General features: G+C 67.5%; 58 protein-coding genes and 1 tRNA gene (1 of these 59 cut by a window edge). 13 read left to right on the forward strand and 46 right to left on the reverse strand.

Annotation, left to right across the window (positions count from 1 at the left end):
• Nucleotides 1-797: IS5 family transposase (locus AC0GNO_RS14095; RefSeq protein ID WP_472904386.1), on the forward strand; the 797-nt coding region annotated here is incomplete at its 5' end.
• A gap of 98 nt (nt 798-895) precedes the next feature.
• Here AC0GNO_RS14095 and AC0GNO_RS14100 read toward each other — a convergent pair.
• From AC0GNO_RS14100 to AC0GNO_RS14190, 19 genes are all read right to left on the reverse strand, one after another.
• Nucleotides 896-1,321, reverse strand: coding sequence for a hypothetical protein (locus AC0GNO_RS14100; RefSeq protein ID WP_472904387.1), 426 nt, complete (start codon nt 1,319-1,321; stop codon nt 896-898).
• Between the two features lie 159 nt (nt 1,322-1,480).
• A complete protein-coding gene (hypE, locus tag AC0GNO_RS14105; RefSeq protein WP_472904388.1) occupies nt 1,481-2,593 on the reverse strand; it encodes a hydrogenase expression/formation protein HypE in 1,113 nt (370 codons plus the stop codon).
• On the reverse strand, nt 2,590-3,753 hold the full coding sequence (gene hypD, locus AC0GNO_RS14110) for a hydrogenase formation protein HypD (RefSeq protein WP_472904389.1): 1,164 nt from the start codon (nt 3,751-3,753) through the stop codon (nt 2,590-2,592). The genes hypE and hypD overlap by 4 nt, the downstream gene beginning before the upstream one ends.
• Nucleotides 3,750-4,070, reverse strand: coding sequence for a HypC/HybG/HupF family hydrogenase formation chaperone (locus AC0GNO_RS14115; RefSeq protein WP_472904390.1), 321 nt, complete (start codon nt 4,068-4,070; stop codon nt 3,750-3,752). Before AC0GNO_RS14115 ends, hypD begins: the two co-directional genes overlap by 4 nt.
• Complete coding sequence (locus AC0GNO_RS14120) at nt 4,061-5,212, reverse strand: Kae1-like domain-containing protein (protein WP_472904391.1); 1,152 nt, start codon at nt 5,210-5,212, stop codon at nt 4,061-4,063. The genes AC0GNO_RS14115 and AC0GNO_RS14120 overlap by 10 nt, the downstream gene beginning before the upstream one ends.
• Before the next feature lie 13 nt (nt 5,213-5,225).
• Nucleotides 5,226-6,236 carry a hydrogenase nickel incorporation protein HypB gene (gene hypB / locus AC0GNO_RS14125; RefSeq protein ID WP_472904392.1) on the reverse strand — a complete coding sequence of 337 codons (1,011 nt, stop codon included), beginning with the start codon at nt 6,234-6,236 and terminating at the stop codon, nt 5,226-5,228.
• 158 nt (nt 6,237-6,394) lie between these two features.
• Nucleotides 6,395-6,745, reverse strand: a complete 351-nt coding sequence (locus tag AC0GNO_RS14130; RefSeq protein WP_472904393.1) for a hydrogenase maturation nickel metallochaperone HypA/HybF — start codon at nt 6,743-6,745, stop codon at nt 6,395-6,397.
• A complete protein-coding gene (locus AC0GNO_RS14135) occupies nt 6,738-7,910 on the reverse strand; it encodes a hypothetical protein (protein ID WP_472904394.1) in 1,173 nt (390 codons plus the stop codon). The genes AC0GNO_RS14130 and AC0GNO_RS14135 overlap by 8 nt, the downstream gene beginning before the upstream one ends.
• Nucleotides 7,907-8,443 (reverse strand): [NiFe]-hydrogenase assembly chaperone HybE, encoded by a 537-nt coding sequence (hybE, locus tag AC0GNO_RS14140; RefSeq protein WP_472904395.1) that lies wholly within the window; start codon nt 8,441-8,443, stop codon nt 7,907-7,909. The genes AC0GNO_RS14135 and hybE overlap by 4 nt, the downstream gene beginning before the upstream one ends.
• Before the next feature lie 4 nt (nt 8,444-8,447).
• On the reverse strand, nt 8,448-8,690 hold the full coding sequence (locus AC0GNO_RS14145; RefSeq protein WP_472904396.1) for a rubredoxin: 243 nt from the start codon (nt 8,688-8,690) through the stop codon (nt 8,448-8,450).
• 3 nt (nt 8,691-8,693) lie between these two features.
• Entirely contained in the window at nt 8,694-9,575 is an 882-nt protein-coding gene (locus tag AC0GNO_RS14150) for a hydrogenase expression/formation protein (RefSeq protein WP_472904397.1), read from the reverse strand.
• Nucleotides 9,576-9,601: 26 nt separating this feature from the next.
• The gene (locus AC0GNO_RS14155) at nt 9,602-10,102 is read right to left on the reverse strand and encodes a hydrogenase (protein WP_472904398.1); all 501 of its coding nucleotides are present in this window, start codon (nt 10,100-10,102) and stop codon (nt 9,602-9,604) included.
• A 21-nt stretch (nt 10,103-10,123) separates the two neighbouring features.
• Nucleotides 10,124-10,429 (reverse strand): HypC/HybG/HupF family hydrogenase formation chaperone, encoded by a 306-nt coding sequence (locus tag AC0GNO_RS14160; protein ID WP_472904399.1) that lies wholly within the window; start codon nt 10,427-10,429, stop codon nt 10,124-10,126.
• A gap of 2 nt (nt 10,430-10,431) precedes the next feature.
• A complete protein-coding gene (locus AC0GNO_RS14165; RefSeq protein ID WP_472904400.1) occupies nt 10,432-11,103 on the reverse strand; it encodes a HyaD/HybD family hydrogenase maturation endopeptidase in 672 nt (223 codons plus the stop codon).
• Nucleotides 11,104-11,123: 20 nt separating this feature from the next.
• Entirely contained in the window at nt 11,124-11,468 is a 345-nt protein-coding gene (locus AC0GNO_RS14170) for a HigA family addiction module antitoxin (protein ID WP_472904401.1), read from the reverse strand.
• A 113-nt stretch (nt 11,469-11,581) separates the two neighbouring features.
• Nucleotides 11,582-12,313, reverse strand: a complete 732-nt coding sequence (gene cybH, locus AC0GNO_RS14175; RefSeq protein WP_472904402.1) for a Ni/Fe-hydrogenase, b-type cytochrome subunit — start codon at nt 12,311-12,313, stop codon at nt 11,582-11,584.
• Between the two features lie 41 nt (nt 12,314-12,354).
• Entirely contained in the window at nt 12,355-12,957 is a 603-nt protein-coding gene (locus tag AC0GNO_RS14180) for a HupE/UreJ family protein (protein WP_472904403.1), read from the reverse strand.
• Between the two features lie 22 nt (nt 12,958-12,979).
• Nucleotides 12,980-14,839: a nickel-dependent hydrogenase large subunit gene (locus tag AC0GNO_RS14185; protein ID WP_472904404.1), complete on the reverse strand. Its 1,860-nt coding sequence runs from the start codon at nt 14,837-14,839 to the stop codon at nt 12,980-12,982.
• 24 nt (nt 14,840-14,863) lie between these two features.
• Nucleotides 14,864-15,952, reverse strand: a complete 1,089-nt coding sequence (locus AC0GNO_RS14190) for a hydrogenase small subunit (protein ID WP_472904555.1) — start codon at nt 15,950-15,952, stop codon at nt 14,864-14,866.
• 524 nt (nt 15,953-16,476) lie between these two features.
• Here AC0GNO_RS14190 and AC0GNO_RS14195 point away from each other — a divergent pair.
• Both AC0GNO_RS14195 and AC0GNO_RS14200 read left to right on the forward strand, forming a co-directional pair.
• A complete protein-coding gene (locus AC0GNO_RS14195; RefSeq protein WP_472904405.1) occupies nt 16,477-17,859 on the forward strand; it encodes an ammonium transporter in 1,383 nt (460 codons plus the stop codon).
• Between the two features lie 160 nt (nt 17,860-18,019).
• Nucleotides 18,020-18,445, forward strand: coding sequence for a hypothetical protein (locus tag AC0GNO_RS14200; protein ID WP_472904406.1), 426 nt, complete (start codon nt 18,020-18,022; stop codon nt 18,443-18,445).
• Nucleotides 18,446-18,452: 7 nt separating this feature from the next.
• On the opposite strand, the gene AC0GNO_RS14205 is transcribed toward AC0GNO_RS14200, so the two are convergent.
• Both AC0GNO_RS14205 and AC0GNO_RS14210 read right to left on the reverse strand, forming a co-directional pair.
• Complete coding sequence (locus tag AC0GNO_RS14205; protein WP_472904407.1) at nt 18,453-20,126, reverse strand: GMC family oxidoreductase; 1,674 nt, start codon at nt 20,124-20,126, stop codon at nt 18,453-18,455.
• Nucleotides 20,127-20,133: 7 nt separating this feature from the next.
• Complete coding sequence (locus AC0GNO_RS14210; RefSeq protein ID WP_472904408.1) at nt 20,134-20,418, reverse strand: putative signal transducing protein; 285 nt, start codon at nt 20,416-20,418, stop codon at nt 20,134-20,136.
• Nucleotides 20,419-20,564: 146 nt separating this feature from the next.
• Between AC0GNO_RS14210 and AC0GNO_RS14215 the strand changes: the two genes are divergently transcribed.
• Entirely contained in the window at nt 20,565-21,506 is a 942-nt protein-coding gene (locus AC0GNO_RS14215) for a LysR family transcriptional regulator (RefSeq protein ID WP_472904409.1), read from the forward strand.
• 560 nt (nt 21,507-22,066) lie between these two features.
• On the opposite strand, the gene AC0GNO_RS14220 is transcribed toward AC0GNO_RS14215, so the two are convergent.
• Together AC0GNO_RS14220 and AC0GNO_RS14225 are read right to left on the reverse strand one after the other, a co-directional pair.
• Entirely contained in the window at nt 22,067-22,588 is a 522-nt protein-coding gene (locus AC0GNO_RS14220) for a hypothetical protein (RefSeq protein ID WP_472888263.1), read from the reverse strand.
• A 395-nt stretch (nt 22,589-22,983) separates the two neighbouring features.
• Nucleotides 22,984-23,457: an acyl-CoA thioesterase gene (locus AC0GNO_RS14225; RefSeq protein ID WP_472888264.1), complete on the reverse strand. Its 474-nt coding sequence runs from the start codon at nt 23,455-23,457 to the stop codon at nt 22,984-22,986.
• A 177-nt stretch (nt 23,458-23,634) separates the two neighbouring features.
• Between AC0GNO_RS14225 and AC0GNO_RS14230 the strand changes: the two genes are divergently transcribed.
• Nucleotides 23,635-24,138 (forward strand): low molecular weight protein-tyrosine-phosphatase, encoded by a 504-nt coding sequence (locus AC0GNO_RS14230; protein WP_472904410.1) that lies wholly within the window; start codon nt 23,635-23,637, stop codon nt 24,136-24,138.
• A 58-nt stretch (nt 24,139-24,196) separates the two neighbouring features.
• On the forward strand, nt 24,197-25,963 hold the full coding sequence (locus AC0GNO_RS14235) for an ABC transporter ATP-binding protein (RefSeq protein ID WP_472904411.1): 1,767 nt from the start codon (nt 24,197-24,199) through the stop codon (nt 25,961-25,963).
• Nucleotides 25,964-26,071: 108 nt separating this feature from the next.
• Here AC0GNO_RS14235 and AC0GNO_RS14240 read toward each other — a convergent pair whose 3' ends face one another.
• The 4 genes from AC0GNO_RS14240 to AC0GNO_RS14255 all read right to left on the reverse strand — a co-directional run bounded on the left by AC0GNO_RS14240 (nt 26,072) and on the right by AC0GNO_RS14255 (nt 28,610).
• Nucleotides 26,072-26,470 (reverse strand): RNA recognition motif domain-containing protein, encoded by a 399-nt coding sequence (locus AC0GNO_RS14240; protein WP_472904412.1) that lies wholly within the window; start codon nt 26,468-26,470, stop codon nt 26,072-26,074.
• A gap of 258 nt (nt 26,471-26,728) precedes the next feature.
• Nucleotides 26,729-26,805 (reverse strand) — tRNA-Arg (locus AC0GNO_RS14245).
• 13 nt (nt 26,806-26,818) lie between these two features.
• On the reverse strand, nt 26,819-28,051 hold the full coding sequence (locus AC0GNO_RS14250) for an extracellular catalytic domain type 1 short-chain-length polyhydroxyalkanoate depolymerase (protein ID WP_472904413.1): 1,233 nt from the start codon (nt 28,049-28,051) through the stop codon (nt 26,819-26,821).
• A gap of 136 nt (nt 28,052-28,187) precedes the next feature.
• Nucleotides 28,188-28,610, reverse strand: coding sequence for a CopG family transcriptional regulator (locus tag AC0GNO_RS14255; RefSeq protein ID WP_472888268.1), 423 nt, complete (start codon nt 28,608-28,610; stop codon nt 28,188-28,190).
• Between the two features lie 189 nt (nt 28,611-28,799).
• Here AC0GNO_RS14255 and AC0GNO_RS14260 point away from each other — a divergent pair, with 189 nt between their 5' ends.
• Nucleotides 28,800-29,129: a YegP family protein gene (locus AC0GNO_RS14260; RefSeq protein WP_472888269.1), complete on the forward strand. Its 330-nt coding sequence runs from the start codon at nt 28,800-28,802 to the stop codon at nt 29,127-29,129.
• A gap of 12 nt (nt 29,130-29,141) precedes the next feature.
• On the opposite strand, the gene AC0GNO_RS14265 is transcribed toward AC0GNO_RS14260, so the two are convergent.
• The gene (locus AC0GNO_RS14265) at nt 29,142-30,029 is read right to left on the reverse strand and encodes a LysR family transcriptional regulator (RefSeq protein ID WP_472904414.1); all 888 of its coding nucleotides are present in this window, start codon (nt 30,027-30,029) and stop codon (nt 29,142-29,144) included.
• A gap of 100 nt (nt 30,030-30,129) precedes the next feature.
• Here AC0GNO_RS14265 and AC0GNO_RS14270 point away from each other — a divergent pair, with 100 nt between their 5' ends.
• Genes AC0GNO_RS14270 through AC0GNO_RS14280 form a run of 3 tightly spaced genes read left to right on the forward strand, consistent with a single transcriptional unit; the run spans nt 30,130 to nt 31,639 of the window.
• Nucleotides 30,130-30,810: a Bax inhibitor-1/YccA family protein gene (locus AC0GNO_RS14270; RefSeq protein WP_472904415.1), complete on the forward strand. Its 681-nt coding sequence runs from the start codon at nt 30,130-30,132 to the stop codon at nt 30,808-30,810.
• Between the two features lie 29 nt (nt 30,811-30,839).
• Nucleotides 30,840-31,229 (forward strand): tellurite resistance TerB family protein, encoded by a 390-nt coding sequence (locus tag AC0GNO_RS14275; protein ID WP_472904416.1) that lies wholly within the window; start codon nt 30,840-30,842, stop codon nt 31,227-31,229.
• Between the two features lie 2 nt (nt 31,230-31,231).
• Nucleotides 31,232-31,639 (forward strand): hypothetical protein, encoded by a 408-nt coding sequence (locus tag AC0GNO_RS14280; RefSeq protein ID WP_472904417.1) that lies wholly within the window; start codon nt 31,232-31,234, stop codon nt 31,637-31,639.
• 43 nt (nt 31,640-31,682) lie between these two features.
• On the opposite strand, the gene AC0GNO_RS14285 is transcribed toward AC0GNO_RS14280, so the two are convergent.
• The 7 genes from AC0GNO_RS14285 to alr all read right to left on the reverse strand — a co-directional run bounded on the left by AC0GNO_RS14285 (nt 31,683) and on the right by alr (nt 40,115).
• Entirely contained in the window at nt 31,683-32,444 is a 762-nt protein-coding gene (locus AC0GNO_RS14285) for a sulfite exporter TauE/SafE family protein (protein WP_472904418.1), read from the reverse strand.
• A gap of 266 nt (nt 32,445-32,710) precedes the next feature.
• Nucleotides 32,711-33,016 (reverse strand): metal-sensitive transcriptional regulator, encoded by a 306-nt coding sequence (locus tag AC0GNO_RS14290; RefSeq protein WP_472904419.1) that lies wholly within the window; start codon nt 33,014-33,016, stop codon nt 32,711-32,713.
• Between the two features lie 12 nt (nt 33,017-33,028).
• Nucleotides 33,029-34,078 (reverse strand): SLAC1 anion channel family protein, encoded by a 1,050-nt coding sequence (locus AC0GNO_RS14295; protein WP_472888275.1) that lies wholly within the window; start codon nt 34,076-34,078, stop codon nt 33,029-33,031.
• 30 nt (nt 34,079-34,108) lie between these two features.
• Nucleotides 34,109-34,345, reverse strand: coding sequence for a YgaP family membrane protein (locus AC0GNO_RS14300; protein ID WP_177136818.1), 237 nt, complete (start codon nt 34,343-34,345; stop codon nt 34,109-34,111).
• Between the two features lie 33 nt (nt 34,346-34,378).
• A complete protein-coding gene (locus AC0GNO_RS14305; protein ID WP_472904420.1) occupies nt 34,379-37,663 on the reverse strand; it encodes an efflux RND transporter permease subunit in 3,285 nt (1,094 codons plus the stop codon).
• Between the two features lie 9 nt (nt 37,664-37,672).
• Complete coding sequence (locus AC0GNO_RS14310; RefSeq protein ID WP_472904421.1) at nt 37,673-38,860, reverse strand: efflux RND transporter periplasmic adaptor subunit; 1,188 nt, start codon at nt 38,858-38,860, stop codon at nt 37,673-37,675.
• A 124-nt stretch (nt 38,861-38,984) separates the two neighbouring features.
• Entirely contained in the window at nt 38,985-40,115 is a 1,131-nt protein-coding gene (gene alr, locus AC0GNO_RS14315; protein ID WP_472904422.1) for an alanine racemase, read from the reverse strand.
• Nucleotides 40,116-40,342: 227 nt separating this feature from the next.
• Here alr and lplT point away from each other — a divergent pair, with 227 nt between their 5' ends.
• The gene (lplT, locus tag AC0GNO_RS14320) at nt 40,343-41,626 is read left to right on the forward strand and encodes a lysophospholipid transporter LplT (RefSeq protein WP_472904423.1); all 1,284 of its coding nucleotides are present in this window, start codon (nt 40,343-40,345) and stop codon (nt 41,624-41,626) included.
• Nucleotides 41,627-41,651: 25 nt separating this feature from the next.
• Here lplT and AC0GNO_RS14325 read toward each other — a convergent pair whose 3' ends face one another.
• Nucleotides 41,652-42,767 (reverse strand): PleD family two-component system response regulator, encoded by a 1,116-nt coding sequence (locus tag AC0GNO_RS14325; protein WP_472904424.1) that lies wholly within the window; start codon nt 42,765-42,767, stop codon nt 41,652-41,654.
• A gap of 171 nt (nt 42,768-42,938) precedes the next feature.
• On the opposite strand from AC0GNO_RS14325, the gene AC0GNO_RS14330 reads away from it, so the two are divergent.
• Complete coding sequence (locus tag AC0GNO_RS14330) at nt 42,939-43,421, forward strand: glutathione peroxidase (RefSeq protein WP_472904425.1); 483 nt, start codon at nt 42,939-42,941, stop codon at nt 43,419-43,421.
• 18 nt (nt 43,422-43,439) lie between these two features.
• Here the strand turns inward: AC0GNO_RS14330 and AC0GNO_RS14335 are convergent, their stop codons facing one another.
• The 8 genes from AC0GNO_RS14335 to AC0GNO_RS14370 all read right to left on the reverse strand — a co-directional run bounded on the left by AC0GNO_RS14335 (nt 43,440) and on the right by AC0GNO_RS14370 (nt 49,930).
• Nucleotides 43,440-44,198, reverse strand: a complete 759-nt coding sequence (locus AC0GNO_RS14335) for an LrgB family protein (RefSeq protein ID WP_472904426.1) — start codon at nt 44,196-44,198, stop codon at nt 43,440-43,442.
• Nucleotides 44,195-44,560, reverse strand: coding sequence for a CidA/LrgA family protein (locus AC0GNO_RS14340; protein WP_472888283.1), 366 nt, complete (start codon nt 44,558-44,560; stop codon nt 44,195-44,197). Before AC0GNO_RS14340 ends, AC0GNO_RS14335 begins: the two co-directional genes overlap by 4 nt.
• Nucleotides 44,561-44,567: 7 nt before the next feature.
• Nucleotides 44,568-44,981, reverse strand: a complete 414-nt coding sequence (locus tag AC0GNO_RS14345; protein ID WP_472904427.1) for a DUF3597 domain-containing protein — start codon at nt 44,979-44,981, stop codon at nt 44,568-44,570.
• 165 nt (nt 44,982-45,146) lie between these two features.
• Nucleotides 45,147-46,376: a glycolate oxidase subunit GlcF gene (glcF, locus tag AC0GNO_RS14350; RefSeq protein WP_472904428.1), complete on the reverse strand. Its 1,230-nt coding sequence runs from the start codon at nt 46,374-46,376 to the stop codon at nt 45,147-45,149.
• A gap of 98 nt (nt 46,377-46,474) precedes the next feature.
• On the reverse strand, nt 46,475-47,596 hold the full coding sequence (gene glcE / locus AC0GNO_RS14355; protein ID WP_472904429.1) for a glycolate oxidase subunit GlcE: 1,122 nt from the start codon (nt 47,594-47,596) through the stop codon (nt 46,475-46,477).
• An 88-nt stretch (nt 47,597-47,684) separates the two neighbouring features.
• On the reverse strand, nt 47,685-47,942 hold the full coding sequence (locus tag AC0GNO_RS14360; protein ID WP_472904430.1) for a hypothetical protein: 258 nt from the start codon (nt 47,940-47,942) through the stop codon (nt 47,685-47,687).
• A 164-nt stretch (nt 47,943-48,106) separates the two neighbouring features.
• Nucleotides 48,107-49,561 (reverse strand): ammonium transporter, encoded by a 1,455-nt coding sequence (locus AC0GNO_RS14365; protein ID WP_472904431.1) that lies wholly within the window; start codon nt 49,559-49,561, stop codon nt 48,107-48,109.
• A 30-nt stretch (nt 49,562-49,591) separates the two neighbouring features.
• Complete coding sequence (locus AC0GNO_RS14370; RefSeq protein WP_177136805.1) at nt 49,592-49,930, reverse strand: P-II family nitrogen regulator; 339 nt, start codon at nt 49,928-49,930, stop codon at nt 49,592-49,594.
• Nucleotides 49,931-50,326: 396 nt separating this feature from the next.
• On the opposite strand from AC0GNO_RS14370, the gene AC0GNO_RS14375 reads away from it, so the two are divergent.
• Entirely contained in the window at nt 50,327-51,883 is a 1,557-nt protein-coding gene (locus AC0GNO_RS14375) for a YifB family Mg chelatase-like AAA ATPase (RefSeq protein WP_472904432.1), read from the forward strand.
• A 75-nt stretch (nt 51,884-51,958) separates the two neighbouring features.
• On the opposite strand, the gene AC0GNO_RS14380 is transcribed toward AC0GNO_RS14375, so the two are convergent.
• Nucleotides 51,959-52,225 carry a hypothetical protein gene (locus tag AC0GNO_RS14380; protein ID WP_472904433.1) on the reverse strand — a complete coding sequence of 89 codons (267 nt, stop codon included), beginning with the start codon at nt 52,223-52,225 and terminating at the stop codon, nt 51,959-51,961.
• 318 nt (nt 52,226-52,543) lie between these two features.
• Nucleotides 52,544-53,377: the 3' portion of a tripartite tricarboxylate transporter substrate binding protein gene (locus AC0GNO_RS14385; protein ID WP_472904434.1), read on the reverse strand. It continues 162 nt past the right edge of the window; only the last 834 of its 996 coding nucleotides appear in the window; its start codon lies off the right edge, out of view — the gene reads right to left on this strand; the stop codon is at nt 52,544-52,546.

Raw genomic sequence — 53,377 nt, forward strand, 5'->3', positions numbered from 1 at the left:
TGCGCATTCATTTTTTGCAGCAGTGGTTCGGCCTGTCGGACCTGGCCATGGAAGAAGCCCTGTTCGAGACGCCGCTGTACCGTGAATTCGCTGGTCTCTCGGGCAGCGAGCGCATTCCGGATCGCGTGAGCATCCTGCGCTTTCGCCACCTGCTCGAAGAGCACCAACTCAGCCTGCAGATACTGGCCACCGTCAACAGCACGCTGGCCGCCAAAGGGCTGCTGCTCAAGAACGGCACAGCCATCGACGCCACGCTGATCGCAGCACCCAGCTCGACCAAGAACAGCAGCGGCGAGCGTGATCCTGAGATGCACCAAACGAAGAAGGGAAACCAATGGCACTTCGGCATGAAGGCGCACATTGGCGTGGATGCCGATTCGGGACTGGTGCACACGGTGGTGGGCACAGCGGCCAACGTCAACGATGTGACGCAGGCCGGCGCGCTGGTGCATGGTGAAGAGAGCGATGTGTTCGCTGACGCAGGCTACCAGGGTGTGGCCAAGCGCGAGGAGACGCAGGCGATCAATGCCAACTGGCACGTGGCCATGCGCCCGGGCAAACGCAAAGCGTTGGACAAGAGCACGCCCATGGGCGCGATCATGGACAAGCTCGAACATGTGAAGGCCAGCATCCGGGCCAAGGTGGAGCACCCGTTTCGGGTGATCAAGCGCCAGTTCGGGTTTGTGAAGGTGCGCTACCGCGGATTGGTCAAGAACACGGCGCAACTGCACACGCTGTTCGCACTTTCCAACTTGTGGATGGCGCGGCACCGGCTTTTGCAGAAGGCGCAGGGATGAGTGCGCCTGCAACGCGCCCATGGGCCTCGATGAGGCCCCGAAAGGCCGGTAAATCGACCTTTGAACGGTGGAAACTGATCGAAACGGGCACGGCGGTTTCATGTCGCGAGATCCATGCGCTCAACGCCCTTCACCGCTCCGGTTTTGAACATCATCCCTAGGGCTTTGCGGCGCAGCGTGTCCAGGCCGGGTCCGGCAGGCCCCGCGTGTGCGGACACGGAACCCGGGGCAGAGCCGGCCAGCTCGGCATCGTTCGCGGGTGGCGCCACAGTCGGCAACGTGACGGCAGGCGGTGGTGGCGCCACAGGCGCGGAGCGCGTCACCACCGGCTCGATCAACCCGAGCGCCAGCAGCGTGTCCAGATGCCCCTGCAACTGCGGCAGACCGCGCGCCATCAGGGCAGACACCGCATCGCGGCCATTGACCATGATCAGCACCGTGCGCGTGGCGGGCGACAGCCCCGCCTGGCGCCGGGCGATCTCGGCCTTGCCGCTCTCGGTCTTCCGAAACACCTGACTCGACATGCCGGTCTCCTCGTCTCTTGTTATGGGCCCCGACCTCAACCGATATGGCTCTCATCACCCGACGCGAAGTGCCCCAACCCAGAACGCCGCGGAACCGGCTTTGCCGGGCCGCCAGCGTTGCCCCCTGTGGGGGGTAACGCCGCAGGCGGCGCGGGGGGATCAACAAATCCTTGGCAGTTGTTCTCCACTCAGCCAGTCCACCACCCGCCGCCCACCGAAGCGCGTGGCCATCTGCACGAAATGGTGCGGGTCGGCCGTGACCTCGCCGATGCGCGCCGCGTCCTGCCCCAGCGGGTGCGCGCGCATCGCGGCGAGCACCGTCTCGGCCGCCTCGGCCGCCACCACCGCGATCAGCTTGCCTTCGTTGGCGACGTAGAGCGGGTCCAGGCCGAGCAGTTCACACGCCGCGTCCACCTGCGGCTTCACCGGTATGGCCGCCTCCTGCAGCAGCATGCCCACGCCCGACTGGCGCGCCACCTCGTTGAGCGTGGTGGCGAGGCCGCCGCGTGTGGGGTCGCGCAGCACGCGCACCGCGCCGGGCGCGGCAGCCAGCATGGCGGCCACCAGCGTGTGCAGCGCGGTGGTGTCGCTCTCGATGGTGGTCTCGAAGGCCAGCGATTCGCGCTTCGAGAGCACCGCCACGCCGTGGTCACCGATGCTGCCGGAGAGCAGCAGCACGTCGCCCGGGCGCGCGTTGCGCCCGCTGATCTGCACACCCGGCGGCAGCACGCCCACGCCGGTGGTGCTGATGAACACGCCGTCGCCCTTGCCCTGCTCCACCACCTTGGTGTCACCGGTGACCACGGGCACGCCGGCCTCGCGCGAGGCGGCGGCCATGGACTTCACGATGCGCTGCAGGTCGATCAGCGGGAAGCCTTCTTCGATGATGAAGCTCGCGCTCAGGTACAGCGGCTTCGCGCCCGACATCGCCACGTCGTTCACCGTGCCGTGCACCGAGAGGCAGCCGATGTCGCCACCGGGGAAGAACAGCGGCGAGATCACGTGGCCGTCGGTGGCCATGACGAGGCGACCTTGCGCCGGGTCGAAGGCCGGCAGCGCCAGCACCGCGCCGTCGTCACCCTGGCGCAGGAACTGATTGTCGAAGGCCGCGAGGAACAGCTCCTCGATCAACTGCGCCGCGGCCTTGCCGCCCGCGCCGTGGCTCATGTCGATGCGGCCGTGTTTGATGTCGAGCGGCCGGATGTAGTTCTTCTTCACCGGTTTGGGCGCGGGCGCCTCGCCACCGGCGGCTTGCTCGATGTCGGTTCTCATGGGGTGGCCTCTTCGATGGCGGTGGTGACGACGATGGGGATGTCTCGGAAACGGCCGTAGGTGTAGTGCGCGGCGCAGGCGCCTTCGCTGGACACCATGCAGGAGCCGACCGGGTTTTCCGGCGTGCAGACGGTGCCGAAGATCTTGCAGTCGGTCGGCTTCTTCACGCCACGCAGGATCGCGCCGCACTCGCAGGCCTTGTTGTCGGCCACGGGCGTGTAGCTCAGGTCGAAGCGGCGCTCTGCGTCGAAGGCGGCAAAGGTCTCGCGGATCTTGAGCGCGCTGTAGGGCACCTCGCCCAGGCCGCGCCACTCAAAGCTCGGCCGCAGCTCGAACACCTCGGACACCAGGGCCTGGGCCTTGAGGTTGCCCTCGGGCGTGACGGCGCGGGTGAATTCGTTTTCCACGTGGGCGCGGCCTTCGTTGACCTGGCGCACCAGCATCAGGATCGCCTGCATCACGTCCAGCGGCTCGAAGCCGGCGATCACCACCGGCTTGCGGTATTCCTCGGCGAAGTGCTCGTAGGGCGCGGAGCCGATGACGATGCTCACGTGCGCCGGGCCGATGAAGCCGTCGATGGGCACGGTGCCGAGCTGGCGCACCTCGGGCGATTCGAGGATGTGGGTGATGGCCGAGGGCGTGAGCACGTGGCAGCACAACACGCTGAAGTTGGCCAGGCCTTCGCGCGCCGCGTCGCGGATGGCGAGCGCCGTGGGCGGCGTGGTGGTCTCGAAACCGATGGCGAAGAACACCACCTCGCGCTGCGGGTTCGCGCGGGCGATGGCCATGGCGTCGGCGGCCGAATAGACCATGCGGATGTCGCCACCGCGCGCCTTGGCTTTGATGAGCGAAAGGCTGTCGGAGGCGGGCACGCGCATGGTGTCGCCGTAGGTGCAGACGATGGCACCCCGTTCCAGCGCGAGACGGATCGCCAAGTCGATGCGGCCGATGGGCAGCACGCAGACCGGGCAGCCCGGGCCGTGGATCATGCGCACGTTGGGCGGCAGCAGCTCCAGAACGCCGTAGCGGCTGATGGCGTGTGTGTGGCCGCCGCAAAACTCCATGAAGCTGTAGCTGCGATCCGGGTGCGCTTCGGCAGCGATGCGTGCGCCGATCTGGCGGGCGAGGTCGCCGTCGCGGAATTCGTCGATGTATTTCATGCCCCCACGCTCCCCATTTCATGTGGTTCGCTGCCCCCCAAGGGGGCTGACCCAGCTTGGGGCGGCCCGGCGCTGGGCCCCACGTCTGCCCCTCCGTCGTTGATGGCCTGCATCTCGGCAAACAAGGCCAGGGTCTTCTCAGCTTCCTCCGGGTCGATCACACCGATGGCGTGGCCCACATGCACGATCACGTAGTCGCCCACCTGAACGTCGGCCACCAGGGCGATGGAAATTTCCTTGCGGATGCCGCCGAGGTTCACCACAGCCTGGTCGTTGGGGCGCAACTCCACCAGGAGCGCGGGAATGGCTAGACACATGGTTCGGTTTCCTTCACGGGTTGTTCTTGTGCGGTGATCGAGGCCAGCTGCTGGGCGGCGACCCAGGCCTGGCCGAGCGCGAGGCCGGCGTCGCCGCAGCCTTTGTCGAGTGGTCGGTGCACGCGCAGGTTCGCAGCCTCCAGGCGCTCGGTCACGCGCTCGCGCAGGATGCCGTTGAAGAAACAGCCGCCGCCGAGGCACACGTCGCGGCTGCCGCGCTCAAAGGCGGCACGGACAGCCCAGTCGGCCAACGCGTCGGCCAGCGCGAGGTGGAAGCCCGCGGCCGCGGCGTCCACGCCATCGGCGCCGGCATCGAACAGCGCGGGCATGAGGCCGCGCAGGTCGAGGCGGTTCTGGGCGTCGATCACGGCGCCGGGCAACGGGGCAGTTTCCGGGTGTTGGGCGAGCCAACGCGCGGCGGCGGCTTCGAGTGCAATGGCGGCTTGGGCTTCGTCGGCCTGGCGAACGCTCAGGCCCAGCGCGCCAGCCGCCGCGTCGAACCAGCGGCCGGTGCTGCTGGTGGCCGGGCAGTTCAGGTTTTTTTCCAACATCTGCTGCACACCTGCGGCCACGGCCTCACCGACTTGCGGCGCGAAGCGTGAATGGATCTGATCGCCCTGGCAGAGCGCGTGCAGTGCGCTCGCGGCCATGCGCCAGGGCTCGCGCGCGGCACGGTCGCCGCCGGGCAAAGCGAGTGGCATCAGGTGCCCCAGGCGCAGCCACTGCGCGCCGTCCACCCAGAGCAGCTCACCGCCCCAGGCTTGCCCGTCGGTTCCGAGGCCCACACCATCGAGCGCGAGGCCGATGACGGGGCCGTCGATGCGGTGTTCGGCCACGACGGCAGCGATGTGCGCGTGGTGGTGCTGAACACCGATGGCGGGCACGCCGAGCGCGGCGGCGAGCTGGACCGCGAGCTGGGTGCTGAAGAAGTCGGGGTGCAGGTCGTGCGCCACGGCGGCGATGGGCGCGCCGTGGCCGGCCAGCAGGGCCTCGATCGAGGCTTCGAGCGCGGCGCAGGCCGCCGGGTCGCTGAGGTCGCCGTGCACCGCTGACCAGACCGGTGCGCCGTCCACCAGCAGGCAGGCGGCGTTTTTCAGCCAGGCGCCGCAGGCGAGCACGGTGGGCAAAGGCGCAGTGTTCATGGCGGGCAGCGGGTCAGAGTGTGGCGTCCGCAGACAACGCTGCGCGCGCTTGCGCGAGTTCGGCTTCGAGCTGCGCCACACGATCACGCAGTGCCGCTTCCGCTGTCGATGGCGCGGGTTCAGCGTGGTGGTGATGGCCGTGGCCCATGGCGTGGTCGAGCCAGTGCAACCAGGCGTCCATGCCTTCGCCGGTGGTGGCCGAGAGCTGCAGGATTTCGATGGTGGGGTTCACACGCCGGGCCAGCTCGATGCAGCGCGCGACGTCGAACCTCACGTGCGGCAGCAGGTCGGTCTTGTTGAGGATCATGAGCTGTGCCGCCGCGAACATGTCGGGGTACTTGAGCGGCTTGTCTTCGCCCTCGGTCACCGAGAGGATGGCGACCTTGGCGGCCTCGCCCAGGTCCCACACCGCGGGGCAGACCAGGTTGCCCACGTTTTCGATGAACAGCAGGCTGTGCGCATCGTCATGGTGGTGGTGATCGTGTTCAGGGTGATGCCCGTGATCGTGGTGGTCGTGGCTGTGATGACCGTGGTCGTGCAATTGCGCGAAGGCTTCGCTCACCATGGGCGCGTCGAGGTGGCAGCCCTTGCCGGTGTTGACCTGGATGGCGGGCGCGCCGGTGGCGCGGATGCGGTCGGCGTCGAAGCTGGTCTGCTGGTCGCCCTCGATCACGGCGACGTGCAGGCCGGGGGCGTGACTCTTGAGCGCTTCGATGGTGGCGCAGAGCAGCGTGGTCTTGCCCGATCCGGGGCTCGACACGAGGTTCAGCGCGGTCACGCCGTGCGCTTCGAAGTGCGCGCGGTTCTGCAAGGCCACGCGGTTGTTGGCGCCGAGGATGTCGGTCTCCAGCTTGATGGCGCGCGCCTGGCTCATGCCGGGCACCGAGACGCGGGCCGCGCCGGCACCGAAGTGCAGGTCGCCGTTGCCGGGGTTCACCCGCACCACGCCCGCTTCGCCCGCGTGGGTCTGGATATGCCGGGCATGGGCCGGGCTGTTGTCACTGCATCCGCATACGACACACATGTTGGTTCTCCTTTGTTGTGCTCACCAAAGCACCGTCCGAAACGAGGGGCAGTTGCCCAGTCGCACCGCGGAACCGGCTTTGCCGAGCCGCAGGTGCGGTCCCCCTCCCGCCGCAGGCGAGAGAGGGGGAAGCCGCGAAGCGGCGCAGGGGGTGCTTCCTAGCCATCATCGCTGACCTGCATGTCAATCACACGCAATTCCATGCCGCCCGTAGGTTGCAACTGGTAGCCGCCGCAGGCCGGGCAGGCGTCACCGCGCTGGGCGATGGCCACGGTCTGGGCGCAGCCCATGCACCAGGCCTGGCCGGGCGGTTCTTCGATCTCGATCAATGCACCGTCGAGCACCGTGCCGGGTGCCAGGCTCTCCAGCGCGAAACGCAGGGCGCGCACGTCCACACCCGCAAGCTGGCCGGCTTCGAGCCGCAGCGACAGCAGGCGCGAAAAACCTTCGCTCACCGCCGTGTCTTCGACCAGCTGCAACACACCACCGGCGAGGCTGGCTTCATGCATGTTGCACCTCCTGACCGGCGGGCTGCGTGTGCATCGAGTCAAACGGTACGCAGGGGTCGAACGCGGCCATGAGCAGGCGCACGCGGCGCTCGGTGTCTTCGGCGGGCTGACCCCCATCCAGCGCGGCGATGGTTTGCGCCACCACACCCTGCGGGTGGAAGTTCCATTCGGTGGGGGCGAGCACACGGCAGGCGGCCACGCGCGCGTCGCCACCCGTGCCGTCGATCTCCACCTGGTGCACGAGCAGGCCACGCGCCATCTCCACCCAGGCCATGCCCTGACGCGGCCCGGTACGGAGCGAACCAAAGGACAACCAGCCCGCCCCGCTCTGGTCCGATTCGTCGGGTTGGCACAGGCGGATCAGCTCGGCGATGCGGCTGCCCAGCAGCGCCCAGGGCGTGAGCGGTAAATCGGCTGACAGATCGTTCAAGCGCGTCCAGCTACCGGTGTGGGCGCTCTCGCCCTGCCACAACGGGTGCAGCGCGAAGCCGTGTTGGAGCGCCAACGCAGCGGACAGGGCGCATTGGCCATCGGCGTCCGCGTGGGCACGCAGCGCGGTGGCAAGGTCCAGCGGTGCGGCGCTGTCGGCCGCGCGCGCGGCGCGCACCAGCGCGGGCAGCCAGCCAGTGTGGCGACGGCTCCAGTCGTGTAACCAGTCGGCACCGCAGGCATTCCAGGCGCGTTGCCAGGTGTGGGGCGGCATCTGCAGCAGCTCGTCTTGCAACCAGGTGAGGGTGGCGGGCCAGGGGTCGGCCGGCAGCGTGGCCGCTGGCAGCAGCAGCGGGCAGCGTTGCAACGCGGCGTGTGCGGCATCGGTCCAGGCGGTGGCCGCAGGACCGGGCTCGGCGGCCAGCAGGCGTGGCCAGTCCAGGCCGATGCGCCGGATGTGTTCCTGCGCGGTCTCGGTGCGCAGGCGCTGCGCCACCTGCTGCGGCGCGGGCAGCAGGCCGGGCGAAGCGGCTTCGATGGCGAGCTGCGAGCACAGTCGGTGCGCGTGGCTGCAGAGGTTGAACAGACTGGCCATCAGGCCGGGCAAGGCGCTCACCGCCTGACCGCGGGCCAGGCGCGGCGCCCAGTCCTGGCGGCTGCTCTGCAGGGCCAGCGGCAGCGGCGCGCCGGGCGCCGCACTCAGGCTGCCGGCCAAGTGGGACAGCGCGGTGCTCATACAGCAGCTCCCGCATCTGGCCGGCGGGCCATGAAGAACGCGCGGCGTGGTGGCAACGGCTCGGCTGCGACGGGCGCCAGCTCGGGTGCTTCGGGTGCGGGGCGGACCAGCGCCAGCGAAGCCAGCGCGGTCTCGCGCGCCAGGTCCTGGCCGGTGAAACCGTTCATGGGTGAAAACAGCGCGCAGGTCTCGTGGTAGCCGATGGCGGGGTCGTGCGCACCGATGAAGTCAAACCGCTCGCTGCCGAAGTCGCGCACGGCCTTGCGCCCCACACGGTTGCCGTGGGGCAGGTTGACCAAGGGCAGGCGCAGCAGGCTCATGAACCAGGGGGTGATCAGCACGCCTTCGGCCACCGGCTCTAAGCCCTCTTCAGCACCACCCGCCCATTCAAAACCGACCGCCTCGACCGACAGCGCCGGGTTGAGCAAGGGGATGCCCACCATGCGTTCGGTCTGCACGCGCACGAAATGCGTGACCAGCGCAGACACGCGCTGGTCCAGCCATTCGGGGGTGGGCTGAGATGGTGCAGACATGGGCTCAGCTTTCTTCGGCCGGCAGCAGCAGAAATTGATCGGACTCGCAGTCGCAGTTCGGGCAGCGCCAGTGCGCGGGCAGGTCGGCGAACGGCGTGCCGGGAGCGATCTGCCATTGCGGGTCGCCGAGCGCCGGGTCGTAGACCCACCAGCAGATCTTGCATTCGAGGCGCGAGCCGGGGCGGAGCACGTCGCGGTTGCCCAGGTACGAGCCTTCAAAACCCTCAAAGTGGTCCGCGCCGGCCATGATTCAAACGCCCTCTAGATAGTTCATCACGTCGGCCAGGCGCTCGTGCGAATCGCGCAGGTCTTCGGGGGCGGCCATGGCCACTTCGGGCATGTCCACCACCTCGACCGTGTTGAGGATGACCTTGTCCATCGAGTTGTAGTACACCACGCGCCAGCAGTTCGGCAAGCGGGTGTTGGAGATGCGGCAGTTACCGTAGCCGCGCGAGAGCATGAGCACGCGGCCGGTGCCCAGGTGGTGGTCGAGAAAGCCGATGTCTTCGGGCGTGACCGGCAGCAGCGTGAGGTTGACCACGTGCGAGACCTGGCCGGGTTTCCAGCCCGCGACCTGGTCGCGGATCTCTTCCACCAGCAGGGGCGCGTTCTGCACGTTGGGTGGCAGCGGACCGGCCCAATGTGGCATGGCACCCTGGGGCCACACGTCGTCCACCGCGATGGCGCGCAGCAGCGCCGGCACCGGGCCGACCTCGATCACGTCGTCGATCAGCTTGCGCTCGCCCTCCACGGTGCGGAAGGTGATGAGGCGCCACACGCCGGCCAGCACCGCCTCCTGGATGCGCACTTCCAGCGCGCCGTCCTCTTCGCGCACCAGGGCGCTGGCCTCGCCTTCGCCCAGGATCTGGTTGACCAGCCGCAGGTCGGCCGCGGGCAATGCGGTCAGCGAGACCTGGCCGCCCGGGCCACGCTCGGCTGTGCGGTCCAGCAGCGCCAGCACCTGGTCCAGCACCGCGCGCGCGGCGTCGCGCCCGGCCAGTTCTTCGGGCTCGGGCAGCACCGGCGGGCGGTAGGTGTCCATGTCTTTCGGCATCGGCAGGTAGTCCAGCGACTCGTCTTCAGACTGGGTGCCCGGGCCGAGGGCGACGAGCGGAATGGGGAAGTCTTTCATGGGGTGTCCTTGGTGGTCTGTGGGGTTCAGTGGCAGCTGCTGTCGCTGCTGGTGCTGCCCTGGCTCACCACCGGGATGCCGATGGTGGGCGGGCGCGAGGGCGGCATGGTGAGTGCGGCGGCCACGCCGCTCAGGTACACGTCCCAGTCCTGCATGCCGGCGATGGCGGTGACGTACTGGCCGTCGCGGAAGAACAGCAGCGTGGGCCAGCGCTGCGAGCCGTAGCGGCGCGCCACCGCGTCCTCGTTGTCGCGCGGCACCACGGCGATCTGGAAGCGGTTGGCGAAACTCTTCATGAGTTCGGGCAACACAGCCGCCACGTCCTGGCCTTCGGGGAAACGCACCGGGTCGCCGGCGAGCAGCACGACGCGGTCGCCGCCACCCGCGCTCCACGCGGCCACGGTGGTCTCTTCGACCCAGGCGGCGCCGAAGTCGCGCGCCAGGCGCATCACCAGCGGTGGCGCGGGGTTGGTGTCGGGCACGGGCAGCGCAAAGGCGCGGCTGGGGGTTTCTGTGGCGGTGTTCATGGGGTCTCCTGTGTGGGTGTTTTAAAGCTGGCCGGACAGCTGCTTCAGCTGCTCGGCGGTCATCCGGGAAGGCAGCGTGAAGCCCGCGTCGCCGCTGGCGTCGAAACCCTGCATGGCGCCGAGCACGAGGTCGAGCGCGCTGTTGACTTCGGCGGCGCGGGTGGCGGTGATGTGCTCGCGCGCATCGCCCAGGAACACCAGCAACCAGTCGCCCGGCTCCAGCGGACCGACCAGCGCGGTGGTCACACGGCGGCGCTCGCCGCGGCCTTCGCACCAGGCGTGGCCGGGCTCGGTGGCGGTGACCTGCATGGGCATGCCGATGCACATGATCAGAGGTCCTTCGGCATGAAGCGGTCGTCGCCGATCCGGCAGGCGGTGTCGGGCGCGGGGCGCTGCGTTTCGTAGGCAGCGAGCGCAAGTTCGTCCATGGTCACGGCCTCGCGTTCGCCCAGCGGCGTGCGGCGCGGTGCGGGCTCGCCGCCCCAACGCGCGATCTGCTCCACGCCCAGGGCCAGCGCCTCCTCCATCGCGGCCTTCACGACCGGGCGCAGGCTGCCGCCGTAGTCTTCCAGCTCCTGCGGCTGGCAGCCGATCAGCAGCACCTGGGCCGGGTACTTGCCGGTGAGCTGCGCGAGCGACAGCACTTCCTGGAAACCGGTCTGGTGCAGGCTCATCTTTTTCGCGCCCATGAAGCGCGGCACATCGTCGTCGCGCACCTGCTTCAGCGTGCCGGGCTCCAGGCCGTAGTCGATGGCGTCAAAGATCAGCAGCGCGTCGGACGCCTGCACGTGCTGGATCAGGTACAGGCCCTGCGTGCCGCCGTCGATGAGCGACACGTGTTCGGCGAACTCGAAGCGGCGTTGCAGCGCTTCGATGCAGCGCACGCCGAAACCTTCGTCGGCCCAGAGCAGGTTGCCGATGCCGAGCACCACGATGGTCTGCGGCTGGGCGGGGGTGTCACCACAGGGGTGACAGGTGGATTCGGACGGATGGGCGCTCATGGTGGGTGGTCCCGAAAAACTCAAAGGGAGGAAGGGGTGACCGGACCGGAACAGAGGCGCTTCCAGGCGTGGAAGCTGTCCCAGGCGGCCTGGTGCGCGAGCCAGAACGAGACGTCGATACGAAACAAGCGCGCGCAGCGGATGGCGGTGTCGGGCGACATCGCGCGCTGGCCGTGCACCAGCTCGTGCAGCCGGCGACGAGACAGGCCCAGCACCCGGGCCGCCTCGCTCTGACTCAGGCCCAGCGGCGCGAGGCAGGTGCGCGCCAGCAGCCGCCCCGGGTGCATGGGCGTGCGCACCGGCACGCCCCGCGGCGGGGTCACCGGCGCGATGGTGTGCAGACGATGTGGAGCAAGACGCGACATGACAGAACACCTGTTGGAACGAAGGGCTTGGCGCCAGGGTGCGGAGGAACCGGCTTTGCCGGGCCTCTCGCACCGCCCCCTGGAAGGGGGTGACGCCGAAGGCGGCGCGGGGGTCAATCCTTAAAAGTCCGACGGCCGGAAATCATCGTGGACACGATGGATTGGCGGCCCATGATGTCTTCTCGGATCGCGGCGTACACGTGCAGCGTGATGAAGATGATCAGCGCCCACATGCCCAGGTGGTGCCAGGTGTGCACGTCCTGGCTCTGGCCCATGAGGGGAATCACCCAGCCGAACATGCGCTCTTGCCACGAGCCCATCTGCGCGCCTTCGCCGTACAGCGCGAAGCCGGTGACGATCATGAAGAGCGTGAGCATGAGGAAGCCCGAGAACATGGCAAAGCGCGCCAGCGGGTTGTGGCCCACGTAACGGCCCGGCCTCGGGATCAGGAAGGCGTACCACTTGAGCATGGTGAGCACCTCGTTCCAGTAGGCCTTCTGGAAGACCGGCACCCAGAACATTTCGCGCGCGTGGTGGTTGCCCACCAGCGCCCAGTAGGTGCGGCCGATCAGGCCCACGGCCAGCAGGTAGCCCGCCGTGAAGTGCGCGAAGCGGATGTAGCCCATGAGGTAGTGCGCGCTGGCCTCGCCCGGCATGGTCGGCAGCGGGCTGCCGATGAAGTAGCCGGTGAGCGCCAGCACGGTGATGGACGCCGCGTTGATCCAGTGCCAGAGGCGCACGGGCGCTTCGTACACATAGACCGACTTGGTGGTCTGACCGTGCGAGACGGCGCTTTCGTCGATGCCGGTGGCGTCGATGAGCTGTTCGGGGGACGTGGTGGACATGGTGGCCTCCAGAAAACGGTTGCCGTGGATCGGGGTGGCCGTCAGGCCGCCAGCTGGCCGAAGAGCACCAGGCCGGACGCGCCCAGTACCGCGCCCAGGCCGCCCAGCGCCCAACCGCTGCGCTCGGCGAGCGCGCGGCGGATGCCCATGCCCGCGACCACGCCGCCGGTGTGCAGCGCGGCCGTGGTCAGCAGGAAGCCGATGGCGTAGCCTGCGAAGCCCGTGGCCGGCGTTTCAGCGCCGTGCGCCAGGCCGTGCAGCGAAGCCGCCGCGGCCACCAGCCCCAAGCCAACGGCCGCCGGCATCGGCTGGCGGGCCAGCACCAGCATGGCGCCGAACAGCACCACCGACAGCGCCACGCCCTGCTCCAGGAACGGCAGGCTCACGCCCGCGGCGCCCAGCGCGGCGCTCGCCACCAGCGCCAGCAGAAACGTGGCGGGGCCTTGCCAGGCCTTGCCCTGCGGCAGGGCCGAGACCGACCACACGCCCACGGCGACCATGGCCAGCAGGTGGTCGAGACCGAAGGGGTGAACCAGCCCCTCAAACAGGCTGTGGGTGCCGTGGCCGGTGTGGGCCTGGGCTGCGCCGGCGAGACCGGTCAGCAGCGCGGCGGCGGTCAAACGGCGGATGTTTTTCGATTGCATGTGTTTCTCCTCGTTGTGGGGTTCAGCGCACAGTGACTCTGCTCATCTCCTGGCCGTCTTCGCTCATCACGTGAGTCGAGCAGGCCAGGCAGGGGTCGAAGCTGTGAAGCGTGCGCAGGATCTCCAGCGGCTGCTCGGGGTTGACCATGGGCGTGTTCATGAGCGAGGCCTCAAAGGCGCCGATCTGGCCCTTGGTGTCGCGCGGCGAACCGTTCCAGGTGGTGGGCACCACGCACTGGTAGTTCTCGATCTTGCCGTCCTTGATCTTGATCCAGTGGCCCAGCATGCCGCGCGGTGCGGCGACCGTGCCCACGCCCTTGGCTTCTTTCGGCCAGGTGGACGGGTCCCACTTGTCGGCGTTGACGGTGCTGGTGTCGCCGGCCTTGATGTTGCCGATGAGCTGCTTGAAGTCGTCCATCATCATCTCGGCGGCGTACTGGCTCTCCAGCGCACGGGCCAGGGTGCGGCCGATGGTGGTGGGCAGCAGCTGCTTGAGCGAGAAGTTGGTTTCCGGCAGGCCCAGGGCCTTGGGGATCGCGCTGTTGATCGCCACCGCCGCGCCGTCCACCTGCTCCTTGACGCGCTGGCAATATTTGTTGCCTTGCATCGCGTGGGCATAACCCAGGATGTAGCGCGACAGCGGGCCGACCTCGACCGCGTGGCCGCGCCAGCGCGGGCTCTTGATCCACGAGTACTTGGCGCTTTCGTCCAGGTTTTCGATCTTGGTGCGCGTGCCCTTGAAGTTGGGGCCTTCGGGGGCGTAGTTGGCTTCGGTGACGCCGTCCCAGGGGTGCAGGCCCTTGGTTTCGTCGCCGTACTTGTACCAGCTGTGGCTCACGAATTCCTGCACCTGCTCGGGGTCACGCGGGTCGATGGCGTGGATCTTGTCCCAGTTGCCGTCGAGGATCACGCCGCCGGGCAGCTGCTGCGTGCTGTGGTCGTAAGGCACCTTTTCATACGTGCCGTAGTCGGCCACGTTGGTGGCGCTGAGGCCACCGCCGTACAGCCAGCCGGCGTTCTTGTAGATGGTGCCGATGGCGAGCACGTCCGGGATGTAGACGTTGTTGTTGAAGTCGATCATTTCCTGGATGCGGGCCTGAACGAAGTTCAGCCGCTCCATGTTGATCGGGGCGCCGGCGGCGCCGTTGCCGTCGAGGTTGATGGCGCAGGGCACGCCGCCCACCAGGTAGTTGGGGTGCGGGTTCTTGCCACCGAAGATGGTGTGCACCTTGACCCACTCTTTCTGCAGGTCCAGCGCTTCGAGGTAGTGCGTCACCGCCATCAGGTTGGCCTCGGGCGGCAGCACATAGGCCTTGCTGCCCCAGTAGCCGTTGGCGAACGGGCCGAGCTGGCCGCTCTCGACGAACTTCTTCAGGCGGTTCTGCACGTCGCGGAAGTAGCCGGCCGACGACATGGGGTGCGCGGGCGACACCAGCTGCTGCAGGTCGCTGGTCTTCTTCGGGTCGGCCTGCAGGCAGGACACGACGTCGACCCAGTCCAGCGCGTGCAGGTGGTAGAAGTGCACCGCGTGGTCGTGCACCTGCAGCGTCTTGGCCATCATCTCGCGGATCAGGTGGGCGTTCAGCGGGATCTGGATGCCGAGCGCGTCTTCCACCGCACGCACCGAGGTCAGCGCGTGGCAGCCGGTGCAGACGCCGCAGATGCGCTCCACGAAGGCCCATGCGTCGCGCGGATCGCGGCCTTTCAAAATCACTTCCAGACCGCGCCACATGGTGCCGGTGGAGACCGCGTTGCGGATGACGTTGTTGCTGTCGAGGTTGACCTCGCAGCGCATGTGGCCCTCGATGCGCGTGACCGGGTCGACGACGATGCGCCGGCCGGTGTTGTCCATCTTGAAGCCCTGTGTTTCGTAAGCACCCATGGTGTTGTTCCTCTTTGTTCTGGATCAGCTGTTGGAGGACGCGGCTTTTTTCTCGACGGCCTTGTCGCGAGCGCGCTTGGCCACCGAGATGGCGGCGTGCGCGGCGACTGCGGCCCCCACCACACCGGCCGCCGTGCCGCCGATCTGATCGGCGTTGGCTTCGATGCCGAAGGCGTGGATGTCGGTCAGGCGGTCGTAGAACGAGCCCTTGTCCCAGAAGCCGTCTTCACTGCAGCCAATGCAGCCGTGGCCGGCCTTGATCGGGAAGCTGGTGCCCTCGTTCCACATCACGGTGGAGCAGGCGTTGTAGGTGGTGGGGCCTTTGCAGCCGACCTTGTAGAGGCAGTAACCCTTGCGCGCGGACTCGTCGTCCCAGGTCTCGACGAACTGGCCGGCGTCGAAGTGCGGGCGGCGGTAGCACTTGTCGTGGATGCGCTGGCTGTAGAACATCTTCGGGCGGCCCTGGCGGTCCAGCTCGGGGATCTTGTCGAAGGTCAGCATGTAGGTGATCACGCCCGTCATCACCTCGGGGATGGGCGGGCAGCCCGGCACCTTGATGATGGGCTTGTCGGTGATGACCTTGTGGATCGGCGTGGCCTGTGTCGGGTTGGGCTTGGCGGCCTGCACGCAGCCCCAGCTGGCACACGAACCCCAGGCGATGATGGCCTTGGCGTCTTTCGCCACGTGCTTGAGCTTTTCGATGAAGGGCTTGCCCGACTGGATGCAGAACATGCCGTCTTCGTTCAGCGGCGGGTTGCCTTCCACGGCCAGGATGTACTGGCCCTTGTACTTGACCATGATCTCTTCGAGGATGGCCTCGGCCTGGTGGCCGGCGGCGGCCATCAGGGTGTCGTCGTAGTCCAGGCTGATCATGGAGAGCACCACGTCCTTGGCCAGCGGGTGCGCCGAGCGGATGAACGACTCGGTGCAACAGGTGCATTCCAGCCCGTGCAGCCAGAGCACCGGGGTGCGCGGCTTGGTTTCCATGGCGTGCGCGATCATCGGCACGAACGAGGGCGCCAGCCCGAGCGAGGTGGCGGTGAGCGAGCAGTACTTCAGAAAACTGCGGCGCGAGATGCCCTTGCGGCGCATCACCTCGTAAAAGGTTTCCATCATGGTTGTGTCTCCGTGGGCTGGTGTGGGGCGGAACCGGGCCCCGCCAATGCAGGCAGGTGTGTAACCGTTCGCAATCGCCAGGCCACGATGGGCCAACCAAGGGAAAACACCGATCAACGCATTTAACGCATTGATTTACATCAACTTTTTCCGACCCGTTTTGTCGATTCCAAAATCAAGTACCAACATAGTGGACGGACAACTTCCATTCGCATCAACAAAACGAAAACAGAAAAGACACTCTCGGAAACTCACCCGCCACCCACGCAGGCAAAAAAAAGCCGACCCTTGCGGGGTCGGCTTGTGATCTCTGGCATCTCTTGGGGACGCTGAAGCAATATTTTCTGGTTGGACTGGGTTGTCTCCTCGGTCCCCCGCGGTCACCAGCGGCGTGCGCTGGGTGCGAGTGGTGCCTACTGTAATGCCTTGCACCAGCGCTGTGCATCCGGGGTTTCCCTTGCTCCCTTGCAGGGTGGCACAGGATGTGCTCAGTGCCGGGGGTCGTTGGAAAAGGTAACAAAATGCACCAAAACCGTAGATCCCCTGGATCCGTGGCGGCTGGACTGGCCCTCGCCATCCCCTCGCTGACCTGTGCGCAGACCGCACCTGCCGGGGCCACCAGCCCCGCTGCCGACGCAGCGGCCACGCTGCCCGGCCCGGCGCTCGCCGCCATCAGCACCATCAGCGGGGCCGACACCGCCTGGCTCATGGTGTCCACCGCGCTCGTGCTGCTCATGACGTTGCCCGGCATCGCGCTCTTTTATGGCGGCATGGTGCGCCGCCTCAACGTGATCAACACCATGGCCAGCGTGGTCGGCATCGCGGCGGTGGTCAGCGTGTTGTGGTTTGCGCTGGCGTATTCGCTGGCGTTCACGCCCGGCGACGGCGCGCTGGCGGGCTGGATCGGCGGCGTCGAGCGCATGGGCTTTGCCGGGCTCGATTACCTGGGCGCCACCGGCCAGGTGGCGGTGAGCCACATCGCGCCGCACGTGCCCGAGTCGGTGTTTGCCATGTTCCAGCTCACCTTTGCCATCATCACCTGCGCCCTCGTGGTGGGCGCGCTGGTGGAGCGCATGCACTTCGGCGCCCTGCTGCTGTTCGCCAGCCTGTGGCTGCTGCTGGTGTACGCGCCCGTGGCCCACTGGGTCTGGGAGCCGGGCGGCTGGCTGGCCCAGCTCGGTGCGCTGGACTTTGCCGGTGGCGCCGTGGTGCACATCAACGCCGGCGCGGCCGCGCTGGTCTGCGCCTACGCCCTCGGCCCGCGCCAGGGCTACGGCCGCGAACCCTTCATCCCCTTCAACCTGGGCCTGACCATGGCCGGCACCGGCCTGCTCTGGGTCGGCTGGTTCGGCTTCAACGCCGGCTCGGCGCTCGCCGCCGACGGGCGCGCCGGGCTGGCGCTGGCCGTGACCCACATCGCCGCCGCCGCGGGCGCGCTCTCGTGGATGGCCGCCGAATGGCTGGCGCGCAAACGCGCTTCGCTGCTCGGCCTGTGCTCCGGCGTGGTGGCCGGACTCGTGGCCATCACGCCGGCCGCGGGCTTCGTCACGCTGCGCAGCGCGCTGATCATCGGTCTGGTGGCGGGTGCGGTCTGCTACTGGGGTGCCACCGGCCTGAAACGCCGCCTGCGCGCTGACGATTCGCTCGACGTGTTCGGTGTGCACGGTGTGGGTGGCCTGGTGGGCGCGCTGCTCACCGGCCTGCTGGCCGATCCGGCCATCGCCGGGGTGGAGGGCAGCGTGCTGACGCAGCTGATCGCCTGCATGGCCGTGCTGACCTACAGCCTGGTCATGACCGGCGTCGTGCTGTGGATCACCTCGCGTGTGGCGCGCCTGCGCGTGCACGAGGTGGACGAACGCGCCGGGCTCGATCTGTCGCTGCACAACGAACAGCTCGGGCATTGAGATGCACCCCCCGCGCCGCTTCGCGTCACCCCCCTCAAGGGGGGCGGCACTGGCCGTCCGGCAAAGCCGGCCCGGCGGTGCCCTGGGGTTTTACCCCTTCACTCGTTGTTGATCTTGCTCCGGCGACATCGACAACTTGGGCCATTGAAAGGACGCTGCCATGACTTCCACCGAAATCTTTGCCACCGCCGCCCATCTGCATGTGCTGCTGCGCCGCAAGACGGGGCGCGTGACCGACACCGAGTGGATGGCCACCAACGCCGACTACGCGCGCGCCATCGTGCGCTTCGCCCGCGAAAAGGCGGTCAGCGACGGGCTGGACGAGCTGCTGCCCTGGGCCGACAAGCTGGAGACCGCGAGCACCGGCATGGGCGCACCCGTGCGCAAGCCCCTGCTGCAGAGCGCCGCCGAGGCCCTGCGCGCCGCGCAGACGCCAGCGCCCCCGGCCAGCCGTCCCAGCGGTTTCGCCGACCCGGTGCCGGCGAGCGGGTTCCGCGAGTCGGCGCTGCCCTCGGGGTTTGACGGCGGCAAACGAACCGATACCGACGGGCCGGACACGCCGCGCTACGTGGGTGGCATCCGCTAGCCTGGAGTCACGTCCCGGCCGCGATCCAGCGCGCCGCCTTCTCCGCGATCATCAGCGTCGGGCTGTTGGTGTTGCCGCTGGTGATGGTGGGCATCACGCCCGCGTCCACGACGCGCAAGCCGGCCACGCCGCGCACGCGCAGGTGGCTGTCGACCACGGCCAGCGGGTCATCGGCGCTCCCCATCTTCGTCGTGCCCACCGGGTGGAAGATGGTGCTGGCGATGTCGCCGGCCAGGCGCGCGAGCTCGTCGTCGGTCTGGTACTGCACGCCGGGCTTGAACTCTTCGGGTTGGTATTTCGCCATCGCCGGCTGCGCCACGATGTGCCGCGTCACGCGCAGGCTGTCGGCCGCGACCTGCCGGTCCTCGGCCGTGGAGAGGTAGTTGGGCGCGATGGCGGGCGCGTCTTCACCGCGCGCGGTGCGGATGCGCACATGGCCGCGGCTGCCGGGGTTGAGGTTGCAGACGCTCGCGGTGAAGGCCGGGAAGCTGTGCAGCGGCTCGCCAAAAGCATCCAGGCTGAGCGGCTGCACGTGGTATTCGAGGTTCGCGTGCGGCTGCGCCGGGTCGCTCCTGGTGAAGGCGCCGAGCTGGCTGGGCGACATGCTCATGGGGCCGCTGCGCTTGAGCGCGTATTCGATACCGATGCTGGCCTTGCCCCAGAGCGAGTTGGCCAGGGTGTTGAGCGTTTTGCCGCCCTGCACCTTGTAGACCGAGCGGATCTGCAAATGGTCTTGCAGGTTCTCGCCCACGCCGGGCAGTTCGTGTTTCACCTCGACGCCCGCGGCCCGCAGCACCGGCGCCGGGCCGATGCCCGAGAGCTGCAGGATCTGCACCGAGCCGATGCTGCCCGCGCTGAGCACCACCTCGCGCGTGGCCGACACGCTCACGCGCTGGCCGCCGCGCCGCAGCTCGGCGCCGGTGCAGCGCAGCGCGCCAGCCGCGTCGCGCTCCAGCCGCAGGCGCTCCACCTGGGTCTCGGTCCAGACCGTGAGGTTGGGCCGGTGCATCACCGGGCGCAGAAACGCCTTGCTCGCGTTCCAGCGCCAGCCGGCTTTCTGGTTCACCTCGAAATAGCCCACGCCCTCGTTGTCGCCGGTGTTGAAGTCGTCCGTGGCCGGGATGCCGGCCTGCTGCGCGGCCTGGGCAAACGCGTCGAGCACGTCCCAGCGCAGGCGCTGCTTTTCGATGCGCCACTCGCCGGTGCTGCCCACCGCCTTGTTGCCGTGCAGCAGCGTGAAGGCGGGGTTGCTCAGGCTCTCGTTCGCCGCGTCGAGGCGGTAGTGGTCTTCGTGCGCCCGGAAGTCGGGCAGGCTGTTCTGCCAGCGCCAGTCGGCGTCGCCGGTGAGCTGTGCCCACTGGTCGTAGTCGCGCGCCTGGCCGCGCATGTAGATCATGCCGTTGATGCTGGAGCAGCCGCCCAGGCCCTTGCCGCGCGGGTAGCGCAGCTGGCGGCCGTTGAGGCCCGGGTCGGGTTCGGTCTGGTAGAGCCAGTCGGTGCGCGGGTTGCCGATGCAATACAGATAACCCACGGGGATGTGGATCCAGTGGTAGTCGTCCTTGCGGCCGGCTTCGACCAGCAGCACACGGCGCGACGGATCGGCCGAGAGCCGGTTGGCCAGCAGGCAGCCGGCCGTGCCGGCGCCGATGACGATGTGGTCGAAGGTGGTGGTGTCGCTCATGGTGGGTTCACTCGGGTGGCAAGCTGTCGTCGGGCAGGCTGAAGTCGCCGCGGTGGAAGGCCGCCACCACCGCCTCGGCTTCGGCAAAGCGGTGCGCGGGTACCAGCACGCGCACCTGGATCGCGCCGGCCAGCAGCGTGTGCGCCTGCACCAGGTGGGCGTCGGCCACCACCGCGGGCACGCCGGCCGACTGCAGGCAGCCGCGCAAAAGGTAGGCCTCGGTGGGGCTGAAGAAGGTGGCCAGCGTCTGCCAGTCGCCTTCGGCCGGGTCGTAGGGGCTGTCTCCGTGCATGGTCAGGGGCGCCAGCGAAGGCGCCGGGTATTTGAAATGCTCATGGTCTGCTCCCGGGAATGGCGCGAGTTTGTGGACCGGCTGCGCAAAAGTCCAATGAAATCGCCAGCGGCTTGGTATAAGTTCGGCAAATAACGAACACCCCCATGCCCACGCCCGTATCCCCCAACGCCCTGCCCGGCCGGCTGCCCACGGTGGACCCGCAGACCCTGCGCGCCTTCGTCGCCGTGGCGCGCGAAGGCAATGTGTCGCGCGCCGCGTTGCGCCTGCACCTGAGCCAGCCCGCGGTGAGCCTGCAGCTGAAAACCCTGGCCGAGGCCACGGGGCTGGCGCTGTTCACCCGCACGCCCCAGGGCATGGCGCTCACGCACGACGGCGCGGCCCTGCTGCCCATGGCCGAGCGCGCGCTCGCCACCCTGGCCGACTTCGGCCAGGCCGCCGCCGCCCTGCACACCACGGTGCGCGGCACGCTGCGCATCGGCACCATCCTCGACCCCGAGTTCACCCGGCTCGGCGCGTTCCTGAAACAGCTCGTCGAGTCCAGCCCGCAGGTGGGCACCGAGCTGCGCCAGGGCATGAGCGGCGACGTGCTGGCGCAGATCGCGCGCGGCGAGCTCGACGTGGGCTTCTTCCTCAACCTGCCTGACGACCTGGTGGGCGCGCCCTACCGGCTGCGCGCGCTGACCCGCTTCACCTACCGCGTGCTCGCGCCCGCCGGCTGGGGCCCGCAGGTGCGCGGCAAAGACTGGAAAGCCCTGGCCGCCCTGCCCTGGCTCGCCACGCCACCGGCCAGCGCCCACCACCGGCTGCAGCGCCGCGTGTTCGGCCCCGGTTCGCTCACCGGGCTGGAGCCGCGGCGCGTGGCGCTGGTGGACCAGGAAGCGTCCATGCTCGACCTGGTGAAAAGCGGCGTCGGCCTGAGCCTGGTGCGCGACGCCATCGCCATGCGCGAAGCCCAGGCCCGCGGCCTGGTGGTGGCCGACCAGGTGGCGCTTGAATGCGACCTGAGTTTTGTTTGTCTGGCCGAACGGGCGGGGGAGCCGGTGATAACGAGTGCCTGGGGGGCGCTGGAGGCGGTTTGGGGGTAAGGGGGTGTTCGTTTGACTTGTTTCGACCGAGGCTGTGTGAAAACTCCGCCTCAGCGCATTCGGACAGAAGCACGACCTCCCAGACCGATCCGAAAGCGCCGATCTCGATTTAGGGAAGGGGGTCGAGAACCCCTGAATTTCCGTTTTCAGCGTGTTTTCAGACAGCCTCGACCCGTTGCGGACATCGACACCTCAAAAGGGACGACCGGTATGCGGCGCTCACCGCCCCTTCGGGAATCCGTTTGGCTGAGGCTGAGACAAACCACTGACCGCAATTTGCCAGTGGAGGTGCACACGCGGATTCAACTTATAGATAAGGCTCGGCTTAAGACTTTTCAGGGTCGGATCAATAGTAGTCACCGCACCTGGTAAATATCATGCGGGACTATGCTCGAATGGGAGACAGGGTGGATAACCCCGAGCTTTCAGAAGGATCAGGGCTTCTAAGAATTGAACAAAGATTGAGACGCGAATGAGATACAATAGTTGCCATTTTACTAAAATGGAGCACATAGCATCAAACATCAAGCCGCCGGAGTAATAGTTTTTTCATGAAAATATCATCCCCGATTTTCTGTAGGAGCTGGTTCAATAGTTGGCTGCTTCAACGGGGCTCGGACAGGAGCAGCAGGAGCTGGGACAGGAGGAGCAGGGGTTGCCAAAGCTTCTGGAGAACCTGGTGTCAACTCAACAAATACGATTCCTGCCAAGACCTTATCCTCTTGCCAACTAATATCACCACACTTTAATTCGGAAGTCTGCCAGTTGTAATAAACATGGTCAAATATGCCGCGAGTTATAGCTTGAAATTTATACCAGTTAGTGTTAGAAATATAGATTCTTCGAATTTCCAGAGCTTGACTGATTGGCACCCCAGAAACAAAGGTCTTCTTTCCGCCGTTTTCCCTGTGCCGTCCGGTTAAACATATATCTTTTGCTTTCTCCGCAACCAGTTGAATGATCCGTTGATTACTTTCCGAAAACCCATTCGAATCACGGACCAGATTGGATGTGGAAAGACATCCGGTCAATGTGAACGCAATCCCAATTGACGAGCACAGCTTATAAAAGGAAAAAGACATTTTTACTCCAGGTTGGAACAGGTTTTCGAGAAGACTTCAGGACCAATCGTGTCAACGGTGAGTTGCACATTGAGGTACCGCTGTATGAGCAGTTTTTCGACCGGGCGACACTTCGCTTGCGCGTCTACAAGGACAAATTGAAGGTGCAGTTGTACTAAAGGAGATCCAACCAGGGGCGAACGGACGCATGTTCTGCTGACCCGGCACAGGAACTGGGCGCTCTGTGCCTAAAGCACGGAGGCAATGGTGTTGACATCTTTTTTAATCACCCAGCAACCAAGGATGACGACAGTCTAATACCAACCAAGGAAAAGGGGATTTGCTAATCGGACGTATGACCTGAAGTGTCCGACACCTGTCCACCGCAAACTCGCAGCTCAGCCAGCCCACCTCCCCTACCGCACCGCCCCAAACCGCTGCTCCATCTCGCGCCGCATGGCCTTGCGCACCTCGGCCGCCGCGTGGCGGCGGCGCTCGTCGGGGGTGAAGGGGCGCAGGGGGGCCACGGGAGTCGGCTTGCCGGCGTCGTCGACCGCGACCATGGTGAAGAAGCAGCTGTTGACGTGGCGGTTTTCCTGGGTGCGGATGTTTTCCGCGATCACCTTGATGCCCACTTCCATGGACGAGTTGCCGGTGTGGTTGACCGAGGCGAGGAAGGTGACGAGTTCGCCCACGTGGATCGGCTGGCGGAACACCACCTGGTCCACGCTCAGCGTCACCACATAGGCGGCGGCGTATCGGCTGGCGCAGGCGTAGGCCACCTGGTCGAGCAGCTTGAGGATGGAGCCGCCGTGCACGTTGCCGGAGAAGTTGGCGGTGTCGGGGGTCATCAGCACCGACATGCTGAGCTGGTGGGCGGGCAGTTCCATGGGGGTCTTCGCGGGGGGTGGGTTGAACGGGGATTCGGCCGGGCGCGGGCACGCGCAGCCGCGATGTTGCCACGCGGCGCAAAACGAATGCGGGTGGTGGTCCTGCGCCACGGTGTTCCGCGCGCAAAATGGCGCCACCGCCACCGAAGGCACCCACCGCCCGCCCCCGACTGCACCGTGAACGCCCCCCACCGCCCTCCCTACCGTGTTCTTTTCCTCTGCATGGGCAATATCTGCCGCAGCCCGACGGCCCACGGCGTTTTCGAAGCCCGGGTTCAGGCCGCCGGCCTGGGCGACCGGGTGCAGGTGGACTCCGCCGGCACGCACAGCGACCACGTCGGCGCCCCGCCCGATGCGCGCAGCCAGGCGCACGCGCTCCAGCGTGGCTACGACCTCTCGACCCAGCGCGCACGGCAGCTCCAGGTCAGCGACTTCGAACATTTCGACCTGATCCTGGCGATGGACGGGGACAACCTCGCACTGGCCCGGGAGCGCTGCCCGCCCCAACAGGCCCGCAAGCTGCGGCGCTTCGCCGAGTTCTTCCAGCACCACGACAGCGCCGTGGTGCCCGACCCTTACCAGGGCGGGGCCCGCGGGTTTGAAGAGGTGCTGGACCTGGTGGAAGACGGCTGCGAAGGGCTGATGCAGCACGTGCGACAGGCGCTCGACGGCGCGGGCTGAACCGTCGCTCGCCGGGGCGTTCCGGGGTACGCTCAACAGGCCTGTCCTCTGGGAATCTATGCACATCCTCTGGAAATACCTCCGTCCCCAGCGAAAGCTCGTCGCGCTGGCCTTGCTGCTGGCGGCCGTGAGCCAGATTCTGGCGCTGGTGGACCCCATCATCTTCGGCTGGCTGATCGATGGTTACGCCACACAGCGCCACACCAAGAGCGACGAAGAGCTGGTGCGCGGTGCGCTGCTGCTGCTGGCCCTGGCGGTGGTCGTGGCGCTGGCGTCAAGGGCCACCAAGGCGGTGCAGGAATACGTGACCCGGCTGGTGGTGCAGCGCTTCGGCACGCAGATCTTCAACGACGGCCTGCGCCAGACCATGCGCCTGGAAATCCAGGAGTTCGAGGAGCGGCGCAGCGGCGAAACCCTGTCGTTGCTGATGCGCGTGCGCGCCGACACCGAGCGCTTTCTCAACGCCTTCATCAATGTGCTGTTTGCCGCGGTCATCGGCATGAGTTTTCTGGTCTGGTACGCCGTCACCAAGAGCTGGGCGCTGGTGCCGGTGTTCCTGATCGGCCTGCTGGTGCTGGGCGGCCTGAGTGGTTTGCTCAGCCGGCAGATCCGTGGCCAGCAGCGCTCGATCAACCGCGAGACCACGCGCAACGCCGGCTTCATCACGGAGTCGCTGCGCAATGTGGCGCTGATCAAGAGCCTGGGGCTGACCTTTCGCGAGATCCGCCGACTGGAAGCCAAGACCGAGGCCGTCTTCGCGCTCGAAATGGCCAAGGTGCGGCACATCCGGTGGCTGACGTTCTGGCAGGGCTCCGCGCTCAGCCTGCTCAAGCTGTCGGTGCTGTTCACGCTGCTGTGGCTCATTTTTCGCGACGTGCTGAGCACCGGCGAGCTGATCGCGATGCAGTTCATTGCGGTGGCGATCCTGGCGCCGCTGCAGGAGCTGGGCACCGTCATCCTGGCGTGGCGCGAAGCCAGTGCGTCGATGAGCAACTTCGCCGAACTGATGGCCAGGCCGGTGGACCGCCGTCCGCCGCAAGCGCTGCCGATCGGTCCGATCGAGTCGCTGCGCTTTGACAACGTGGTGTTCCGCCACCGCGGCGCCATGGGCAATGCGATCGACGGCGTGTCCTTCCAGGCGGTGCGCGGCGACACCATCGCCTTTGTCGGCCCCTCGGGTTCGGGTAAGTCCACGCTGGTCAAACTGCTGCTGGGCCTGTACCGGCCCGCCGAGGGCGAGGTCTATTACAACGAGGTGGGCAGCCGCAACCTGCGCTACAACGAGGCGCGGCGCCAGGTCGGTTATGTGACGCAGGAGACCAGCCTGTTTGCCGGCACCGTGCGCGAGAACCTGTTGTTTGTGCGCCCCGACGCGAGCGACGAGCAGATCCTGCACGCGATGGCGCAGGCTTCCTGCACCGGCCTGCTGGCGCGCATGCCGCAGGGGCTGGACACCCTGATTGGCGAGTCGGGCACCAAACTGTCCGGGGGCGAGCGCCAGCGCCTGTCGATTGCCCGCGCGCTGCTGCGCGAACCGCGCCTGCTGATTTTTGATGAAGCCACGTCGGCGCTGGACTCGATCACCGAACAGAAAATCACCGAGACCATGCGCGAGGTGTCCAGCGCGCGCACCCAGATCACGCTGCTGATCGCCCACCGCCTGTCCACCGTGCTGCACGCGGACACCATCTACGTGCTGGAAAAGGGGCGCATCACCGAGAGCGGCAGCCATGCCGATCTGGTGGAGCAAAGAGGGCTTTACTACGCCATGTGGCGCCAGCAGATCGGGGAGCGGGACCAGGCGGTCGAGATCGAGCCCGATTGAGCCAAGGGGTCACCCCCATGAAGCCCAAGAAAAAAGGCCTCGAAACCGAAGTTCCGAAGCCTTTTGCGCTGTGCTCAGCACAAGGCTGAGACGGCTGGACTGCAGGGCTTAGTAGCCGCCGCGGCCACCGCCGCCGCCGTAGCCGCCACCGCCGGAGCGATCACCGCCACCACCGTAGCCGCCACCGCCACCGCCGTAGCCGCCGCCACCCGAACGATCACCACCACCACCGTAGCCGCCGGTGCGGGGAGGACGTGCCTCCATCGGACGGGCTTCGTTCACGGTGATGCTGCGGCCGCCGAGCGACTGGCCGTTCATGCCGGAAATGGCGGCTTGCGCTTCGGCATCGCTGCCCATTTCGACGAAACCAAAGCCTTTGGAGCGACCGGTGTCGCGTTCCATCATGACCTTGGCGCTGGAAACAGTGCCGAATTCGCTGAAAGACTGTTGCAGGTCTTCGTCGCGAACGGTGTACGGCAGGTTGCCGACGTAAAGTTTATTGCCCATGGGGACTCCTCAAAATACATAAAACAAAAGCGATGGGGGTCCCGAAAGCACAACAAACTGGAAAAGTACCGAGGTAGCGCGCGAAACTGACCGATCACCTGACTTGTGCGAGTTTTTCGACTCGCACTCGCGCATTATGCGCCTTGCACGGTGAATTTACCGAATCGGCCAGTGAACATCCCTGGTCCGACACGCCACAGGCCTCCTGCACCGACAAAGAAAAAGCCCGCAACTTCTTCAAGTTGCGGGCTTTCTGTCTGGTGCGGCTGGCAGGAATTGAACCCACGACCCCTTGGTTCGTAGCCAAGTACTCTATCCAGCTGAGCTACAGCCGCGAAGCCCTCGATTCTACACACCCATGGGCGGGGTCGAAGCCACGGCGTGGCGCTGGGCGGCTGGCTGAGCCAGGAAGAAGCGCAGCATTTCGGCCGAAGCGTCCGGGCCTTTGGCGTCGGTGTACGAGCCCGCGGCGTTGCCGCCCGACCAGGCGTGGCCCGCGCCGTGCAGGGCCCAGGCCTCGACGAGGCAACGCCCGTCCGCGCCCAGGTGCCGGGTGCGGGTGTAGCGCTGCCCGGCGTCGGTGGTGCCTTCTTCGCGGTGTTCCTTGAGACCGTTTTTGCCGGCCTGGCTCGTGAACGCTGCGAGTGCCTGGCTCACGATCTGGTCACCATTGCTCTGCTGCACCGTGTGGTCACGTTCGCCGTGGAACACGATCATGGGCACGGCCTGGGTGGCGGGGCGCCGCGGGTCTTCGGGCGTGCCCGGAAAATGCGCACGGCCCATCACGACGCGACCTTTCATGGCGGCCATGGCGGAGGGGATGTCGTGCGCGGCCGCATAGGGCAGGCCCGAGTGGGCGCCCACCGCGGCAAACAGTTCGGGGTGGGTCTGGCCCAGGATCACCGCCATGGCTGCGCCGGCCGACAGGCCCGCCACGTAGATGCGGCGCGGATCCACCGGCTGTTCGGCCGCCACCGCTTCGACCATGCCGGCAATCAGCGCCGGCTCGCCGCCCTCGCGGACCTGGTCGTGCGGGCTGAACCAGTTCCAGCATCGCGAGGGATTGGCGCTCGCGGCCTGCTCGGGGTAGAGCACCAGAAAGCCGTGCTGATCGGCCAGGCGGTTCATCTGCGTGCCGGCGGCAAAGTCGTCGGCCGACTGGGTGCAGCCGTGCAGCATCACGACCATCGGCAGGGCTTTGGCCTGGGCCTGTGCGGCCTGCGGCGGCAGGTACAGCTTGTAGGCACGGGTGCCGGCCGCCGAGCTGAAGCTGCGCGCAAGGAACTGGCCCTCGGCCGTCTCGGCGGGTCTGGCGGCGGCGGACTTCCTGGCGGCAGGGGCGCGGGCGGTCGGCGTCTCGGCTTCTGCCGAACCCGCCACTTCGCGCGCCACCACCTCGATGGTGTCGCTGTCACGGGGCGCGCGTTGCCCTGGTGCTGCGCGGGGCGGCTCGGTCGCGCCACCCAGACCCGCCGATGACAGGGCCTTGCGGATCGTTTCGGTCACGCCACGCATGGGCCCGCTCTCGGTGTTCAGCCCGGCGGCCTTGAGCGCACGTTCAATGGTGTCTTGGATGTTCATGGCGGTGGCTCTCGGGACGGACAAGGGGCGGTCGGGCGTTTGGAGGCGGTGTTTCAAATCGGGGCTTTGCTTTCGGCAGGCGGTGATGGGTGTGCACCGGCTGCCATGTTGAAGGGCGTTGATGTCAGGCGATGTGTCAGACCATGCGCCCGGCCAGTGCACGGCGCACTTCAGGGCTGGCCTGAAAGACCCCCAGCACCGACACGGACTCGATCGCGGCCAGCGCCAGCTCGGGGGTCACGTCGTCGGCGATGCGCGCCAGACCAACCACCTGGATGTTCAGCCGCTGACCGGCAGCCACCGCGCGCTCCAGATCGGTGCGGTTCAGGTGCTGCAGACCCAGCATGAGCATGCGCCGTGCCACCGTCTGGCGCAGCGTGTCTGCGTGCGTGGCCAGCAGGTTGCGCACGGCGGTGCGGATCAGGTCGGAGCGGTTGGAATAAAAGCCTTCCTGCACCAGCAGGTCCACCTGCCCCAGATCCACCACGCCCAGGTTGATCGTCATCTTTTCGGTTTCGCCGATCCGGGTTCTGGGGTCGGCCAGTTTGGTGTTCGTCATCTTAATACCATCCACATGGAATCTATATGGATGGCATTTGAACATGTTTCCGTCCAGGCTGCCGACCGGCGCCGCCTGCGATGGCTCGCTACCGGAGGCACCTGGACCCTCGCACGGCTGTTCAGCGCGCGGCGCTGCACCTATCATCCGCCTGCTTCGGCACTCTTTATCCACCACCAAGGAGCGAACATGGCAGGCAGCTACGAACTGGGTTCGAACGACAAGGGTCAGTTTTCGTTTGTCCTGAAAGCGGGCAACGGCGAAGTGATCCTGCGCAGCGAGCAGTACGACACCAAGGCGTCGGCGGAGAACGGCATCCAGTCGGTGCAGGCCAACTGCGGCAACGACGCGCGCTACGAGCGCAAGGACGCGTCCGACGGGCGCTGCTACTTCAACCTCAAGGCGGCCAACCACCAGGTGATCGGCACCAGCCAGATGTACAAGACGGCGGCGGGTCGCGACGCGGGCATCGAGTCGGTGAAGACCAACGGCACGGGCACGGCGGTCAAGGCCGTCTGAGGCATTCGCCGTTCAGGACACCCCCGCATCGAGCAGTTTCTGCACCAGCGGGTGTTGCACCTTGCGCGCGGTGCCGATGGCGTAGTAATGCTCCTGCACGCCCTCGCAGGAAGCGAACCACTGGAGGCCATAACCCTGCGAAAGCTTGGAGCGCATGCGCTCGGAGGCGGGGAACACGCCCATGCCCGAGGAGCCGAAGGTGGCGAGCAGGGCGCTGTCTTCGAACTCGCCCACCAGATGGGGCACCACACCTTGCTGCTCAAACCACTGGTCGAGGCGCAGGCGCACCGAGGCGTGTGAACTCGGCAGCAGCACCGGCACCTCGGCCAGGCTGTGCGGAAAGTGGTGGCGGGCCTGCTCCAGCCAGGCTTCGGGGGCGTACCAGCCCAGCGGCGAGGCGCCCATGGCGTGGCTGTAGAGCTTGAGGTTGGGGTTGGCGGGTGCGGGCCGGTCGGACAGCACCACGTCGAGCCGGTGCAGGGCCAGGTCGGCCAGCAGGTCGTCGAAGTCGTCTTCGTGGCACACCAGGCGCAGGCGCGGCTCTTCGAGCGCCGGGGCCAGCAGCTCGCGCACGGCGAGCTTGGCCAGGCCGTCGGAAATGCCGACCATGAGGCGCACGCTGCTCTGGCTGGTGGCGTCGCGCACGGCGGCGGGCAGTTGTTCGCCGAGCTGGAAGATCTGCTCGGCCACCTGCAGGGCCGCCTGCCCGGCCTCGGTGAGCGCCAGGCCGCGCCCGGCGGGCTTGAACAGCGCGTGGCCCAGCGACTGCTCCAGCAGGCGCACCTGGGCGCTGATGGTCTGCACCGCCATGCCCAGCCGTTCGGCGGCGTGGGACATGCCACCCTCCTTGGCCGTGACCCAGAAGTAATACAGGTGCTTGTAGTTGAGGTCCTGGCTCATGCTTCGTGGTTGGCTGAATGATTGTTCGTTATTGTCTGCTTTTTCAGAAGCGAGTGCAGCCCTATCTTCGAGGCTCCCTGTTCACCTCTGGAGAACCCTCATGGAACGCACGACTCGCCACCCTTCCCTGCCCGCCCGCCCTTCGCTCGCCCTGGACCGCCCGCAGGTGGCCCGGGTGCTGCGCAACACCTACGCCCTGCTCTCGCTCACGCTGCTGTTCAGTGCCGGCGTGGCCGCGCTGGCGGTGGCCGGCAGCTGGCCCGCGCCCGGCCTGGTGATCACGCTGGTGGGCTTCTTCGGCCTGCTGTTCACGGTACACAAACTGCAGAACAGCGCCTGGGCGCTGCCCGCCGTGTTCGCGCTCACCGGCTTCATGGGCTACACGCTCGGCCCGCTGCTGACGCACACGCTGGCCCTGCCCGGCGGCGCCGGCACCATCGTGGCCGCGCTGGGCGCCACCGGGGCCACCTTCGTGGCGCTGTCGGCCTATGTGCTGACGACGCGGCGTGACTTCAGCTTCATGGGCGGCTTCCTGTTCGCCGGCATGGTGATCGCACTGGTGCTGGCCGTGGGCGCCTATTTCTTCCAGATGCCGGCCCTGGCGATGGCGGTGTCGGGTCTGGTGGCGCTGTTGTCGGTGGGCCTGATCCTGTTCGAGACCAGCCGCATCGTCAACGGCGGCGAGACCAACTACGTGCTGGCCACCGTGGGCCTGTTCGTCTCGGCCTTCAACCTGTTCACCAGCCTGCTGAGCCTCATGGGCATCGGCAGCAACGACTGATTCCATCCCTTCACCGAAAGGACAAGCACATGCAATCCCTTCCCGTCAACAGCCCGCAAGCCGCCGCCCGCGTCCTGGCCATGGCCCTGGTGGCCGATGGCCACTACTCGATGACCGAACTCCGGGCGCTGGACCGCCTCGACGCGCCGGCCCGTCTGGGCTTGAGCCCGGAAGCCTTCAAGAACGTGCTCGACCGGTTCTGCCAGGACCTGCTCGCCATCGGGAACGGTCGCTGGACCGGGACGGTCGATGCCACCACGCGCGAGCAGCTCATGGCGGAAATCACCCGGCCCGACTTGCAGGACCTGATCGCGCAGCAGTGCGAGGCCCTGACGCTGGCCGACGGACACCTGGCCGACGGTGAAGTGGATCTGCTGGACGCGCTGAACGTCGCATGGCGCCGGCCACTGGGCGTCTGACCATGAAGACACTGATCTGGAGCCTCACGGCCCTGCTGGCCGCCGTGTGGACCGGGCTGGTGGCCCTGACCCAGCAGCTCGCCGGCTGGCTGCTGGGCACCATGGACGCCGGTGCGCTCGCGCAGGCGGGCGGCGCGGTGGGTGGCTGGTCGGTCCCGGCAGCGCCGGCCTGGCTGGCCCCATGGGTCGACACCGCAGCACTCGCCGCGCTGCAGGCCCTGGCCGCGGATGGGGTGCAGTGGCTGGGCGCGGTGCTGCCCTCGGGCGACGCGCTCATGGCCTGGGTGGGACCGCTGTTGTGGGTGGGCTGGGGCTTCGGCCTGTTGACGCTGCTGGCGGTCGCCGGCCTGCTGCACTGGCTGGTGGGGCGGTTCGCGGGTCACACCAAGCTGCAGGGCGCAACCGCCTGAGGCACGGTCGCATCGGCACCGCCGGGCGACCGCACCACGCCGTTCAGTTCTTCCAGAAGAACAGGGCGCTCATCACCAGCCCGGTGACGATCACGCCAAGGCGCACCCAGGCCGCGGGCAGGCGTCTGGACCAGCGGGCGCCGAAGAAGCCGCCCGCGGTGGCCGCCACCATCATCAGCAGCCCGGCTTTCCACGCAATCGCGCCGGCGATCACGAAGGCCGCCACCGACAACCACGACAGCACCAGCGAATTCAGGTTCTTCAGCGCGTTGACCGTGTTCAGCCGCGTCTCGCCGGCCACGGTGTAGAGCGCCATGAGCAGGATGCCCAGACCGCCGTTGAAATAGCCCCCGTACACCGCAACCACGGCCAGCGCCGGTTCGCGCCAGCGGGCCAGGCCGTGCCCTTCGGCCGATGCCGCCTGCGCGCGCCGGGCGATCGCCGGGCCAGCGGCAAACAGCGCGGTGGCAAACAGCAACAGCCAGGGCACGATGCCCGAGAACACCTTCGCCGGCGTGACCAGCAGCAACAGGGCGCCGACCACGCCGCCGACGGCGCTGATGAACATCTCGCGTTTCAAACGCCGCACAGGCAGTTCACGCAGCTCGGTTCTGAAGCCGAGGGTGCTGCCCAGGTAACCGGGGCTCACCGCGAGCGCGCTGGTGGCGTTGGCCACGATGGGCGGCACGCCGGTGAACACCAGGGCGGGAAAGGTGAGGAAACTGCCACCGCCGGCGATGGCGTTGAGCACGCCCGCGGCGAACGCGGCAGCGGCGAGCAGGGGCGAAGCGGTGAGAAAGTCCATGCGCCGATTATTCCGGGCGACCCGTGTTCGATTGCCTGCATGGTGGACAAAACTGTCCGGCGAGAACCGTGCTCCGCACCCGGCCACGCGGGCAGCCTCCGGCGTGAAAGGCCTTCCTTGAGGGGGTCGCGCGCCGCATGGCGGGGTTGCGTGGAGCTTCCTCCGGCGAGAAATGCCCACCCCAGGATGCGGCGGAACCGGCTTTGCCGGGCCACTCGCATCGCCCCCTGGAGGGGGTCGCGCGCAGCGCGGCGGGGGTGTTTCTTCTACCGCGAACGGCCGAGTCGGACCTGCAGGCGGTCGAGCACGTCGCTGATCGACTTGGCGTCGGCGATGTCGCCCGCCGGATGGGCCAGCTCGTGCTCGGCCACGGACAGGTTCAGGCGCACGTAGGTGCTGTCGAGCGCGTGGCGCGTGGCCAGCAGTTGCTGGGCGATCTTGGTGCAGTCGGCGCCGTCTTCGAGCAGCTTCTGCAGACCGCGCACCTGGCCTTCGGCGCGGCGCAGGCGGTGCATGAGCTCGGCCTTGCGATCAGCGGCCAGCGGCTGTGGCGGGACGGCGGCGTCGGTCATGGCCAGGCGGCTTCAGGCCGAAACCGGAATGATGTTGGCCACCGGCTCGGGCGCCAGCAGCGAGCCTTCGCGCAGGCCGCGCACGGTGGCGAAGCTGAGCCAGAGCACGATCATGGTGGTGGACGCGAGCAGCAGCACACCGGCGTTCTGCAGCACGCCGTGCCAGGCGCTGTCGGGCTGCAGCTCGGCCAGGCGCAGGGTGAGCGTGGTGAAGGCCGCGAACGGGAACGACAGCGCCCAGAACGGCACGCCAAAGGGCTGGCCCGCGATGCGGCGCACGACCGGCAGCAGCCACAGCACGAAGAACAGCGCCACGCCCCAGAGCGCCTGCACCGCCGCCACCGGCGCCTGCATCTGGATCAGCACCAGGCCGATCACGGCGGGCGGCGCGATGGTGATGAACCAGGCCGGCAGCACGCGCTCGGGCAGCGGGCTGTGGGCGAGGCGCCGCGCCAGCACCAGCGTCAGCACCACGGGCCAGAAGAACAGGCCGATGCCCATCTGCGCGGCCGACCAGCCGTCGATACCCAGCGGCAGCCCCGCCAGCGGCGCGACCACGTTGCCCACCACCGGGATCAGCAGCACCGGCGTGACCGAGGGCCACAGCCCCGTGTTGCCCGGGCCCTGGCCGGGCTGAGCCGCGGCGGCCGGCGAGATCCAGCGGCTCAGCACCCACAGCGTGGCCCAGAGCTGGGTGAGGCTGCCCGCCCACCAGAGCACGCGCCAGAGCGGTGCCAGGCCGCCCTCGGCGCCCCCCAGCGCCACACCCACGGTGGCCAGCAGCAGCAGCGACACCGGGAACGCGGCCACAAAGGCGTGGCGCACCGGGTGCTTCAGGTCGTCGGCCAGCGCGGCGGGGTAGCGCGCGATGCGCAGCAGCGAAGCGACCATCAGCGCCAGGAACACCAGCAGCGCGAGCGCGCCGATCACCAGCGCGACGCCGCTGGCCATGTCACCCAGCACGCTGTGCGCGCGATGCCAGGCCAGGCTCAGGCCGCACAGGCCCATGACCAGTGCGAACCAGCCGGGCATGAGGAATTTCAGGGGCGTGGGGCTGCTCATGGGCGACACCTTGGGTGGTTCAACAAAAGATCAGTTGCACTTACCGCCGGAGCAGGAACCGTTGCCCTCGGGCACACCCAGCTTCTTGAACAGGATGCCGGGCGGGCAGAAGCCGGTGATGCCGGACTGGAACAGGTTGAAGCCAGCGAAGGCGGTCAGCGCGAGGAACCACTCGCTGACAAAGATCGGGCTGCCCGCGTAGCCCAGGGCCAGCGACAACATGACAACAAAACCGGCCATGATGCGGATGTAACGTTCGACGGTCATTTCAGACTCCTAAGAAAGACAGGTTGGAAAAAATCAGGTGGCAGCGGCCGCCAGCGCTTCGTATTTGCGGCGGTACACCGCGTAATACAAGACGGGGATCACGACGAGCGTGAGCAAGGTCGACACCGCGATGCCGAAGATCAGCGACACGGCCAGGCCGTTGAAGATCGGGTCGTCGAGGATGAAGAAGGCGCCCATCATGGCGGCCAGACCGGTCAGTGCGATCGGCTGCGCGCGCACCGCGGCGGACTGCACCACGGCTTCGGCAAAGGGCACGCCGCGCTTCGTCTCCAGCTCGATGAAGTCCACCAGCAGGATGGAGTTGCGCACGATGATGCCGGCCAGCGCGATCATGCCGATCATGCTGGTGGCGGTGTACTGCGCGTTCAGCAGCGCGTGGCCCGGCATCACGCCGATGATGGTCAGCGGGATCGGCGCCATGATGATCAGTGGCGTGAGGTAGCTCTTGAACTGCGCCACCACCAGCAGGTAGATCAGGATCAGGCCGACGCCATAGGCAGCGCCCATGTCGCGGAAGGTCTCAAAGGTGATCTGCCACTCGCCGTCCCACTTCACGGCGTACTGGCGGTACGGATCTTTCGGCTGGCTGATCCAGTACTCGCCCAGCTCGCCGGTGTTGGGCAGCGCGGCCTGGTCCATCGACGAACGGATGCCGAACAGGCCGTAGAGCGGTGAATCGAGCGAGCCGGCCATGTCACCGAACACATAGGTCACGGGCAGCATGTCTTTGGTGTAGCGCGGCTGGTCGATCACGCCGCGCTCCACCGTCACCAGCTCGGACAACGGCACCATGGCGCCGTTCGCCGCCTTCAGGGGCAGCGCGAGCAAAGCGTCCAGACCCACCTGCTGGTCCAGCGGCAGCTGCAGGCGCACCGGCACCGCGAACTTGGCGTGGCCATCGTGCAGGTAGGCGGCATCCGAGCCCGATAGCGCGGCGTAGACGGTCTGAGCGATCACCTGCACCGGGATGCCGAGCGATTCGGCACGCTGGCGCTGGATCCGCAGGAAGGCGCGTGGCGCGTGTTCTTTGAGCGAGGTGTCCACGCCCACGATGTCGGGCGTGGCCTTGTAGGCCTCGGCCACCCGCAAGGCGAGTTCGGCGCGGCCTTCCTGATCGGGGCCGTAAACCTCGGCGACGATGGGCGACATGACCGGCGGGCCGGGCGGCACTTCCACCACCTTGACGCGCGCGCCATGACGGGCTGCGATCTGCTCCAGCTCGGGGCGGTGGCGCTGCGCGATGGCGTGGCTCTGTTCGCTGCGGTCGTGCGCGTCGATCAGGTTCACCTGCAGGTCGCCGCCTTCGGCTTCGGCGCGCAGGTAGTACTGGCGCACCAGGCCGTTGAAGGTGATGGGGCTGGCGGTGCCGGCGTAACCCTGCACGTTGGCCACTTCGGGCTGCGCAGCGAGGTAGGCCGTCATGTCCTGCAGCGCGGCGGTGGTGTTTTCGAGCGGCGTGCCGGCGGGCATGTCCACCACCACCTGGTACTCGCTCTTGTTGTCAAACGGCAGCATCTTGAGCACCACACCCACGAACGAGTTGGGCACCAGCGCCAGGCTCACCGAAAGCAGCAGCGCCCCGCCGATGCCGGCGGCCAGCAGCCAGCGCTTCTTCGCGCTCTGCAGCAGCGGCGTGAGCGTGCGGGTGAAGAAATTTTGCAGCGTGCGCGTGATCTTGCCCGGGCCGTGGGCGGCGTGGCCTTCGCCCGTTTTCGTCAGCTTGAGCGCGAGCCAGGGCGTGACGGTGAAGGCGATGGCCAGCGAGATCGCCATGCCCATGCTGGCGTTGATCGGGATCGGGCTCATGTACGGGCCCATCAGGCCGCTCACGAAGGCCATGGGCAGCAGCGCGGCGATCACGGTGAAGGTAGCGAGGATGGTGGGGCCACCCACTTCGTCGACCGCGCGCGGGATGATCACGGAGAGCGGTACGTCGGGCGTGAGCATGCGGTGGCGGTGGATGTTTTCCACCACCACGATGGCGTCATCGACCAGGATACCGATGGAGAAGATGAGCGCGAACAGCGAGACGCGGTTGAGCGTGAAGCCCCAGGCCCAGCTGGCGAACAGCGTGGCCGTGAGCGTGAGGATGACGGCCGCTCCGACAATCACCGCCTCGCGCCGGCCCAGCGCCAGACCCACCAGGATGATCACGCTGCCGGTGGCGAAGATCAGCTTCTGGATCAGCTTGTTGGCCTTGGCGGCGGCGGTTTCGCCGTAGTCGCGCGTGATGGCGACTTCCACGTCGTCCGGGATCACGGTGTTCTTCAGGTTGTCCAGCCGCTCGCGCACGCCAGCGGCCACGTCCACCGCGTTTTCACCGGGCTTCTTGGTCACGGTGATGGTCACGGCCGGGTGGTTCTGGCCCTGTTGTCCGGCGTGGGCCGCATCGGCGGCGCCGGGCGTGAACCACACGTAGCGTTGCGGCAGCTGGGCACCGGCTTCCACCCGCGCGACCTCGCGCAGGTAGATCGGGCGGCCATTCGACACGCCGACCACGATGTCGCCCACGTCTTGGGCGTTCTGCAGGAACTCGCCGGTTTCCACCGACAGCATGCCGGGCTCGCCCGCCGCGGGGCTGGGGTTGATCACCGAGCCCGAAGGCATGGCCTGGTTGGCCGAAGCAATGGCGCCCTGCAACGCCTGCACGCTCACGCCGCGCTCGCGCAGCCTGGCGGGCTCCAGCCACACATGCACCGCGCGACCGGGGCCGCCGATGGTGACCACCTCGCGTGTGCCGGGCACGCGCTTGAGTTCGGTCTCGACCGCGTGCGCCACCCGCTCCAGATCGAGGGCGCTCTGCGCGTCTTTGGTCCACAGCGTGGCCGCCAGCACCGGCACGTCATCAATGCCCTTGGGCTTGACGATGGGGGTGAGCACACCCAGGCCCTGTGGCAGCCAATCCTGGTTGGCGTTGAGCACGTCGTACAGGCGCACCAGCGCCTCGGTGCGCGGCACACCCACCTTGAACTGCACCGTGAGCACGGCCACGCCGGGGCGCGCCACCGAGTAGCTGTGTTCGATGCCCTGGATCTGCGAGAGCACGTGTTCGGCCGGAGCGGCGACCATCTTCTCCACGTCGGCGCTGGACGCGCCCGGGAAGGGGATGATCACGTTGGCCATGGTCACGTTGATCTGCGGCTCTTCCTCGCGCGGCGTGACCAGCACGGCGAACAGGCCGAGCAGCAGCGCGACCAGCGCCAGCAGCGGCGTGATGGCGTTGGACTGGAAGGCCCGCGCCACGGAGCCCGAGAAGCCGAGCTTCTCGGGTGGGGATGCATCGTTGGGGTGGCTCATGCTGGCCCCTTATTTCACGACTGGCTGTGCGCCAGACAAACCCGCGCGCACCGGGTCCAGCGCCACGCGGTCGCCAGCTTTCAGACCGGCCAGGACCTCGACGCCGGCCGCCCCGTGCGAGGCACCGGTGCGCACCGCGCGCAGCGCGAAGCCCGCGGGCTGGCCCTCGCCGCGGGTGGCCACCACGTACACGCCGGTGAGTTCGCCGCGGCGCAGCAGCGCCGACTCGGGCACCACCAGGCGCTGGTTGTCGGGCTGCCCCGTGCCGCCGACAAAGCGCACACGCACCTGACGGCCAGGCACCTGGCTGGCGCCGTCGGCCGCGCTCAGGTCGAGCCGCCATTCGACCGTCTGAGATACCGGGTCTGCTGCGGGCAGGCTGGTCTTGCTCGCGGGCGCCACCCACTGGCTGGTCCCCGGCAGCTGCACCTCGACGCGCTGCGCCTGCTGGGCCAGCGTCTGCATCGAAGCCGGCACATGCACCACGGCGCGGATCGGCTGCGGCGCGTAGACCGTCAGCACCGGTGTGCCGGGCATGGCCAGCCCACCGGCTTCGGCGTGCGTCTGCAGCACCCAGCCGTCGTACGGTGCGGTCAGGCGCGTGAAGCCCTGGGCCACGCTCGCCTGCGTCTGGCCGGCGCGGGCGGCCGCGGCACCGGCCTGCGCCGCCTTGTACTGGGATGACGCCGTGTCCAGCGCCGCCTGGGCCATAAAACCTTGGGCACGCAGTTCGCGCGTGCGTTCGAAGTGTGCCTTGGCGTTGGCGAGGTTGGCATCGGCCTGGGCAAAACCCGCCTGGGCCTGCGCCACGCCCGCCTGGGTGGCTCGATCGTCGATCACGGCCAGCACCTGGCCGGCCTTGACGCGATCGCCGGCCTTGACCGACAGCGTGGCGATGCGGCCCGAGGCCTGGGCCGAGAGCACGCTCTGGCGCACGGCCTGCAGGCTGCCGTCCAGCTCCAGGCCAGCGCCCACAGCCTGCGCGCCCAGCGTCATCACCGGCACCTGGGGCCCGGCGACGGGCGTTGCCTGATCAGCCGCCCTCACCGACCCCGCCATCAGCACCGCCGCACCAGCGAGCAGGCTGAGCGACAGGGCGCCAATCACGAGCCGGCGCCGGGCAGGCTGCCACTGCGCCAGCGCCAGGACGGTGGTTTTGAGGGGCTTTGAAACGGGTCGGGTGAAACGGGCGGGCATGGCTTTCTCCTATACGGGTCGTAGTATACACACATACCCCCTGGGGTACAAGATCTGCTCGAACCAGAAAACAGGATGTTGCGCCTTTTCTTTGACCGCCCGGCCCCTCAGCCGCCCGTGTCGATCACAGCGGGGGCGAAAACGGAACCCGCGGCGCCACCGCGCACAACAACTCATAAGCGATCGTGCCCGCCGCAGCGGCCACCTCGTCCACCGGCAGCGCCGCGCCCGTTGCCGAGCGGCCCCACAGCACCACCTCGGCCCCGATCCCGGCGGGCACGCCGGCCGCGTCCAGCGGTGACAGGTCCACCGCGAGCATGTCCATGCTGACACGGCCCAGCACCCGGGTGCGCACGCCCGCCACCAGCACCGGCGTGCCGGTGGGCGCGTGGCGCGGGTAGCCGTCGGCGTAGCCGCAGGCCACCACGCCCACCCGCATGGGGGCTTCGGCGGTGAACGCCGAGCCGTAGCCCACGGTGTCACCCGGATGCAGCTGCTGCGTGCCGATGAGCCGGCTGGCGAGGGTCATCGTGGGCTGCAGGTCCCAGCCCGCGGCGGTGTTTTCCGGGTAGTCGGGCGCGCAGCCGTACAGGGCGATGCCTTCGCGAACCCAGTCGCCGGCCAGCGTCGTCACGCCGTCGCCACGCAGCGGGGTGCTGGCATGGCGCAGCAGGGCCGCGCTGTTGCACAGGGTGCGCTCACCCGGCAGGTCGGCGGTGGCCTGCTCGAACGCGGCCACCTGGTGGGCAATGCCGCGCGGACCGTCGGCGTCGCTGAAGTGCGTCATGAGCGAGATCTCTTCCACCTGCGGCAGCGCGTTCAGGCGCGCCCAGGCGGCGCGGAAGGCGGTGGGGGTGAAGCCGAGGCGGTTCATGCCGCTGTTGAGCTTGAGGAACACGCGGTGCGGCACCTGCGTCTTGTGGGCTGCGAGCCAGTCGATCTGTTCGATACAGTGCACCGCGTGCCACAGGTGCAGGCGCGAGCACAGTTCCAGATCGCGCGGTTCGAACACGCCTTCGAGCAGCAGGATGGGGCCGCGCCAGTCCAGCGCGCGCAGGCGTTCGGCCTCGGCCAGATCGAGCAGGGCAAAGCCGTCGGCCGAACGCAGCGCGTCAAAGCAGCGCTCGATGCCGTGGCCATAGGCATTGGCCTTGACCACCGCCCAGACCCGGGCATCGGGCGCACGCACGCGGGCCTGGTTCAGGTTGTGGCGCAAGGCTTCGGGGTGAACGGTGGCGAGGATCGGGCGGGGCATGGGCAGACAGTCAGGGGTTGAGTTGGGTTGGCCAAATGATGCTGGCCTGGGCCGGACACTGCGCGGGCGCAGACAGCGTGAATGGGTCATTCACACGCTTTTGTATTACATACTGTCACAAATGGCGTGCTATAACCGCCGACACTGGAGACCGGTCGCAAGACTTTCGCACGAAACAGCCGCACAGGACCAGGCGCACCCAAGGCCCGGCACACAAAATCACCTCCATGAAGCGCGGCTTCTACACCATCATGACGGCGCAGTTTTTCAGCTCTCTGGCTGACAACGCGCTGTTTGTGGCCGCCATCGAGTTGCTGCGCACACGCGGCGCACCCGAATGGCAGAGTGCGGCACTGGTGCCGCTGTTTGCCCTGTTTTACGTGGTTCTGGCGCCTTTTGTGGGCGCGTTCGCCGACGCAAAACCCAAAGGCCAGGTGATGTTCATCAGCAACGCCATCAAGGTGGCGGGCTGTCTGCTGATGCTGGCAGGTGTGCACCCACTGCTGGCCTACACGTTGGTCGGCCTGGGTGCCGCAGCCTATTCACCCGCCAAATACGGCATCCTCACCGAACTGTTGCCACCTTCGCAACTGGTCAAGGCCAACGGCTGGATCGAGGGTCTGACCATCGCTTCCATCATCCTGGGCGTGCTGCTGGGCGGACAGCTGGTGGCGCCCTGGATGGCTGACCGCCTGCTGGCGATTGATCTGCCGCTGCTGCACACCGGCATCACGCACCCGACCGAAGCGGCGATCGGCGCGCTGGTGTTCATCTATGCCATCGCGGCCTGGTTCAACACCCGCATCCCGCTGACCGGCGTGACACCCCGCCACATGCCCAAGAACCCGCTGGCCCTGCTGCCCGACTTCTGGCGCTGCAACAGCCGGCTCTGGCGCGACCACCTGGGCCAGATCTCGCTCTCGACCACCACGCTGTTCTGGGGCGTCTCGGGCAACCTGCGCTACATCGTGCTGGCCTGGGCCGGCGCGGCGCTGGGCTACAGCACCACGCAGGCCTCGTCGCTGGTGGGCGTGGTGGCGCTGGGCACCGCCGTGGGCGCTGTGGTGGCCTCGATGCGCATGCGGCTGGACCAGGCCACCCGCGTGATGCCGCTGGGCATCGCCATGGGCGTGCTGGTGATCCTGATGAACTTCATCGACAACGTCTGGGTCGCGGCACCCTTTCTGGTGCTGCTCGGTGGCCTGGGGGGGTTCCTGGTGGTGCCGATGAACGCCCTGCTGCAGCACCGGGGCCACAACCTGATGGGGGCGGGCCGTTCCATCGCCGTGCAGAACTTCAACGAACAGGCCTGCATCCTCGGTCTGGGCGCGCTCTACAGCTTCTCCACTGCGGCCGGCCTGTCGGCCTTCGCCGCCATCACCGCGTTTGGTCTTGTGGTCGCGGGTTTCATGTGGCTGATCATGAAGTGGCACCAGCACAACCAGCGCACGCACCCGCACGAACTCGAACGCCTGATGGAGATCGCCCGCCGCGACGATCTCCATGGGTGACGCGCCCTCAGGCGCGGCGCGGGGTTCAGTAACTGATATTGGTCTGCTCAAAGCCGTCCAGGTTGACCAGGCGGTGCTGAGCCAGCACCTTGTAGAGCTCACCCTCCCCCACCGAGCGGGAGAGGTAGGCGTCGCTGCCGGCCAGACCGGCTTTCAGGCGGTCCATGGTGCCCGCACTGGGCGCAAACATCACCACCACCGGACTCTGCCCGTTGGGCAGCCTGCGCTGCTTGGCGCTGCGACAGATCTGATAAGCGTCGGGCTCCCCATTGAGCCGGTCAATGACCACCAGCCGATAGGGGTGGGCCTTGAGCATGGCCAGGGACTGAGCAGCCTCGCGCGACCAGTCAATGGACAGGTTGTAGCGTTTGAAGCGCTTGTGGAGGATGCGGCCTTCGACCAGGCTTTCAGCCACCAGCAGCACGTCACCCCGCCTGATCTCGGGCACGGGCGACCGGGTGTGTTCGGCCGCTGCGCGTGTGGAGCGCGAGGACGTCGAGCGGGCGCCGGCAGCGGGCGTTGGCAACACATCCAGGCCCCCAAAGTCGGTCAACCCCATCACGCCGGGCCGAGGCATGCGGGAAGGGCGCGCCTCGATCGCCGGGCGAGCAGGCGTCGCGGAGGTGGGGGTCTGGGGAACGGGCGCCTCACGGCTGCGTTCCATGCGCTGCGTGGCCGGGAACTCCGTTTCGAACGAGGGCGGCCGAAGCCGGGCAGCGGGCACCAGCGGGACTTTGCGGCTGTCCGCCGGCTCGGTGGCTGCGAAACCGCGATCGGCGCCCTGACGGGGTGACACCGGAGTTGTGGCGTTGGCGCGAGCCGCGGCCGGCCGCCTCAGACCCACCAGCTCATCCATCGCCGCCAGCACCGACACCAGCCTGACGGGTTTGCGCTGCAGGGGCCAGCCAGTGTCCCCGTCGTTGTGTCCCACCAGCAGCACCTTGCCCGGCAATTCCGCATCGCACACGAGGTGAAGGGCCTGGGTGTTGTCGGCGTTGACGATCAGGATCTGGGCATCCATCACCTCGTCCTGCACGGTGTAAGCGGGAGGCCGGCGGGCGGCCAGCTGGAAAAACGACTCGAAGGTCGCCGACTCGTTCTGTGCGAAACCCACCAGGGCCACCGTATACGCAACTGCCATTCAAACGTCTCCACTGAAGGCAAAGGAACTACCCGCCTGAAGAGTATGCCCGCTTTGGTGCATCCCCGGGCAAGCCGGCACACGAATGGTTCATCGCCGCGACCCCGTCCCCCTCCCGCGCACAAGGCCACCACGATCTGCCATAGTGAACCCTGGATTACAGGAGCCTCCATGCACACCATCTACGACTTCGAAGCCCAGTCCATCGACGGAAAGCCGGTCGCCCTTGAGCAGTTTCGCGGCCGTCCGATGCTCATTGTCAACACCGCCAGCGCCTGCGGTTTCACGCCGCAGTTCGGTGGCCTGGAGCAGCTGCACCAGACCTACGGCGCGCGTGGCCTGGTGGTGCTGGGCTTCCCGTGCAACCAGTTTGGCAGCCAGGACCCCGGCAGCAATGAAGACATCGCCACCTTTTGCCAGCGCAACTTCGGCGTCAGCTTCCCCATGATGAGCAAGATCGACGTCAACGGCCCCGAGGCCCACCCGCTCTACCAGTGGCTCAGCGCCGAGGCCCCCGGTCTGCTGGGCAGCAAGGCCATCAAATGGAACTTCACCAAGTTCCTGGTGGGCAAGGACGGGACGGTGATCAAGCGTTACGCGCCGCAGGACGCACCCGAGAAGCTGGCGAAAGACATTGAAGCCGCGTTGGGATAGACCCCGAGCGGGGGGAGCCTATATCCAGTTCAGCAGCCAGCCCGCCACCAGCGGCAAGGCCACCGCGCTGAACAGCGCCGTGAGCCCCATGGCCAAGCCGGCGAAGGCGCCCATCTCTTCGCTCACCAGAAACGCCCGCGCGGTGCCGATGCCGTGCGCCGCGGTGCCGAGCGCGAAGCCGCGCACCGTGGGGTCCTGGATGCGCAGCGCGTCCAGCACATAGCGCGCACTGGCCGCACCGAGGATGCCGGTGCACACCACGAGCACGGCGGTGAGCGTGGGCAGGCCGCCGATCTTTTCGGCAATGCCCATGGCCACGGGCGCCGTGACCGACTTGGGCGCGAGCGAAGCGATGGTGGCCTTGGACGCACCGAGCACCCAGCCCACGCCGATGGCGGTGACCGTGGCCGCCAGCGTGCCCACCACCAGCGCGCCCGCCATGGGCAGCCACAGGCGCTTCACGCGCGCGAGCTGCTGGAACAGCGGCACAGCCAGCGCCACGGTGGCCGGACCGAGCAGGAAGTGCACGAACTGCGCGCCTTCGAAGTAGGTGGCGTAGGGCGTGCCCGTGGCCCAGAGCAGCGCGCCGAGCACGATGACCGACAGGGCGACCGGGTTGGCCAGCGGATGGAAGCCGCTTTTGCGGTAGGCCACGAAAGCGCCGTGGTAGACCAGCAGCGTGACCGTCAGCCCCAGCAGCGGCGAAGCGGAGAGATAGACCCAGACATCGGCCAGGCGGCCGACGGCCACACCAGCGAGTGGCAGACCTTCGTTCATGCCGTGTCGTGATCAGAGGGTGGCGACACGCGCTTCATCAACCACGCCATGGTGAGCGCCGCGCTGGCCAGGCCCACCAGCGTGCTGAGCACCAGCGCCACGCCGATGGCCAGCGCCTCGTCGCCCAGGCGCTGCAGGTGCAGCATCACACCGACACCCGCGGGCACGAAGAGCAGCGAGAGGTGTTGCAGCAGGGTCTGCGCCGTGGGCTGGATGGCGCCGAGCAGCGAGGGTCGCAGCACCAGCGCGAGCAACAGCAGCGCCATGCCCACCACCGGGCCCGGCACCGGCGCCGCCAGCGCGCGCACCAGCGCCTCGCCGATGAGCTGGAACACGAGCAGGGTGGCGAGCGCGGGGATCATCAGCCTCTCAGAGCAGCTCTTTCGGGATGTTGCCGCCGTTGGCCGCGATGTGGCCCAGCACATTTTTGTGCAGCCACATGTTCATCTGGGCGGAATCGGCCATCTTGTCGTCGGGGCAGTACAGCTCCTTGGCCAGCTCCTTGCGCGCGGCCAGGCTGCTGTCCAGGCCCAGCAGCTTGAGCAGATCGACGATGGAGGTCTTCCAGTTGAGTTTCTCCGGGTGGTTGGCGGCCTTCTCCGTCAGCAGGGCAACCACGTCCACCATGGCGATGGGGTTGACCACGGGCTCGGCCGGAGCCGCGGCGACCGGAGCGGGTGCTGCGGCGGGAGCCGGCGCAGCCGCAGGGGGCGGTGTGATGACGGGCGCAGCAGCGGCCTCTTTCATACCCAACTTTTCCAGGATGTTGCTGAAGAAACCCATGTCAAATCTCCAATGGCGTCATGAACACAAAGCACGGCGCCAGACGCTGATGGCACCGCAGCCCCAGCTTATCGCTGTATGGCGACAGGGGCGTTACTTATTTGTATCGCCGTGGCGGCCGGGTGCGTGCACAGGCCGGCGCCTGTGCGGAAATGCCCGCCGGTGTCAGCCCAGCGCGTCGTCCAGCAGCTCGACCCAGTGCCGCACCGGCGTGGCCGTGCCGCTTTGCAGGTGCGTGATGCAGCCGATGTTGGCGCTGGTGATCACGTCCGGCTGCAGCTCGCTCAGGTGGCCGAGCTTGCGGTCGCGCAGCTGGTACGACAGCGTGGGGTTGAGCACCGAATACGTGCCCGCCGAGCCGCAACACAGGTGCGCCTCGTTCTTCGCCACCATCACCGTGAAACCCATTGCCGACAGGTGCTGCTCCACACCGCCCTTCAGTTGCTGGCCGTGTTGCAAGGTGCAGGGCGGGTGAAAGCCGATCACCTTCTTCGCGTCGGGTTGCTTCGCCAGCTTGGGCTTCAACACCGGCACCAGCGCGGGCAGCAGCTCGCTCAGGTCTTTCGTCAACTCGCTGATGCGCGCGGCCTTGGCCGCGTAGGTCGCGTCGTACTGCAGGATGTGGCCATATTCCTTCACCGTCACGCCGCAGCCCGAAGCGTTCATCACGATGGCCTCGACACCGGCCTCGACGTGCGGCCACCAGGCATCGATGTTGGCGCGCATCTCGGCCATGCCGCCGTCCTGGTCGTTCAGGTGGAACTTCACCGCGCCGCAGCAGCCAGCCTTGGGCGCGATCACGGTCTGGATGCCGGCGGCGTCGAGCACGCGCGCGGTCGCCGAGTTGATGTTGGGCATCATCGCCGGCTGCACGCAACCCGCGAGCATGAGCACCTTGCGCGCATGGGTCTGCGTGGGCCAGCGCCCGGCGTCCTCTTGGGCGGGCACCTTGTTCTTCAGCGAAGCCGGCAGCAGCCCGCGCACCAGTTGCCCCATCTTCATGGCCGGGCCGAACAGCGGCGAAGGCAGGCCTTCCTTCAACAGCCAGCGCACCGCTTTTTCGCCCGCCGGACGCGGCACTTTTTCGTCCACGATCTTGCGACCGATGTCGATCAGGTGGCCGTAGTCCACGCCGCTGGGGCAGGTGGTTTCGCAGTTGCGGCAGGTGAGGCAGCGGTCCAGGTGCAGCTGCGTCTTGCGCGTCGGCTCGGCGCCTTCGAGCACCTGCTTCATCAAATAGATGCGACCCCGCGGACCGTCGAGCTCGTCGCCCAGCAGCTGGTAGGTCGGGCAGGTGGCGGTGCAGAAACCGCAGTGCACGCACTTGCGCAGGATGGCTTCGGCGGCGCGACCATCGGCGCGCGCCTGGTATTCGGGGGAGAGGTTGGTTTGCATGTGAGATCAGCCCTTTGAAACTGGGCGCCGGGCCGCCCCAAGCCGGGTTTGCACCCCCTGGGGGGGCAGCGACCCGCTCGGCGGCGGAGCGAGGGGGCTCATGTTCTGCCGGGGTTGAAGAGGCCTGCCGGGTCGAACTCGGCGCGCAGGCGTTGCGTGATGGTGTCGATGACGGCTGTCTGGCGGTCGAAGCGCGGCACACCGGGCGCACCGTCGGCGCCGGCACGGAACAGCGTGGCGTGGCCGTTCACCGCCGCGGCGGCGCTGCGGATTTCAGCAGCGGCCGACGCAGGCGCCCAGAGCCAGCGCTGCGCGCCGTGCCACTCGATCAGTTGCGCAAAGGGCAACGAAATGACCGCTGCGGTCTGCGGCACCGACAGGCGCCACAGGCAGAGATCGGGCGCGGGCGCGTTGAAAAACGGCAAGGTCTGGTCCCGGCAGGCGGCCCAGTCGGGGCCTGTCTCGGCGTTGTCCATGCGCTGGCCGCCCGCTTCGCGCGCCAGCCGCTCGCAGGCGGACTCCACCGCGGCCACGGCACCACGCAGGCGCAGGAACAGCAGCTCGGGTGCGTCGGCCTGGGTCTGGTCCTTCACCCAGCAGCTGGCATTCAATGGCAGCGGCTGACCACCCCAGCGGTGCAGCTGTTCCAGCGCGTCGTGCTGGCCCAGCGAGAACACGAGCGTGGCTTCGGCCGGTGCCACCGGCAGCACCTTGAGCGAAATGTCGGTGACGATGCCCAGCGTGCCCATCGAGCCGGCCAGAACACGGCTGACGTCGTAACCCGCCACGTTTTTCATCACCTGGCCACCGAAGGTGAGCCACTCGCCCCGGCCGTCGATGAACTGCACGCCGAGCACGTAGTCGCGCACACCGCCGGCGCTGGCGCGCGCCGGGCCGGCCAGCCCGGCCGCGACCGCGCCACCGATGGTGGACGCGGAGCCAAAGCGCGGAGGTTCAAACGGCAGGCACTGGCCCTGTTCGGCGAGCGCCGCTTCCAGCTCGATCAGCGGCGTGCCGGCCCGCACCGTCACCACCAGCTCGCTCGGCTCGTGGCTCACGATGCCGGCCCACCCGCTGGTGGACAGGGTCTCACCCGCGACGGGCTGACCGTAAAAGGCCTTGGTGTCGCCACCGATGATGCGCAGGGACCGGCGCGCAGACGCGGCGGCGCGCACCTGGTCGATCAACTGGCGGGGGGATTCGGTGGGGCTGTAACTCATGGCCGCCATCGTAGCGGCCACACCGATGCGGGTTTTGAATTTTTTGCACGCGGCGCTGCAAATGCAGCGCAAGGGCCCGGCAGGGCGACTACCGCGTGTACCCGAGGCACATGCCCGCATTGGGCCGGCCCTTGCACTCGCGTTTGAGGCGTTTTTCCCGCGCCGCGGGTTTCTCGCTGGAGGGCGCGTCGACGAAGGTGACCTTGCTCGGGGGCTTCTGGCCACCAGAACTCCCTGGGGCCTGGCCCGTCGCGGCGATCGCGATGGGCGTGATCGCCGTCAATGCAAAAACGAACGATCCGGTCGCGATCCGACCGGTCCACCCGCGTGACAGTGCCTGGGACATGGTTTCCTCCTGATGTTGTGGTGTCCTGCCACGATGATACGGAGCAAAACGAAAAAAACCCCGTGTGCCTTGCGGCAGCACGGGGTCAACATCCAAAGGAGACTCTGGGTAACAACGCGGTGGCGACGGTCGGTGAACCTTGTCGCGCGCCGCGCTGGAACCGTTCAGCGGTTGTAGGCGGTTTCGCCGTGGGACGTGATGTCCAGACCTTCGCGTTCGGCTTCTTCCGAGACGCGCAGACCCATGATCAGGTCAACAATCTTGTAGGCGATGAAGGCCACGACGCTGGACCACACGATGGTGATGACCACGCCTTCGGCCTGGATCAGCAGCTGGCTGGCGATGGAGTAGTCGTCGCCCTTGACGCCGCCGAGCGAGCCGGCCGAGAACACGCCGGTCAGCAGGGCACCAACGATGCCGCCGACGCCGTGCACACCGAACACATCGAGCGAGTCGTCCGCGCCGAGCATCTTCTTGAGGCCCGAGACGCCCCACAGGCACAGGAAGCCAGCCACCAGGCCGATGACGATGGCACCCATGGGGCCCACGGTTCCGCAAGCCGGGGTGATGGCGACCAGACCCGCGACCGCACCGGACGCGGCGCCCAGCATGGAGGCCTTGCCCTTGCCCAGCGTCTCACCCACACACCAGGCCAGCACGGCGGCGGCGGTGGCGAACAGGGTGTTGATGAAGGCGAGCGTGGTGCCGCCGTTGGCTTCCAGGTTGGAGCCGGCGTTGAAGCCGAACCAGCCCACCCACAGCAGCGAGGCACCGACCATGGTCAGCGTCAGGCTGTGAGGCGCCATCGATTCCTTGCCGTAGCCGATGCGCTTGCCCAGCACGTAGGCACCGACCAGACCGGCCATGGCGGCGTTGATGTGCACCACGGTGCCGCCGGCGAAGTCCAGCGCGCCCTTGTCGAACAGGTAGCCACCGGTACCCCAGACCATGTGGGCGATCGGGATGTAGCTGAACGTGAACCAGATGGCGCAGAACAGCAGCACGGCGCCGAACTTGATGCGCTCGGCGAACGATCCCACGATCAGCGCGCAGGTGATGCCGGCGAATGTGCACTGGAAGGCGATGAAGATGTACTCGGGGATCATCACGCCAGCGGTGAACGTGGCGGCGAGCGAGTCGGGCGTGATGCCCTTCAGGAACACCTTGTCGAGGTTGCCGAAAATCAGGCCCTCACCACCGAACGCCAGGCTGTAACCGTAGACGGCCCACAGCACGGCGATCAGCGAGAAGACGACCATCACCTGCATCAGCACCGACAGCATGTTCTTGCTGCGCACCAGGCCGCCGTAGAACAGGGCCAGGCCGGGCACGACCATCAGCAGCACGAGGATGGTGGAGATCATCATCCAGGTCACGTCGCCCTTGTCGACGGTTTCCTTGACGGCCTCTTCAGCGGGTGCCGCTTCAGCAGCAGCAGGGGCTTCAACAGCCGGTGCCTCGGCAGCGGGTGCTGCGGCCGGCGCATCGGCCGCGGGTGCCGCATCGGCAGCCGGTGCTGCGACAGCGGCCGGCGCTTCGGTCGTGGTCTGGGCCACGGCGTTCAGGCCACCAAAAGCCAGTCCAACGCCCAACAACAGGGTTGCAAGTAGTTTTTTCATGTTGATGATCTTTCTTGTGCAGGGCGTTGATCAGAGCGCTTCTTTGCCGGTTTCACCGGTGCGGATGCGAACCACCTGTTCGAGGTCGGTGACGAAAATCTTGCCGTCGCCGATCTTGCCGGTGCGTGCGGCGCCTTCGATGGCTTCGATCACGCGGTCCACGAGGCCGTCGTCCACGGCGGCTTCGATCTTCACTTTGGGCAGAAAGTCGACCACGTACTCCGCGCCGCGGTACAGCTCGGTGTGGCCCTTCTGGCGGCCGAAGCCCTTGACTTCGGTGACGGTGATGCCTTGCACGCCCATGCTGGAAAGCGCTTCGCGCACTTCGTCCAGCTTGAACGGCTTGATGATGGCTGAAACCATTTTCATGCTGTGATTCCTCTTCTAGTACGTGGTGCTCACGCCGTGAGGCATGCACCGGGGCTGACACGGGCAGTGCTGGCCACGAGGGCTGACACCACTTTGGATGCGGACTGTTTCATGGCAGCGCCATGGTCTTGATTCAATCGCTTACACCCCCAAGCACGGACCGTGCCAACCGCGTTCCGATCGGATCGGGCCGAGGCGACCCGCGCTGTCGTGAAAACACCGCGCAACGCCAGCGTGGTGGCCGGCGGATCGGCGGCCTGTGCCATGATGGGCGCGCTCGTGCCGACTGGGGTGGCTGTCACCACCGAACCCAGGCACCAAATTTGTGCATCGAAGTTCCAACGCCCGGAGAGGCGCTTCAGGACTGCCGTGCACCGAAACAGGGAGGAAATTCAGATGAGTCTGTCATTGGTGCACAGCCGTGCGCTGCTGGGCCTGGAAGCGCGTCCGGTGCAGGTGGAAGTCCACCTCGCCAACGGCCTGCCCAGTTTCACGCTGGTGGGTCTGGCCGACACGGAAGTGAAAGAAGCGCGCGAACGTGTGCGTTCGGCCATCGCCAACGCTGGGCTCGAATTCCCCAGCAACAAGCGCATCACCGTCAACCTCGCCCCGGCCGATCTGCCCAAGGACTCGGGCCGCTTCGACCTGCCGATCGCGCTCGGCATCCTCGCCGCCAACGGGCAGATCAACGCCGCCCGGCTGGCGGGCTGGGAATTCGCGGGCGAACTCTCGCTGGGCGGCGAACTGCGCCCGGTGCGCGGCGCCCTGGCGATGAGCCTGGCGCTGCACCGCGACGCCAACGCCGCCACCGCAGCACCCTCCCGGCTGGTGCTGCCGCCCGGCAGCGCCGAAGAAGCCGCGCTGGTGCCGCAGGCAAAGGTGTACCGCGCCCGCCACCTGCTGGACGTGGTGGCGCAGTTCCTGCCCGAAAGCGCAGCGGGCGGCGAGGCACCCCCCGACGACGGCGGCTGGGTGCGCCTGGCCGCGACGCAGATCGGTCAGACCGTGGCCTACGCCGATCTCGCCGAAGTGAAGGGCCAGGCCGCGGCCAAACGCGCGCTGGAGATCGCGGCGGCCGGCGGACACAGCGTCCTGATGGTCGGGCCGCCCGGCTCGGGCAAGAGCATGCTGGCCCAGCGCTTCGCCGGCCTGCTGCCGCCGATGAGCGCGTCGGAAGCGCTCGAATCCGCCGCGGTGGCCTCGCTAGCCGGGCGCTTTCGGCTGGACCACTGGGGGCAGCGCCCCACCTGCGCACCGCACCACACCGCGAGCGCCGTGGCGCTGGTGGGCGGGGGCTCGCCACCGCGGCCGGGCGAAATCTCGCTCGCGCACCACGGTGTGCTCTTCCTCGATGAACTGCCCGAATACCCCCGGGCCGCCCTGGAGGCGCTGCGCGAACCGCTGGAAAGCGGCCACATCCGCATCTCGCGCGCGGCCATGCAGAGCGAGTTTCCGGCGCGCTTCCAGCTGGTCGCCGCCATGAACCCGTGTCCCTGCGGCTTTCTGGGCCATCCCACCCGCGCCTGCCGCGACACGCCCGACCAGATCGCGCGCTACCAGGGCAAGCTCAGCGGCCCGTTGCTGGACCGCATCGATCTGCACGTCGAGGTGCCCGCCCTGCCGCCGAACGATCTCCTGCACGGCGTGGCCGGTGAACCGAGCGATGCGGTGCGCGAGCGTGTGGTGGCTGCGCGCGAGCGCGCCCAGGTCCGGCAGGGTTGCACCAACCAGGCGCTGGCCGGCCAGGCATTGGACCAGCACATCCTGGCCGATGCCGCGGCCCTCAAGTTCCTCAACACCGCCGCTGCCCGCCTGGGCTGGAGCGCGCGCAGCACCCACCGCGCGTTGCGCGTGGCGCGCACCATCGCCGACCTCGCCGAGGCGGACACGGTGGGTGTGGGGCATGTCGCCGAGGCGGTGCAATACCGGCGGGCCCTGCGGCAGGGAAGCTGAGCCGCCGGTGGCCGGCTGGCCGACTGGCGACATCAGTGGCGCCGTGGAGCCGGAGGCGCCCTCCCTTCACACGCGTCAGGCACTGCGCGGCAGCACCGTCAGCACGCCCACGATGAAGGCGTGCAGGTCGGTCATGTCGTTCTGCAGGAACTGCTTCGTGCCCTCGTCGGTAACCTCGCCATCGGCCGTGATGAGACCGGGCTTGAACTGGACGACTTCGGCAATCGCCTGTTTGAAGGCGCGTGCCACCGGCGGGCAGTCGGCGTCGTAGTCCGATCTGTAGAGCGGCAGATCCTTGATCGCAATCTCGCTCAGCACCAGCTCGGGCGGAGCGACCTTCACCAGCGCATTGGCGAGCAGGCGGTTGATCGACTTCGATGCAAGGCTGCCGAGAAGTATCCGACCTTGTAGGTGGCCATGGGGCGCTCCTGTGAAGTGGGGGTGGAGCCTGCTTGCACACCGAGGCCGGCCTGCCTCCAAGGCGCGACAGCGGCAGGCCACCGGTCAGCGATCTGTCAGCACCGGCATCGTGGAATGCGTCAGCACCTTCTGGGTTTCACCCTGAAGCAGGTGGCACCACTTCAGCCACAGTGCTGAGGCTGGCGCACCATGCAAAACGGCGCCCGAAGGCGCCGCGGCTTCGCTGAGACCGACAGCGACTCACTCGATCTTGAGCCCGGTCTGTGCGATCAGGTTCTTGAAGAATGACGTTTCCTCACGGATGCCGCGCCCAAAGGCTTCGGCTCCCTTGTAATCCGGGTACTGGCTGAACTGGGCCATCAGGGCACGGGCGTCCGGTGCATTGACCGCCTTGCCGACTTCGGCGTCCATGCGGGCAATGATCGCCGGCGGCGTGCCACGCGGGGCAAAAACGCCGAACCAGGTGCCTCCGGGTATGTCCAGTTTCTGCTCGCGCAGCGTGGGAACGGCCGGCAGCTCGGGGTGGCGCTCGGGGCTGGTCACGGCCAGCGCCTTGAGGTTGCCCGACTTGATCTGGGCCAGCGCCACCGGGTCGTAGATCACGTCGATGCGCCCGCCCAGCAGGTCGGCCAGCGACTCGGCAGATCCTTTGTACGGCACATGGGTGAGCTGGATGCCGGTCTTGAGGTGCACGATCTCGCCGTTGATGTGCGTGGCCGTGCCCGCCCCGACCGAGCCGAAGTTCAGCTTGCCGGGGTCCTTCTTCGCCAACGCAATGAATTCGGCCATGGTGTTGGCCGGTAGATCCTTGCGTGCGGCCACCAGACCGTAGCTGCTGGACATCATGGCGACCGGCAGCAGGTCCTCCAGGGGGTCATAGGGCACCTTGCGCAACAGGGGGGTCAGGTTGACCACGGCATTGGGCGTCATCAGGAAGGTATAGCCATCGCCGGGACTTCGTGCGGCCTGTTGGGCGCCGATCGTGCCACCGGCGCCGGCCTTGTTCTCGATCACCAGGCTCTGGCCCAGGCTTGCCGCGACCTTGCTGCTGATAAGCCGTGCGATGGCATCGGC

The sequence above is a fragment of the Hydrogenophaga sp. L310 genome (assembly GCF_055703065.1).

Excerpts from the sequence above, each read along its gene's own strand:
- AC0GNO_RS14100 (WP_472904387.1), bottom strand. The coding sequence starts at position 1,321 with ATGTCGAGTCAGGTGTTTCGGAAGACCGAGAGCGGCAAGGCCGAGATC.
- hypE (WP_472904388.1), bottom strand. The coding sequence starts at position 2,593 with ATGAGAACCGACATCGAGCAAGCCGCCGGTGGCGAGGCGCCCGCGCCC.
- hypD (WP_472904389.1), bottom strand. The coding sequence starts at position 3,753 with ATGAAATACATCGACGAATTCCGCGACGGCGACCTCGCCCGCCAGATC.
- AC0GNO_RS14115 (WP_472904390.1), bottom strand. The coding sequence starts at position 4,070 with ATGTGTCTAGCCATTCCCGCGCTCCTGGTGGAGTTGCGCCCCAACGAC.
- AC0GNO_RS14120 (WP_472904391.1), bottom strand. The coding sequence starts at position 5,212 with ATGAACACTGCGCCTTTGCCCACCGTGCTCGCCTGCGGCGCCTGGCTG.
- hypB (WP_472904392.1), bottom strand. The coding sequence starts at position 6,236 with ATGTGTGTCGTATGCGGATGCAGTGACAACAGCCCGGCCCATGCCCGG.
- AC0GNO_RS14130 (WP_472904393.1), bottom strand. The coding sequence starts at position 6,745 with ATGCATGAAGCCAGCCTCGCCGGTGGTGTGTTGCAGCTGGTCGAAGAC.
- AC0GNO_RS14135 (WP_472904394.1), bottom strand. The coding sequence starts at position 7,910 with ATGAGCACCGCGCTGTCCCACTTGGCCGGCAGCCTGAGTGCGGCGCCC.
- hybE (WP_472904395.1), bottom strand. The coding sequence starts at position 8,443 with ATGTCTGCACCATCTCAGCCCACCCCCGAATGGCTGGACCAGCGCGTG.
- AC0GNO_RS14145 (WP_472904396.1), bottom strand. The coding sequence starts at position 8,690 with ATGGCCGGCGCGGACCACTTTGAGGGTTTTGAAGGCTCGTACCTGGGC.
- AC0GNO_RS14150 (WP_472904397.1), bottom strand. The coding sequence starts at position 9,575 with ATGAAAGACTTCCCCATTCCGCTCGTCGCCCTCGGCCCGGGCACCCAG.
- AC0GNO_RS14155 (WP_472904398.1), bottom strand. The coding sequence starts at position 10,102 with ATGAACACCGCCACAGAAACCCCCAGCCGCGCCTTTGCGCTGCCCGTG.
- AC0GNO_RS14160 (WP_472904399.1), bottom strand. The coding sequence starts at position 10,429 with ATGTGCATCGGCATGCCCATGCAGGTCACCGCCACCGAGCCCGGCCAC.
- AC0GNO_RS14165 (WP_472904400.1), bottom strand. The coding sequence starts at position 11,103 with ATGAGCGCCCATCCGTCCGAATCCACCTGTCACCCCTGTGGTGACACC.
- AC0GNO_RS14170 (WP_472904401.1), bottom strand. The coding sequence starts at position 11,468 with ATGTCGCGTCTTGCTCCACATCGTCTGCACACCATCGCGCCGGTGACC.
- cybH (WP_472904402.1), bottom strand. The coding sequence starts at position 12,313 with ATGTCCACCACGTCCCCCGAACAGCTCATCGACGCCACCGGCATCGAC.
- AC0GNO_RS14180 (WP_472904403.1), bottom strand. The coding sequence starts at position 12,957 with ATGCAATCGAAAAACATCCGCCGTTTGACCGCCGCCGCGCTGCTGACC.
- AC0GNO_RS14185 (WP_472904404.1), bottom strand. The coding sequence starts at position 14,839 with ATGGGTGCTTACGAAACACAGGGCTTCAAGATGGACAACACCGGCCGG.
- AC0GNO_RS14190 (WP_472904555.1), bottom strand. The coding sequence starts at position 15,952 with ATGGAAACCTTTTACGAGGTGATGCGCCGCAAGGGCATCTCGCGCCGC.
- AC0GNO_RS14195 (WP_472904405.1), top strand. The coding sequence starts at position 16,477 with ATGCACCAAAACCGTAGATCCCCTGGATCCGTGGCGGCTGGACTGGCC.
- AC0GNO_RS14200 (WP_472904406.1), top strand. The coding sequence starts at position 18,020 with ATGACTTCCACCGAAATCTTTGCCACCGCCGCCCATCTGCATGTGCTG.
- AC0GNO_RS14205 (WP_472904407.1), bottom strand. The coding sequence starts at position 20,126 with ATGAGCGACACCACCACCTTCGACCACATCGTCATCGGCGCCGGCACG.
- AC0GNO_RS14210 (WP_472904408.1), bottom strand. The coding sequence starts at position 20,418 with ATGCACGGAGACAGCCCCTACGACCCGGCCGAAGGCGACTGGCAGACG.
- AC0GNO_RS14215 (WP_472904409.1), top strand. The coding sequence starts at position 20,565 with ATGCCCACGCCCGTATCCCCCAACGCCCTGCCCGGCCGGCTGCCCACG.
- AC0GNO_RS14220 (WP_472888263.1), bottom strand. The coding sequence starts at position 22,588 with ATGTCTTTTTCCTTTTATAAGCTGTGCTCGTCAATTGGGATTGCGTTC.
- AC0GNO_RS14225 (WP_472888264.1), bottom strand. The coding sequence starts at position 23,457 with ATGGAACTGCCCGCCCACCAGCTCAGCATGTCGGTGCTGATGACCCCC.
- AC0GNO_RS14235 (WP_472904411.1), top strand. The coding sequence starts at position 24,197 with ATGCACATCCTCTGGAAATACCTCCGTCCCCAGCGAAAGCTCGTCGCG.
- AC0GNO_RS14240 (WP_472904412.1), bottom strand. The coding sequence starts at position 26,470 with ATGGGCAATAAACTTTACGTCGGCAACCTGCCGTACACCGTTCGCGAC.
- AC0GNO_RS14250 (WP_472904413.1), bottom strand. The coding sequence starts at position 28,051 with ATGAACATCCAAGACACCATTGAACGTGCGCTCAAGGCCGCCGGGCTG.
- AC0GNO_RS14255 (WP_472888268.1), bottom strand. The coding sequence starts at position 28,610 with ATGACGAACACCAAACTGGCCGACCCCAGAACCCGGATCGGCGAAACC.
- AC0GNO_RS14260 (WP_472888269.1), top strand. The coding sequence starts at position 28,800 with ATGGCAGGCAGCTACGAACTGGGTTCGAACGACAAGGGTCAGTTTTCG.
- AC0GNO_RS14265 (WP_472904414.1), bottom strand. The coding sequence starts at position 30,029 with ATGAGCCAGGACCTCAACTACAAGCACCTGTATTACTTCTGGGTCACG.
- AC0GNO_RS14270 (WP_472904415.1), top strand. The coding sequence starts at position 30,130 with ATGGAACGCACGACTCGCCACCCTTCCCTGCCCGCCCGCCCTTCGCTC.
- AC0GNO_RS14275 (WP_472904416.1), top strand. The coding sequence starts at position 30,840 with ATGCAATCCCTTCCCGTCAACAGCCCGCAAGCCGCCGCCCGCGTCCTG.
- AC0GNO_RS14280 (WP_472904417.1), top strand. The coding sequence starts at position 31,232 with ATGAAGACACTGATCTGGAGCCTCACGGCCCTGCTGGCCGCCGTGTGG.
- AC0GNO_RS14285 (WP_472904418.1), bottom strand. The coding sequence starts at position 32,444 with ATGGACTTTCTCACCGCTTCGCCCCTGCTCGCCGCTGCCGCGTTCGCC.
- AC0GNO_RS14290 (WP_472904419.1), bottom strand. The coding sequence starts at position 33,016 with ATGACCGACGCCGCCGTCCCGCCACAGCCGCTGGCCGCTGATCGCAAG.
- AC0GNO_RS14295 (WP_472888275.1), bottom strand. The coding sequence starts at position 34,078 with ATGAGCAGCCCCACGCCCCTGAAATTCCTCATGCCCGGCTGGTTCGCA.
- AC0GNO_RS14300 (WP_177136818.1), bottom strand. The coding sequence starts at position 34,345 with ATGACCGTCGAACGTTACATCCGCATCATGGCCGGTTTTGTTGTCATG.
- AC0GNO_RS14305 (WP_472904420.1), bottom strand. The coding sequence starts at position 37,663 with ATGAGCCACCCCAACGATGCATCCCCACCCGAGAAGCTCGGCTTCTCG.
- AC0GNO_RS14310 (WP_472904421.1), bottom strand. The coding sequence starts at position 38,860 with ATGCCCGCCCGTTTCACCCGACCCGTTTCAAAGCCCCTCAAAACCACC.
- alr (WP_472904422.1), bottom strand. The coding sequence starts at position 40,115 with ATGCCCCGCCCGATCCTCGCCACCGTTCACCCCGAAGCCTTGCGCCAC.
- lplT (WP_472904423.1), top strand. The coding sequence starts at position 40,343 with ATGAAGCGCGGCTTCTACACCATCATGACGGCGCAGTTTTTCAGCTCT.
- AC0GNO_RS14325 (WP_472904424.1), bottom strand. The coding sequence starts at position 42,767 with ATGGCAGTTGCGTATACGGTGGCCCTGGTGGGTTTCGCACAGAACGAG.
- AC0GNO_RS14330 (WP_472904425.1), top strand. The coding sequence starts at position 42,939 with ATGCACACCATCTACGACTTCGAAGCCCAGTCCATCGACGGAAAGCCG.
- AC0GNO_RS14335 (WP_472904426.1), bottom strand. The coding sequence starts at position 44,198 with ATGAACGAAGGTCTGCCACTCGCTGGTGTGGCCGTCGGCCGCCTGGCC.
- AC0GNO_RS14340 (WP_472888283.1), bottom strand. The coding sequence starts at position 44,560 with ATGATCCCCGCGCTCGCCACCCTGCTCGTGTTCCAGCTCATCGGCGAG.
- AC0GNO_RS14345 (WP_472904427.1), bottom strand. The coding sequence starts at position 44,981 with ATGGGTTTCTTCAGCAACATCCTGGAAAAGTTGGGTATGAAAGAGGCC.
- glcF (WP_472904428.1), bottom strand. The coding sequence starts at position 46,376 with ATGCAAACCAACCTCTCCCCCGAATACCAGGCGCGCGCCGATGGTCGC.
- glcE (WP_472904429.1), bottom strand. The coding sequence starts at position 47,596 with ATGAGTTACAGCCCCACCGAATCCCCCCGCCAGTTGATCGACCAGGTG.
- AC0GNO_RS14360 (WP_472904430.1), bottom strand. The coding sequence starts at position 47,942 with ATGTCCCAGGCACTGTCACGCGGGTGGACCGGTCGGATCGCGACCGGA.
- AC0GNO_RS14365 (WP_472904431.1), bottom strand. The coding sequence starts at position 49,561 with ATGAAAAAACTACTTGCAACCCTGTTGTTGGGCGTTGGACTGGCTTTT.
- AC0GNO_RS14370 (WP_177136805.1), bottom strand. The coding sequence starts at position 49,930 with ATGAAAATGGTTTCAGCCATCATCAAGCCGTTCAAGCTGGACGAAGTG.
- AC0GNO_RS14375 (WP_472904432.1), top strand. The coding sequence starts at position 50,327 with ATGAGTCTGTCATTGGTGCACAGCCGTGCGCTGCTGGGCCTGGAAGCG.